Origin of the sequence: Paenibacillus sp. FSL E2-0201 (genome assembly GCF_037963325.1) — a bacterium.
Lineage (GTDB): Bacteria > Bacillota > Bacilli > Paenibacillales > Paenibacillaceae > Paenibacillus_AQ.
Window position 1 is genome coordinate 4,267,297 of sequence record NZ_CP150154.1, and the last position, 57,671, is coordinate 4,324,967.

At 42.2% G+C, this 57,671-nt stretch carries 59 protein-coding genes and 2 pseudogenes (2 of these 61 only partly in view); 9 read left to right on the forward strand and 52 right to left on the reverse strand.

Going from position 1 to position 57,671, the window contains the following annotated elements; translation table 11 throughout:
* From NSU15_RS19400 to NSU15_RS19465, 14 genes and pseudogenes are all read right to left on the reverse strand, one after another.
* On the reverse strand, positions 1 to 358 hold the 5' portion of the coding sequence (locus NSU15_RS19400; protein WP_339287320.1) for a methyltransferase domain-containing protein. It extends 347 nt beyond the left edge of the window; the window shows 358 of its 705 coding nt (coding positions 1-358); it begins with the start codon at positions 356 to 358; the stop codon falls past the left edge of the window.
* A 135-nt stretch (positions 359 to 493) separates the two neighbouring features.
* The gene (locus tag NSU15_RS19405) at positions 494 to 970 is read right to left on the reverse strand and encodes a GNAT family N-acetyltransferase (protein WP_339287321.1); all 477 of its coding nucleotides are present in this window, start codon (positions 968 to 970) and stop codon (positions 494 to 496) included.
* Positions 971 to 1,151: 181 nt separating this feature from the next.
* Positions 1,152 to 1,340: pseudogene (locus NSU15_RS19410) on the reverse strand (SDR family oxidoreductase); the annotation flags it as partial.
* Positions 1,341 to 1,403: 63 nt separating this feature from the next.
* Entirely contained in the window at positions 1,404 to 2,981 is a 1,578-nt protein-coding gene (locus NSU15_RS19415) for an IS66 family transposase (protein WP_076147732.1), read from the reverse strand.
* Positions 2,982 to 3,045: 64 nt separating this feature from the next.
* On the reverse strand, positions 3,046 to 3,393 hold the full coding sequence (gene tnpB, locus NSU15_RS19420) for an IS66 family insertion sequence element accessory protein TnpB (RefSeq protein WP_076147734.1): 348 nt from the start codon (positions 3,391 to 3,393) through the stop codon (positions 3,046 to 3,048).
* Positions 3,387 to 3,698, reverse strand: a complete 312-nt coding sequence (locus tag NSU15_RS19425; protein WP_076147737.1) for a hypothetical protein — start codon at positions 3,696 to 3,698, stop codon at positions 3,387 to 3,389. The genes tnpB and NSU15_RS19425 overlap by 7 nt, the downstream gene beginning before the upstream one ends.
* Before the next feature lie 66 nt (positions 3,699 to 3,764).
* Positions 3,765 to 4,376, reverse strand: coding sequence for an SDR family NAD(P)-dependent oxidoreductase (locus NSU15_RS19430; RefSeq protein ID WP_339291399.1), 612 nt, complete (start codon positions 4,374 to 4,376; stop codon positions 3,765 to 3,767).
* 20 nt (positions 4,377 to 4,396) lie between these two features.
* Positions 4,397 to 5,458 carry an NAD(P)/FAD-dependent oxidoreductase gene (locus NSU15_RS19435; RefSeq protein WP_339287322.1) on the reverse strand — a complete coding sequence of 354 codons (1,062 nt, stop codon included), beginning with the start codon at positions 5,456 to 5,458 and terminating at the stop codon, positions 4,397 to 4,399.
* Positions 5,459 to 5,498: 40 nt separating this feature from the next.
* Positions 5,499 to 6,500, reverse strand: coding sequence for an iron ABC transporter permease (locus NSU15_RS19440; RefSeq protein ID WP_076120701.1), 1,002 nt, complete (start codon positions 6,498 to 6,500; stop codon positions 5,499 to 5,501).
* Positions 6,493 to 7,497, reverse strand: a complete 1,005-nt coding sequence (locus NSU15_RS19445) for an iron ABC transporter permease (RefSeq protein ID WP_339287323.1) — start codon at positions 7,495 to 7,497, stop codon at positions 6,493 to 6,495. Before NSU15_RS19445 ends, NSU15_RS19440 begins: the two co-directional genes overlap by 8 nt.
* 108 nt (positions 7,498 to 7,605) lie before the next feature.
* Positions 7,606 to 9,585, reverse strand: a complete 1,980-nt coding sequence (locus NSU15_RS19450; protein ID WP_339287324.1) for an AraC family transcriptional regulator — start codon at positions 9,583 to 9,585, stop codon at positions 7,606 to 7,608.
* A gap of 191 nt (positions 9,586 to 9,776) precedes the next feature.
* Positions 9,777 to 10,286, reverse strand: a complete 510-nt coding sequence (cysC, locus tag NSU15_RS19455) for an adenylyl-sulfate kinase (RefSeq protein WP_081389985.1) — start codon at positions 10,284 to 10,286, stop codon at positions 9,777 to 9,779.
* 51 nt (positions 10,287 to 10,337) lie between these two features.
* Entirely contained in the window at positions 10,338 to 10,934 is a 597-nt protein-coding gene (locus tag NSU15_RS19460) for a chorismate mutase (RefSeq protein WP_042129231.1), read from the reverse strand.
* Between the two features lie 65 nt (positions 10,935 to 10,999).
* The gene (locus NSU15_RS19465) at positions 11,000 to 11,731 is read right to left on the reverse strand and encodes a class I SAM-dependent methyltransferase (RefSeq protein WP_076120705.1); all 732 of its coding nucleotides are present in this window, start codon (positions 11,729 to 11,731) and stop codon (positions 11,000 to 11,002) included.
* A gap of 192 nt (positions 11,732 to 11,923) precedes the next feature.
* Here NSU15_RS19465 and NSU15_RS19470 point away from each other — a divergent pair.
* Positions 11,924 to 13,068 (forward strand): IS3 family transposase gene (locus NSU15_RS19470; protein ID WP_339287325.1). Its coding sequence is split into 2 segments (ribosomal slippage): positions 11,924 to 12,212 and positions 12,212 to 13,068, totalling 1,146 coding nucleotides; the frame shifts between segments, so codons are not numbered across the junction.
* Positions 13,069 to 13,133: 65 nt separating this feature from the next.
* Here NSU15_RS19470 and NSU15_RS19475 read toward each other — a convergent pair.
* From NSU15_RS19475 to NSU15_RS19490, 4 genes are all read right to left on the reverse strand, one after another.
* On the reverse strand, positions 13,134 to 15,104 hold the full coding sequence (locus NSU15_RS19475) for a serine hydrolase (protein ID WP_076120706.1): 1,971 nt from the start codon (positions 15,102 to 15,104) through the stop codon (positions 13,134 to 13,136).
* A gap of 193 nt (positions 15,105 to 15,297) precedes the next feature.
* Positions 15,298 to 15,783 carry a hypothetical protein gene (locus NSU15_RS19480; RefSeq protein WP_076120707.1) on the reverse strand — a complete coding sequence of 162 codons (486 nt, stop codon included), beginning with the start codon at positions 15,781 to 15,783 and terminating at the stop codon, positions 15,298 to 15,300.
* A 68-nt stretch (positions 15,784 to 15,851) separates the two neighbouring features.
* Positions 15,852 to 17,192: a DUF4179 domain-containing protein gene (locus NSU15_RS19485; protein WP_339287326.1), complete on the reverse strand. Its 1,341-nt coding sequence runs from the start codon at positions 17,190 to 17,192 to the stop codon at positions 15,852 to 15,854.
* Complete coding sequence (locus tag NSU15_RS19490) at positions 17,140 to 17,688, reverse strand: sigma-70 family RNA polymerase sigma factor (RefSeq protein WP_339291401.1); 549 nt, start codon at positions 17,686 to 17,688, stop codon at positions 17,140 to 17,142. Before NSU15_RS19490 ends, NSU15_RS19485 begins: the two co-directional genes overlap by 53 nt.
* A gap of 267 nt (positions 17,689 to 17,955) precedes the next feature.
* Between NSU15_RS19490 and NSU15_RS19495 the strand changes: the two genes are divergently transcribed.
* Positions 17,956 to 19,764, forward strand: coding sequence for an LTA synthase family protein (locus NSU15_RS19495; RefSeq protein WP_339287327.1), 1,809 nt, complete (start codon positions 17,956 to 17,958; stop codon positions 19,762 to 19,764).
* A gap of 68 nt (positions 19,765 to 19,832) precedes the next feature.
* On the opposite strand, the gene rbsB is transcribed toward NSU15_RS19495, so the two are convergent.
* The 9 genes from rbsB to NSU15_RS19540 all read right to left on the reverse strand — a co-directional run bounded on the left by rbsB (position 19,833) and on the right by NSU15_RS19540 (position 27,527).
* On the reverse strand, positions 19,833 to 20,750 hold the full coding sequence (rbsB, locus tag NSU15_RS19500; RefSeq protein ID WP_339287328.1) for a ribose ABC transporter substrate-binding protein RbsB: 918 nt from the start codon (positions 20,748 to 20,750) through the stop codon (positions 19,833 to 19,835).
* A 12-nt stretch (positions 20,751 to 20,762) separates the two neighbouring features.
* The gene (rbsC, locus tag NSU15_RS19505; protein ID WP_060622866.1) at positions 20,763 to 21,731 is read right to left on the reverse strand and encodes a ribose ABC transporter permease; all 969 of its coding nucleotides are present in this window, start codon (positions 21,729 to 21,731) and stop codon (positions 20,763 to 20,765) included.
* Between the two features lie 2 nt (positions 21,732 to 21,733).
* Complete coding sequence (locus NSU15_RS19510) at positions 21,734 to 23,215, reverse strand: sugar ABC transporter ATP-binding protein (protein ID WP_339287329.1); 1,482 nt, start codon at positions 23,213 to 23,215, stop codon at positions 21,734 to 21,736.
* Positions 23,216 to 23,233: 18 nt separating this feature from the next.
* The gene (rbsD, locus tag NSU15_RS19515; RefSeq protein ID WP_042129253.1) at positions 23,234 to 23,632 is read right to left on the reverse strand and encodes a D-ribose pyranase; all 399 of its coding nucleotides are present in this window, start codon (positions 23,630 to 23,632) and stop codon (positions 23,234 to 23,236) included.
* A gap of 2 nt (positions 23,633 to 23,634) precedes the next feature.
* Positions 23,635 to 24,513 (reverse strand): ribokinase, encoded by an 879-nt coding sequence (gene rbsK / locus NSU15_RS19520; protein ID WP_076120712.1) that lies wholly within the window; start codon positions 24,511 to 24,513, stop codon positions 23,635 to 23,637.
* Positions 24,514 to 24,540: 27 nt separating this feature from the next.
* Entirely contained in the window at positions 24,541 to 25,521 is a 981-nt protein-coding gene (locus NSU15_RS19525; RefSeq protein ID WP_042129257.1) for a LacI family DNA-binding transcriptional regulator, read from the reverse strand.
* 137 nt (positions 25,522 to 25,658) lie between these two features.
* The gene (locus NSU15_RS19530) at positions 25,659 to 26,054 is read right to left on the reverse strand and encodes a VOC family protein (protein ID WP_076120714.1); all 396 of its coding nucleotides are present in this window, start codon (positions 26,052 to 26,054) and stop codon (positions 25,659 to 25,661) included.
* Between the two features lie 37 nt (positions 26,055 to 26,091).
* A complete protein-coding gene (locus NSU15_RS19535; protein ID WP_339287330.1) occupies positions 26,092 to 26,583 on the reverse strand; it encodes a DinB family protein in 492 nt (163 codons plus the stop codon).
* 38 nt (positions 26,584 to 26,621) lie between these two features.
* Positions 26,622 to 27,527 (reverse strand): LysR family transcriptional regulator, encoded by a 906-nt coding sequence (locus NSU15_RS19540; protein WP_076120715.1) that lies wholly within the window; start codon positions 27,525 to 27,527, stop codon positions 26,622 to 26,624.
* A 153-nt stretch (positions 27,528 to 27,680) separates the two neighbouring features.
* On the opposite strand from NSU15_RS19540, the gene NSU15_RS19545 reads away from it, so the two are divergent.
* Positions 27,681 to 28,298, forward strand: coding sequence for a histidine phosphatase family protein (locus NSU15_RS19545; RefSeq protein ID WP_076120716.1), 618 nt, complete (start codon positions 27,681 to 27,683; stop codon positions 28,296 to 28,298).
* Positions 28,299 to 28,388: 90 nt separating this feature from the next.
* On the opposite strand, the gene NSU15_RS19550 is transcribed toward NSU15_RS19545, so the two are convergent.
* The 9 genes from NSU15_RS19550 to NSU15_RS19590 form a co-directional block, all read right to left on the reverse strand.
* A complete protein-coding gene (locus tag NSU15_RS19550; RefSeq protein ID WP_042129265.1) occupies positions 28,389 to 28,634 on the reverse strand; it encodes a hypothetical protein in 246 nt (81 codons plus the stop codon).
* Between the two features lie 176 nt (positions 28,635 to 28,810).
* Positions 28,811 to 29,362, reverse strand: coding sequence for a polymer-forming cytoskeletal protein (locus NSU15_RS19555; RefSeq protein ID WP_076120717.1), 552 nt, complete (start codon positions 29,360 to 29,362; stop codon positions 28,811 to 28,813).
* A gap of 338 nt (positions 29,363 to 29,700) precedes the next feature.
* On the reverse strand, positions 29,701 to 31,065 hold the full coding sequence (gene aroA / locus NSU15_RS19560) for a 3-phosphoshikimate 1-carboxyvinyltransferase (protein ID WP_339287331.1): 1,365 nt from the start codon (positions 31,063 to 31,065) through the stop codon (positions 29,701 to 29,703).
* Positions 31,022 to 32,260 (reverse strand): Coenzyme F420 hydrogenase/dehydrogenase, beta subunit C-terminal domain, encoded by a 1,239-nt coding sequence (locus NSU15_RS19565; RefSeq protein WP_339287332.1) that lies wholly within the window; start codon positions 32,258 to 32,260, stop codon positions 31,022 to 31,024. Before NSU15_RS19565 ends, aroA begins: the two co-directional genes overlap by 44 nt.
* 82 nt (positions 32,261 to 32,342) lie before the next feature.
* On the reverse strand, positions 32,343 to 33,521 hold the full coding sequence (locus NSU15_RS19570) for a glycosyltransferase family 4 protein (RefSeq protein ID WP_339287333.1): 1,179 nt from the start codon (positions 33,519 to 33,521) through the stop codon (positions 32,343 to 32,345).
* A 20-nt stretch (positions 33,522 to 33,541) separates the two neighbouring features.
* Entirely contained in the window at positions 33,542 to 33,976 is a 435-nt protein-coding gene (locus NSU15_RS19575; protein ID WP_339287334.1) for a hypothetical protein, read from the reverse strand.
* A gap of 49 nt (positions 33,977 to 34,025) precedes the next feature.
* A complete protein-coding gene (locus NSU15_RS19580; RefSeq protein ID WP_339287335.1) occupies positions 34,026 to 36,071 on the reverse strand; it encodes an alpha-amylase family glycosyl hydrolase in 2,046 nt (681 codons plus the stop codon).
* On the reverse strand, positions 36,040 to 37,182 hold the full coding sequence (locus tag NSU15_RS19585) for a DUF1611 domain-containing protein (protein WP_339287336.1): 1,143 nt from the start codon (positions 37,180 to 37,182) through the stop codon (positions 36,040 to 36,042). Before NSU15_RS19585 ends, NSU15_RS19580 begins: the two co-directional genes overlap by 32 nt.
* Before the next feature lie 19 nt (positions 37,183 to 37,201).
* Positions 37,202 to 38,344, reverse strand: coding sequence for a DUF1611 domain-containing protein (locus NSU15_RS19590; RefSeq protein WP_339287337.1), 1,143 nt, complete (start codon positions 38,342 to 38,344; stop codon positions 37,202 to 37,204).
* A gap of 200 nt (positions 38,345 to 38,544) precedes the next feature.
* On the opposite strand from NSU15_RS19590, the gene NSU15_RS19595 reads away from it, so the two are divergent.
* Positions 38,545 to 39,456, forward strand: coding sequence for a LacI family DNA-binding transcriptional regulator (locus tag NSU15_RS19595; RefSeq protein ID WP_042129282.1), 912 nt, complete (start codon positions 38,545 to 38,547; stop codon positions 39,454 to 39,456).
* Between the two features lie 49 nt (positions 39,457 to 39,505).
* On the forward strand, positions 39,506 to 40,771 hold the full coding sequence (locus NSU15_RS19600) for an MFS transporter (RefSeq protein WP_339287338.1): 1,266 nt from the start codon (positions 39,506 to 39,508) through the stop codon (positions 40,769 to 40,771).
* A gap of 21 nt (positions 40,772 to 40,792) precedes the next feature.
* On the opposite strand, the gene NSU15_RS19605 is transcribed toward NSU15_RS19600, so the two are convergent.
* The 9 genes from NSU15_RS19605 to NSU15_RS19645 all read right to left on the reverse strand — a co-directional run bounded on the left by NSU15_RS19605 (position 40,793) and on the right by NSU15_RS19645 (position 48,625).
* Positions 40,793 to 41,545 (reverse strand): hypothetical protein, encoded by a 753-nt coding sequence (locus tag NSU15_RS19605; RefSeq protein WP_042129286.1) that lies wholly within the window; start codon positions 41,543 to 41,545, stop codon positions 40,793 to 40,795.
* Complete coding sequence (locus tag NSU15_RS19610) at positions 41,542 to 42,030, reverse strand: GNAT family N-acetyltransferase (RefSeq protein WP_042129288.1); 489 nt, start codon at positions 42,028 to 42,030, stop codon at positions 41,542 to 41,544. Before NSU15_RS19610 ends, NSU15_RS19605 begins: the two co-directional genes overlap by 4 nt.
* A gap of 14 nt (positions 42,031 to 42,044) precedes the next feature.
* Positions 42,045 to 43,076, reverse strand: a complete 1,032-nt coding sequence (locus tag NSU15_RS19615) for an aminoglycoside phosphotransferase family protein (protein ID WP_042129290.1) — start codon at positions 43,074 to 43,076, stop codon at positions 42,045 to 42,047.
* Between the two features lie 132 nt (positions 43,077 to 43,208).
* Positions 43,209 to 43,781 (reverse strand): DUF305 domain-containing protein, encoded by a 573-nt coding sequence (locus tag NSU15_RS19620; protein ID WP_076120724.1) that lies wholly within the window; start codon positions 43,779 to 43,781, stop codon positions 43,209 to 43,211.
* Between the two features lie 62 nt (positions 43,782 to 43,843).
* The gene (locus NSU15_RS19625) at positions 43,844 to 44,608 is read right to left on the reverse strand and encodes an ABC transporter ATP-binding protein (RefSeq protein ID WP_042129292.1); all 765 of its coding nucleotides are present in this window, start codon (positions 44,606 to 44,608) and stop codon (positions 43,844 to 43,846) included.
* Positions 44,609 to 44,623: 15 nt separating this feature from the next.
* Positions 44,624 to 46,963, reverse strand: a complete 2,340-nt coding sequence (locus tag NSU15_RS19630; RefSeq protein ID WP_339287339.1) for an ABC transporter permease — start codon at positions 46,961 to 46,963, stop codon at positions 44,624 to 44,626.
* A 45-nt stretch (positions 46,964 to 47,008) separates the two neighbouring features.
* A complete protein-coding gene (locus NSU15_RS19635) occupies positions 47,009 to 47,632 on the reverse strand; it encodes a TetR/AcrR family transcriptional regulator (protein ID WP_076120727.1) in 624 nt (207 codons plus the stop codon).
* Positions 47,633 to 47,771: 139 nt separating this feature from the next.
* Positions 47,772 to 48,341 (reverse strand): hypothetical protein, encoded by a 570-nt coding sequence (locus NSU15_RS19640; RefSeq protein WP_339287340.1) that lies wholly within the window; start codon positions 48,339 to 48,341, stop codon positions 47,772 to 47,774.
* A 74-nt stretch (positions 48,342 to 48,415) separates the two neighbouring features.
* The gene (locus NSU15_RS19645; protein WP_339287341.1) at positions 48,416 to 48,625 is read right to left on the reverse strand and encodes a cysteine-rich CWC family protein; all 210 of its coding nucleotides are present in this window, start codon (positions 48,623 to 48,625) and stop codon (positions 48,416 to 48,418) included.
* A gap of 210 nt (positions 48,626 to 48,835) precedes the next feature.
* Here NSU15_RS19645 and NSU15_RS19650 point away from each other — a divergent pair, with 210 nt between their 5' ends.
* Positions 48,836 to 49,384, forward strand: coding sequence for a MepB family protein (locus NSU15_RS19650; protein ID WP_339287342.1), 549 nt, complete (start codon positions 48,836 to 48,838; stop codon positions 49,382 to 49,384).
* On the opposite strand, the gene NSU15_RS19655 is transcribed toward NSU15_RS19650, so the two are convergent.
* Positions 49,354 to 49,887, reverse strand: coding sequence for a peptidase M56 (locus NSU15_RS19655; RefSeq protein ID WP_339287343.1), 534 nt, complete (start codon positions 49,885 to 49,887; stop codon positions 49,354 to 49,356). The genes NSU15_RS19650 and NSU15_RS19655 overlap by 31 nt on opposite strands.
* A 106-nt stretch (positions 49,888 to 49,993) precedes the next feature.
* On the opposite strand from NSU15_RS19655, the gene NSU15_RS19660 reads away from it, so the two are divergent.
* Complete coding sequence (locus NSU15_RS19660) at positions 49,994 to 50,602, forward strand: isoprenylcysteine carboxylmethyltransferase family protein (protein WP_339287344.1); 609 nt, start codon at positions 49,994 to 49,996, stop codon at positions 50,600 to 50,602.
* A gap of 124 nt (positions 50,603 to 50,726) precedes the next feature.
* Positions 50,727 to 51,992: an alkaline phosphatase gene (locus NSU15_RS19665; protein WP_076120730.1), complete on the forward strand. Its 1,266-nt coding sequence runs from the start codon at positions 50,727 to 50,729 to the stop codon at positions 51,990 to 51,992.
* A 103-nt stretch (positions 51,993 to 52,095) separates the two neighbouring features.
* Here the strand turns inward: NSU15_RS19665 and NSU15_RS19670 are convergent, their stop codons facing one another.
* Positions 52,096 to 52,626 carry a hypothetical protein gene (locus tag NSU15_RS19670; RefSeq protein ID WP_339287345.1) on the reverse strand — a complete coding sequence of 177 codons (531 nt, stop codon included), beginning with the start codon at positions 52,624 to 52,626 and terminating at the stop codon, positions 52,096 to 52,098.
* Positions 52,627 to 52,712: 86 nt separating this feature from the next.
* Positions 52,713 to 53,246, reverse strand: a complete 534-nt coding sequence (locus NSU15_RS19675) for a PadR family transcriptional regulator (RefSeq protein ID WP_076120734.1) — start codon at positions 53,244 to 53,246, stop codon at positions 52,713 to 52,715.
* Positions 53,247 to 53,496: 250 nt separating this feature from the next.
* On the opposite strand from NSU15_RS19675, the gene NSU15_RS19680 reads away from it, so the two are divergent.
* Positions 53,497 to 55,347 (forward strand): FAD-dependent oxidoreductase, encoded by a 1,851-nt coding sequence (locus NSU15_RS19680; RefSeq protein ID WP_339287346.1) that lies wholly within the window; start codon positions 53,497 to 53,499, stop codon positions 55,345 to 55,347.
* Between the two features lie 64 nt (positions 55,348 to 55,411).
* Here NSU15_RS19680 and NSU15_RS19685 read toward each other — a convergent pair whose 3' ends face one another.
* The 4 genes and pseudogenes from NSU15_RS19685 to NSU15_RS19700 form a co-directional block, all read right to left on the reverse strand.
* Positions 55,412 to 55,546, reverse strand: coding sequence for a hypothetical protein (locus NSU15_RS19685; RefSeq protein ID WP_339287347.1), 135 nt, complete (start codon positions 55,544 to 55,546; stop codon positions 55,412 to 55,414).
* A gap of 24 nt (positions 55,547 to 55,570) precedes the next feature.
* Positions 55,571 to 56,665, reverse strand: a complete 1,095-nt coding sequence (locus tag NSU15_RS19690) for a winged helix DNA-binding domain-containing protein (protein ID WP_339287348.1) — start codon at positions 56,663 to 56,665, stop codon at positions 55,571 to 55,573.
* Between the two features lie 363 nt (positions 56,666 to 57,028).
* Positions 57,029 to 57,262 carry an NAD(P)H-dependent oxidoreductase gene (locus NSU15_RS19695; protein ID WP_339287349.1) on the reverse strand — a complete coding sequence of 78 codons (234 nt, stop codon included), beginning with the start codon at positions 57,260 to 57,262 and terminating at the stop codon, positions 57,029 to 57,031.
* Positions 57,263 to 57,274: 12 nt separating this feature from the next.
* A pseudogene (locus NSU15_RS19700) lies at positions 57,275 to 57,671 on the reverse strand (LLM class flavin-dependent oxidoreductase); it runs 491 nt beyond the window's last position.

Sequence of the window (57,671 nt, forward strand, 5' to 3'; positions counted from 1 at the left end):
CCTCTTGATCGATAATGAAATACTCAATGTCTGACAATCGTGTCACAATAAAGGGCTCGACCCCAAACTTTTTACTATAACTCTGCAATTTATCAATGGCCGACTCCAATAAATCAACACAAACTACCTTACCGTTTCTATTTTTCATGGATTCCGCTATGGGGATACTATTCCTACCAATCCCAGCTCCTAAATCTAATACACTTAAATATTCTTGATCTCTGTATTCTTCTAATAGATCGATTACCGTCTTTACGGGTTTATGTAGCCATGAACCTGGCTCGAACAAATTATAACGATCGTAACACAAGTCATGATATTTCTTCTCTTCCACCCTAATATTCGCTACTCTGTCCATATCTCACCTCGGGCTTTCTACATCAAGCATATTTATTTTCTCTAGCCGTTCAATGAATTCATTTGCCTGACTTCTTGTTTTTTATATTCAAATCAGGTCTAGTTTTCTTATAATACATAATTCGCCGGTCCAAAATCAAAGTCGCAATAGGGTCGTTAGCTCGCCTTCAATAATTTCGCCGCTGTCACAGAAGCCGAAGCTTTCATAAAGTCTTTTAGCGGGCAAGTTATCAGCCTTATAAGAAATCCAGCAATATTGTGCGGGACCTGCTGGTAAGGTGCGGATAAATTCCAAAATTCTTGTCATGGCTTCTCGACCGTATCCCTGATTCTGGTATCGTTTATCAATCATTAGGCGCAGGATACAATAGCTATCGTTCACGAATGATGGAACTTCATATCCAGTGATCCCATAAGTCAACATCACAAAACCAACCGGCTCTTCATCCGCATAAATCGCAAACGGAATTGGATGACGACCATTGGTAACAAGGACATAACACGAAGCCATACTTGATAAATTTGACGCAACGAAGCGACGTTGATCATCTGAAACTTCCAGGTTAAAAATGGCACGTCGGTTTTCTAGTGTAATCTTTCTGAGAGTAATCATGCTGGTCTTCCCCCTTCATTAAATGAATAATTAGGCTTGGATATTATATCATCATTTTCCATGTATTGTAGCGATATTCTGCCTACTAGCCGAAAAAGGCTACCCATTAATCGGCAGCCAAGTTAAAGTATTTATTTGATCTCAGACCTTATGGAAATTTGCCATTGTAAAGCATGTCTTTTTATTTCCCTAGAAATCCACCTTCAGATTTTATCACTTGCCCCGTAATCCATTGCGAATCATCACTCGCTAAGAAACTAATCCCTCTAGCTGCATCTTCTGGCAACCCAATTCTCCCCATAGGAAACATAGGCAAAAAATGAGCTTTCATCTCATCTGTTATCCAGCCGGAATCCGTAGGACCCGGATCAAAAGTAAGCGTCAAACAGCCCACACCTTGACACCAAGATGAGGGCTCGATTTTAGAATGAGGTTAGGATTTCAATACCCGACAGATCGGTGGCAAAGCGGCTGACCAAGGCAAGAACGGGTCCAGCGCTTCTGGATCTTTCAGATCAGGGAGTTGTGGAAGCTGTTCAAATAGAAACTTCAAGTACTGGAACGGATTCAGTCCGTTTTCTTTTGCCGTTTCCATCACGCTATAGATGACTGCACTAGCCTTGGCTCCGCGTGGGGTGTTGGCAAAAAGCCAGTTTTTGCGTCCAATCACAAACGGTTTAATCGCCCGTTCGCTGCGGTTATTGTCGATCTCCAGGCGTCCGTCCTTCAGGAAAGCGGACAACTTCTCCCATTGATTCAGGCAATAAGTGATCGCTTGGCCCAGGGCACTCTTGGGCAGGACGCGAGACTTTTGCTGACGCAGCCATACTGAAAAAGCATCCAGAATCGGGCGGCTGCGCTCCATTCGGACGTTCTCTCGTTCTTCCGGCGTCGCATCCTTCAGTTCTCGCTCCACCGCGAACAACTGATTGCAGAAGGTGAGTCCCTGCTGCGCAGCCGTTCCAATCCTGGCTTCGGAGGCGGGCAAGGCCTTCAGCGCTTCGTCAAACTTGCGGCGCGCATGGGCCCAGCACCCGACCAGAGTCACCCCGGCTACCTTATGGTAGCCAGGGTATCCATCCACGTGCAGGTATCCCCTGAATCCGGCCAGGAAATTTCGGGGATGCTCCCCGCCACGCGCCTTGCAGTATTCGTACAACACGATGGGCGGTCCACTGCGTCCGGTCCGATACAACCACAGGTACGACTGCGACTCGGCGGACTTTCCAGGCTCCCGCAGCACCTGCAGCGTCGTTTCGTCCGCATGCAAAATCTCCTGCCCTAGCAAATGTTCTTTCATTCGCTCAAACAGCGGCGTCAGCCATTGATCTGCCCCATACATCATCCAATTTGCCAGGGTCTGCCGCGAGAGCGTCAGCCCGAGCCGGGCAAACTGTTGCTCCTGGCGGTAGAGAGGCTGACTCTCCACATATTTCTGGTTCATGACATGCGCCAGAATGGACGGTGAAGCCAGACTGCCGGGATAGACCGATTTCGGCATAGGAGCTGTGACAATTGGAGTCTGAATCGCTTCGCGTTCACACCGGCGGCAGGCATACACCTGCCGAATGTGACGCAAGACTCTGACTTCTGCTGGAATCACGGTGATTTCGTTGCGGGTCTCCGTGCTCATAGGATGAAGGTCTCCGCCACAGCACGCACAAACCTGCTCCTCTTCAGGCAGTTCATAGTGAAGGGTATCGATAGGTAATTTCTCCAGTTTGGCCTCGCGAGTGTCCGTCCATTTCTTGCGGCTGTAGGTAAGGGTCTCGGTTTGCGGCTCTTCGGAAGCCGGGGTCGCTAACACCTCGGCTTCATTGAACAGGTTCATCTCGAGCTGATCCGGATGGGTCTTCTCGCTGGAGGTGCCGAAGCGCTTATGCTGGGCCAGACGGAACTGTTCCTCGTACCACTGAAGTTTAGCGGTCAATTCGGCATTTTGCTGTTCCAGCTTGGCCTTTTGTTGTTGGAGTTCTTCTATTGTAGATGAGGGGTTCGCTTGATTTTCCATACCCTAAAATTTCGACAACACGGATGATTTCCCTGCTACCAGGCCTGCAAAAATGAAAAATCCGTTAAACGACGGTCTGAGCCTTGACCTGTTTATGGGCCTGCCGCTGGTGAAGGGAAAGCCCATCCAAGAGCCAGCGAAGTTCGCGAAAGGAAAGGGCAACCGGCGAGTCGCCAGGGCCCGGCCACTGGAAGGTTCCTCGTTCCAGGCGGCGGTACAGCAGCCAGAAGCCATTATGTTCCCAGTAGAGCATTTTGAGTTTGTCGCGCTGACGGTTACAAAAGACAAACAGACAAGGCGCGAACGGATCGAGCTGAAATCGCTCCTGAACCAGGGCGGCCAAGCCGTCGATGGACTTGCGTAAATCTGTGCTGCCGCCGGCTAAATAGACCTTTTCCGGCAGCGTCAGCATAAGGCCTCCAGCGCTTGAACCACTTGACGAAGCAGTTCAGGAGAAAAACCTGTCTGTACGTCAAGAGAGGCCGGACCGATACGAAGCGTCAAGGAGGAAGACGAGGAACGCGGAGAAACGGTCACCGGAATAAAGGAAGGGGAGGAAGAGCAAGGCTGGCTGGAATCGATTTTGCGGAGCCAATATTTCAATTGATGTAAGGTCAAGCCCTGTGCTTCGCACCAGGCAGACATGGAAAGGCCACTGGTCCGATAGTCCCTGATGCGTTCTGTCCACTCATACTGGCGTTGTTCGGCATTGGTCATCTGGCAGATCTCCTTGATTTAAGATATGCCTATGATCTCATGGCTGGCGTTGGGTTTACAGGTGGGCTAGGTTTGACGCTTACGATCAAAACCATTGACTGTGATATGTAGTGGGGCTAAACCAACCGAAAGAGGTTCGATCAACCCTATTAATGCACCCTTTGTCAGTATATACGCCAGGTTATTAGGATCAGGGCCTTTTGAAACCATAAAGATAATTCTACCTGGAGTCCCCTTTGGATGATTCTTTTCGAATCTCTTGGCAAACTCAGTGCTGAGTAAAACCGTGCCTCGATTGTTCACTACATAATGTTGATCTAATGAAGTGATATTCAGGTTCTGATAATTCGTCGGCACACAGTAAGCCGCATTATTAATCAAAATCGAAGCCTTTCCTAATGACTCTTCCACCTGATCCATAATCTTTATCGAGATTTCAGGATTGGCAAAATCTGCTTCCATATGGCTTGCCCTGACTCCCAAACTTTTCAGTTCTGCACATAGTTGATCCGGCCATTCTTTTTCTCCACCATTCCCTTCTGTTTCATCAAAGGGATGCCAATGCGTAAAGAAAATATCCACCCCCTGGCTTGCAAGTGAACGGCATATGGCTGTACCGATCCCTGTGGATCTGCTTGCTCCAGTAACGATTGCTATTTTATATTTTAATGAGTTCAGCTATAACACCTCCGATCATTTCAGCTTCGTTCCTCTACAAGTTCAAACGCTCTGTTCTTTTCATCAAACTTGCCGTTATGCGAGGAAACCTGCACTCTTGTTGGCGCATCAGGCTCGATATACATCTTAGCACTATTCACGGCTAAAGCCGCGTCCGTGAAAGCTCCAGCAATAAGATACAGCTTACTGCTGTAATTTGCAATATCACCAGCCACAAATACACCCGGAAGATTGGTTGCCAGCTTCTCATCCGCATTAAAATTCCAATCCGTTCTCGCTAACCCCCAATGTAACATCGGACCGAGATTACCGCTGAGCCCATGATTAATTAAGACGGCGTCCACCTCGATACGCTCCTGTTCTGTTTCATCCGTCCACTCCCCGTCTTCAGTTAATGGCGCAATCGAAACAGCATCAAGGAGCGTGCCATCCCCGTATAAACACGTAATGGAATAAGGCGTGAGGACTTGAACACCAGATGCCATCATCCGCCTCACATTCCGCTCCAGACCGCTGAAGCGGTCCCGGCGGTGCACGAGCGTAACCGATGAAGCGATACCCACTAGTTCATTAGCCCAATCAACAGCTGAATCACCGCCTCCGGAGATTAACACTTTTTTACCGCGAAAGCTTGCCAATTCCGTAACGGTATAATGGAGATTTTCCTTCTCGTAATTCTCCGCTCCAGGCAGGCTAAGCTTAGCAAGCTTTAACGCACCATGACCTACGGCCAAGATCAGCGTCCGGCTCCAATGCTGTTCTCCGGTTGCAGACGTTATGCGTATCGTGCCATCAACCAATCTCTCCAACCCTGTAATTTGTTGCCCTAGCACAATGGTCGGATCAAAGGTTTGAGCTTGCTGAATCATGAGCTTTGTAAGTTGAGCGCCACGAGTAGGCCCCATGCCACCGACATCCCAGACGATCTTTTCCGGATATATTAACGTCCTTCCTCCGAGCTCCTCTCTCGCCTCAATCAGCTTCGTCTTCATGTCGCGCATGCCGCTGTAAAAGGTAGCATACAAGCCCGCCGGCCCTCCACCGATAATGGTTACGTCAAAAAGCTCCAATCCCCGAGTCATTCTTTGCCTCCCTCTGTTCTCAATCCCCACGAAAGGGGATCTAGATCTTCTTGCGCTTAAACAGCAGATACATGAAAAAAGGAGCACCAATGCCTGCTGTGAATACGCCGGCCGGAACATCTAGCGGCTGAAAAAGCATTCTTCCTGCCAAATCCGCCAACAGTAGAATGATCGCACCTATCAACGCGGATACCGGGATGATCAGCTTGTAAGAATTTCCGACAAGCATTCTGGCTATATGCGGTGCCATCAATCCGATAAACGATATCGTCCCGGCTACGCCAACTGCAGCTCCGGCAAGTGCAACACTATAAAACAAGAGAATCATCCGGCTTAGCTGAACCCTGCTTCCAAGCCCAATAGCGACATCCTCACCTAAGGATTGCACATTTAATTCCTTTGCAAGCAGAAACGATAAAGGAATGAATACTGCTACCCACGGCCACAGCACTTCAATGTAACTCCAATTGGTACCGTAGATGCTTCCCGTCATCCAATTCAGCACTTGAGCGGCCAAATAAGCCGGCCCGCTAATTAGCAGGAATGTAGTGAGCGCACCCATTGCTGTAGAAATGCCAATGCCGATCAGCACCAGCCGAAACGGTGACACACCTTTTTTCCAGGCAAATACATAATTAATGGTGGTCGCAACCAACGCGCCGCCGATGGCAATGAACGGTACCCAGTGGATACTGTAGCCGGTCACGAAAGTCATAAAGGCAACCACAGCTACCGACGCTCCCCCGGTTACACCCAGAAGATCAGGTGAAGCGAGCGGATTGCGAATGACACCCTGTAACAGCGCACCTGCTACAGCCAATGCTGCGCCAATGAGTATTGCGGCTGCTATTCGAGGCAGTCGGAACTGCATAATGATCAGGTTACTGGCTTCTGCGTTTCGCCCCGTAAGAGAAGCAAGTACCTCTTTTAATGGTACGCTAACTCCCCCAACGGATAAACTAAGGAGCGACAAGGCGGCAACGAGACAAGTTAAACCTAAAAACAACAAGAATGAATGCTTTGCTATACGCGATTTAAGCATGCTGTTTCCTCCTAGCCACATGGATCAGAAAAGGAACGCCGATAATCGCCGTTGCGACACCAACCGGAACTTCTCTTGATTCCAGAATAAAGCGCGATGCTAAATCCGCAGTCACCAAAAGAATCGCCCCAACTAATGCGGTATAAGGAAGCAGCCATCTGAAATCATGCCCAACGATGTATCTGCATAAGTGAGGGACAATCAGTCCTATGAAAGCAATCGGACCAGCTGCTGCTACCGAGCTTCCCGCCAATAGTACAATGGCCGTAGCCGACAGCACGCGGACCAGCGTTAGACGCTGTCCCAAGCTCTTCGCGCTATCGTCTCCAATCGCCATAATATTTAATGAGCCCGATAGTAATAATGAGATCGTCATTCCTATGGCCATATAAGGTAGAACCATCAGTAAATGCTCCAGATTTCTTCCTTCTACAGAGCCGATCATCCAGAATAGAGCGGATTCCAACGACTGCTTATTAATTAAAATAATGCCGGATGTAATAGAGGAAGCGAAAGCTGCCATACAAGCGCCGGCCAAGGTCAGCTTTATCGGCTCGAAACCGCCTCCTTGCAATCCAAGCGTATAGACGACCACCGAGGTTGCGACCGCACCTGCAAAAGCAAGCCAGACCATGCCGCTCATCGTTAACGAGGAACCGAATACGAGTAGCCCGATGACAATAAATAGCACAGCGCCCGCATTTACACCGAAAACAGAGGGCGAAGCCAGCGGATTTTTGGTCAGAACCTGCATAATCGCCCCGGCTACTGCTAAACTTGCCCCCACCAGTGCCGCAATCAGTGTTCGGGGAACACGAACCCTCGTCAGAATAAGATGTTCATTGGAACCGTTGAATTGACTGTAAGCCAGCCATAGATCTTTCAAGCTGAATTGATGAAGACCGTACAATACACTGCATAACATACTAATTAGAAGCAAAAGCGTGCCGACAACCAGGCCGGCGAGCTTTCGCTTGCTTAGGAAAGAACCATTCACGTCTACACCGAGCCTCCTATTCATTGGCAGTCTTAACAACTTAACTGCCGGAATCATCAACAAGCTGACGCGAATACAGCGTCAGCTTATTGATTCGATACGCCTTTATTATTTCACATCAAAGTATTTAACGAGTTCGTCCAGCAACAGATTGGCTGCCTCATATCCGCCTGCTGAGTTCCAGATCGCTTCATCGACTTGAATCACCTTGTTGTTCTTAGAAACGCTCAAATTTTGGAACAACGGATCTTTTTTCCATTCCTCCACGACCTTCGATGCATCGTCCTTGCCCGGAGTCTCCGACACGAAATAGAAGAGCACATCACCATCCATGCTAGGGATCGTCTCTTTGGTCATAACTTCGATAAAGGAATCTTTATCCTGCGACTCAGGCCGTGCAATTCCTAATTGGCTCAAGAGCACGCCGGAGAACGTTTGCTTCTGATAGATACGCACTTGTTTCGCGGAGAAGCGGACTACAGATACTTTCGTGTCTGCTTTGCTACCAAGCTTCGCCTTGACTTCTGCAACTCTTTTATCGAAGTCCGCCATCGCCTGCTCTCCTTCTTCCTGCTTGTTTAAAGCTTCGGAGTAGAGTTTGAAATTGATTTTCCAATCTCCCGCCAGGTCATCGGAAAATACTGTCGGAGCTATCTGCTTTAATTGGTCGTAGATTTTCTCTTGTCTGACCTTATTACCGATAATCAGATCCGGCTTGAGGCTCGCGATCAATTCAATATTCGGCTGAAGCTCGTCTCCCACAACCGTAACACCTTCCATGTCTTTCTTGATATGGTCGTACCAAGGGTCACCAATCCAAGACTGAACGGCTCCGACCGGTTTGATGCCAAGTGCCAAAAGTGCCTCTGTTCCTTCATTGGTCAATATGACAACACGTTCAGGGGCGCCGGTAAGCGTTTCTTCCCCCATCGCATGCTTAATCACTCTTGTGTCATTGCTTACATCTGTCGAAGGACTTGCAGCTGGACTTGCGGAAGTTGCAACATTATTAGTAGACGTGCTGTTACTTGTTGGTGTGACATTCGTTCCCCCTGTCGAGCATGCACTCAAAAAGAGAACGAAACAAAATAATAAGGTTGCTGCCATTGTTGTTCTTGACTTACGATACATCAGTATTTCCCCTTCTCTTTTATATTGATAATGATTCTCAAACTCATTACCAATATAACGTTGCTGCCTTCTAGCAACAATGGGAGATCTGAACACGAAGGATGGATTATTTCGACGTTGCTCCTGTTGTAACGCAGCTTCTTTAAAGCTAGTGGGAGAAACACCCTCGTATTTTTTGAAGATACGGCTGAAATAATAGCTGTCGGTATAGCCTACACTCTCGGCAATTTCCTTCAGCGTGAAATCTGTGGAAAGAAGCAGATTCTTCGCTTTGCTCATCCGCAATTGAATCAAATAATCGATCGGGCTCGTTCTCACTTGCTTCTTAAAGGCGTGCAGTAGCTGTCTGGAGCTGCAACTAAGATGTTCAAGCAGCGTCTCAAGCGTTATCGGTTCCCGATAGCGTTCATGAATATAACGAACTGCTTGGGCAACCAAGTCAGGCTTAACGGCTATGATATTCTGGCGTTCCATCTGCCCTAGAATTTCATAAACCATTTGATAAAATATCGCTTTAACTTGAAGCTTATTGAGTAGATCTGAACGATGCCACTCCTTGCTCATGGAGGTGACATGATGGAAAACGGAAATCGGATAATGGGGCTTAAAAACATATTGCATTTGAAACGGATTGTGCTTCTCCATCAGCTTGATCGTTTCTTGACGGGATGGTAGTGCTAGTACCGCTTTATACAAAATAATATAGTATTCCAGCAGCTCATCTGCCGTAATATCAAGATAGAGACCCTTTCCCCCATGGAGCAAGGAAAACCGGCTGACGCGGTGTGCTATGCCATCCAGTTGGAGATGTGCGCTACCTCTAGTCACATATAAGAAGACGCTTGAGGGCATTCTGTACGCATGCAGCTCCTCGCCTTGTTCCATTCTTGTATGTCGTATATCTAGGATCTTAATGAATGCCTGATTCCATAGCAAAGCTTGATCATTCAATGTCACCGTCTTGCGCTCCCCCTTCTCTATCACTCCATGTTGAGAGATTTATACCCCCATCATATATGATAATGATTATCATTTACAATGATATTAGCAGAACTATTTTCCAGCGTTGTTACTGACAATGGAACGTAAAAAAGACGAGCAACCCTTGATTGGTTCGCTCGTCTTTTCTATCAAACTTATTAAATGTTTTATTTCCTTCGCATAGCTGATGTGTAGTGAAGGATCTTCGACACGCATTCCTCTAAAGAAATCTTGTCTGTCTCTACGATCACATCCGGGCAAATAGGCTCTTCATATGGAGAGTCAATACCTGTAAAATACTTGATTTGTCCGGCTCTTGCTTGTTTATATAGACCTTTCGGATCTCTCTCCTCACATACTTCCAGAGGGCATTGCACATAGACTTCCTTGTAGGAATCCCCAATGAGAGAACGGACCTTTTCACGTGTGGAGCGGTAAGGAGAGATCGAGGCAACGATCACATTCAGGTTCGCATCAAGCAGGATTTTTCCAATCTCACCAATTCTTCTGCCGACTTCCAATCGATCCTCTTCGCTGAATTGTAAATCCTGATTAATTCCTTTCCTCAATGTATCACCGTCCAGAATGTAGCAGTTCTCAATGTGCTTTTTCAGTTCCTCAGCAAGTGTTGATTTACCTGAACCCGATAACCCGGTCAGCCATATCATTTGATTCATTAATACGTACCTCTTCCTGCTTAATTCTATTGTTAAAAATCCCTTGTATAGTTACTCTAGCTTAAAAACAATCTCAGTGCCTGTCCCATCCTTCTTTATGGGTACACTAAATTCCTTAAACACTAATGTAATACCGGAGATATCATCTGGGAGAGGTGGAGATACTACGTAGTTATAGGCTGCATGTCCTGATGAACTTCCACCATTCGTCATTCGACAATCATACGATTTATCTATATATAACTCAAAGTGGTTAGGTTTATTAGCATATAATTCAGAGGTAATATCCCAATCCATACTAAGCGTGATAACACTTGCATTACTGTATTGTCGTATAGAGGTCAGTGTATAGAAGAACTCATCTGCCTCAATAGATTGTAGAACAGCAACATGTTTTCTAAAATCAGTTGGCTCAACCATCGGCTTAAAATGTTCTTCATTAAATAATGTCCCAAATACCGATTTCAAAAAATCCTCGTAAAGTTCAAACTTGCCCGCCCAATCAGAAATATACTCAAATGGTGGGAATCCTGGATTATTATCTGAGCATTCTTTACGTTGTTTTATCAATGCACAAATCTGCTCATCGATCTCAATAATTTGTTGATCATAATGCTCAGTGGGGCGTATATATGGCATTCGTTTCATCGTAGACCTCCTCATTGCAATTCTTTTCATTCATATGCTCATTAGACTAGCGTTACTTTAACAAACTATTTTATACATTTAAACACGAGAAAAAGTGGGATTCTCATCCTTCTCATATACTCGCCTTCACTATCAAAAAACTGAGGATTTGGTGTACATTCTCTAATATCCTCTATTTTAAATCCTACATTTTTCAGTGACTGAAAATACTCTTCAAAAGTTCTATGGTACTTAACTACACTTTCTCCAATCCAAGGCTCCATTCTCTTACCCATTTCAAAATAATTATCGACGATCCAGTCCGACTTTCTTTCTGAAGTTGTTGCACTTTTCATGGATGATGTTAGAACCGGATGCTGTACACTAAAAATAAACTGACCATTAGGGATAAGCGCACTACGGATACTATCAAAGATTGGTTCTAGGTCTTGTAAATAATGAATAGCTAACCGAGAGATTACCAAATCATATTTCTCTTTTGGGTAATTCCAACTCTCCATAGTAGCATGATGAATCTCACTTTTAGATGTATTTAACAATTCTGTTGCCGCTTTGACCATATTACTTGAACCTTCCACACCTTCGTAAAAGTTACATCCCTGCTCAAGCAACTCATATCCGAACTTAGCATCCCCGCATCCTAAATCGAGCACCTTTTTCCCAAATACATCGCCCATTAGATCATATATAACCGGCTTTTCAATAATGTTATTTGGGCTATCCGCTCTGTTTCTTCTCAATAAATAGTTATAGAAAAAATCCGCATTGTCATACACCGATGACCCTTTGTAATCCAAAAAAATACCTCCTTGCTGCATAAAGTATACTTTTGGGTAATTTTAGCATTTAAAACAACCTTATACTACCAAAAAAAAACACCCCAAGGAGTCTCTCGGGACTGACCCCATAACGTGAGACAAATCAAAACACCTTCAAAAGAATGGAACCTTGTCGTAAGATAAGGAGATCATCTTGGAGGTGTTTTTGCATTGGCAACCAGAGTAAGTTATCCCGTGGAAATAAAGATGAAAGCTATAGAAATGAGATTAGCAGGCGTACCTGTGAAAGAGGTTATGGAGCAGCTCGGAATACGGAATAAGACACAGCTAAAGACATGGATGAGATGGAATCGAAATGGTGAACGGCATCGTTTGCAGCAGCCGGTGGGTAAACAGTACAGCTATGGAAAAGGTCCGGAGGACTCTTCGGAGCTCGAAAGAGTAAAGGCAGAGAACCGATTCTTAAAACAACAATTAGAACTGCTAAAAAAGTACGAGGAGTTGGAGAGGAGGTGGAACCAGAGGCCGTTATTGCCTGGATCGAATCCATTCGAAACGAAGTGACGGTGTCTGAGGCTTGTAGATGGCTCGGAATCGCAAGAACGACTTACTACCGCTGGAAAGCAGCTGTGGGGACAAAGCATACAGACAAAGTGGTGGAGAAAATCCGGGAGCTTTGCATCCGTCATAAATTCCGCTACGGGTACCGGAAAATCACGGCGCTCCTTCGGATAGAGCAGAGTATAAATCACAAGCGAGTCCAGCGGATCATGCAGTGTGAGGGGCTTCAGTGCCGCGTGAGGATGAAAAAACGAAAGGTGACTGGGCAATCTGTACACTCCTTTGAAAATCTGCTCAAGCGACAGTTTCATGCAGAAGCACCTCTGCAAAAACTCGTCACGGACATTACCTATTTGCCATTTGGCGGGAAGATGTTGTACTTCTCCAGCATTCTAGACTTGTACAATGGTGAGATTGTGGCTTACAGTATAGCAGATAAACAAGATACCTCTTTGGTGTTGGATACGTTAAATCAACTTCCAAAGCAGGAAAAGATGTTGCTGCATAGCGACCAGGGCAGCGTGTATACGTCCTTTGCGTACCAGGAAGCTGTAAAAGGAAAAGGCATTACCATGAGCATGTCCCGTAAAGGAACGCCCGCTGATAATGCCCCCATTGAATCGTTTCATTCCACCCTAAAGTCTGAAACGTTCTACCTCGAAGATCTCACATCTACAACGACTGCAATCGTTGTAGAGACCATTCGAGACTACATCATTTACTATAACTCATTTCGAATTCAAGCGAAACTAAATAACCAGTCACCGATGGATTTCCGGCGACTGGCTACTTAAACTTGTAAGGTGTTTTGATCCCTGTCTCACAAACGGGGGTCAGTCCCCTCTGAGGTGTCCAATTCTTAGTGTTTGATTGGCAACGTATAGTATCCAAAAGCAAGATCAAGTAATGCACTCGCTTCTTGGCGAAGCAAGGGCTTTTTAGAACGAAAATCGACAGACCCGTCATCATTCACTTTCGTATCTGGATCTACAATGCCTTGTGACACTAATGCTATGATCGAATCAGTGGCCCATGAGTCTGTGTCACCTTTAAGCGTAATTTCTGAAGCTTGCTTAGCTTGTTTTAGATTTTGAATCATAACGGCTGCTACTTGTCTTGTGATGACAGCATTACGATCAATACTAGGAATACCTTTTTTCGTTAATTCTTTATTCCCCTCAATTAAATGAGGAAACCCGTACCATCCATGAGCAAGAATTAGAGCATCCATAAACTCACCTTGTGTCATGGTTCCCTGTGGTTCGAAATAGTTGCCAGATTTAGCACTTATCACATCAAGCGAATACAGGTTGTAGATGTAAGATTTATAAGCGTTGTCCTCAGATACATCAGCAAATGCTGGCTTCGTGTGAACCTTACGAGCATCTGAAACAAAGTCTGGGCTATTAGGATTCGTATAATAAAAGTATTCGATCTGATCTTTATGATCTTTTTTAAAGGCCAATTTGTTACCTAATTCATCTTCGAACAATAACGGATTAATCATTCGTAACGTATGTGTACCGCTAGTTCCAGTTTCCATAATCAGATTGCCATCAGCATAGGTGAAGTTCGATTTCAAGAAATAGAATCTCGTATTTAAATAAGTTCCAGTATATTTAGCGGCAACAGATGCATCCAATGGGAGATACGTTGGTGCCTCTGGAGCTTTCTTTTCAGGAAAATAGTGATCCATCAAGGCTTCATAGATATCTAAACTCATCATCGTGTCATTGTTATAGGACATGTAGAAAGCGGTATTCTCCTCTGGCAATAATACGATTAGGGATTGATGACCAGGCATATTTCCACCTTTGAGAACTACATGATAGCCATTCATCAGATCATTACGATACCCTTCAAATCCACCAATCGTCGTCATCGGAAGCAATTCATTCGCAAAAACGGAGTACGTTTGCATCATCTTTGTGGTTTCTTTACTAATAATTTGCTTTCCATTCACGCTACCTTGTTGTTGAAAAAGGGTTAAATACTTAGCCATATCTTCACCAGTTGAAAGGATGCTGCCCTGTGGCCCATCGGTAGGAGCATGCCCAAAGGTTGGATGAGGTTTGCCATCTGGACCATAATGTGTGGCCATTCTTTCTAATAGTTCTGGGGTAAAACGTGCACTAGTAGAATTCATTCCTAACGGTTTGAACACATGGTTCTCCATATACTTATAAAACGGGGTACCACTTAAGTTCTCAATCGCATAGCCCGCAAGTAAAAAGGCAAAATTATCATAGGTATACGCTTCACCAGGTGTCCGAACGACCGTCGGCATATGCTCCGTCATAAACTTTTTCATGGGAATGTCTTGATCTACATATTCCGGTGCAACAAAGTTAGCTTTATCCGGGTAATCAAAGCCCGTTGTGTAAGATAACATATTTCTTAAGGTTAACGGAGTTTCCGTTTCATTAGGTACTTTCATTCCTCCAAGATACGCATTGATATCGTGATCAAGATCCATCTTTCCTTGTTCCACTAGCTGCAGAGCTGCTAGTGCGGTAAATGTCTTCGACACGGATGCGATCTGAAAGACAGTATCTTTATCGACAAGTGTTTTCTTTTCTTTGTCCGCATATCCGTACCCTTTATTCACGAGCACCTTTCCGTCTTTCACCACTACAAAATTAGATCCGTTCACGTTGTATTCTTTCATTTTTTGAGCAAATATAGGGTCCACGAAAGCCTCGATGTCTTTTCCATTAAAAGATCCTTTCGAACTGGTTGCGTTAGTGGAGACTGGTGCTGAACAAGCTGTAAATACAGTTGTTGATAATAGTAGTGCGATGACGCTGAGCCTGCGTGTCTTTTTCTTCATAATCCATTCTCCTCTATAGGGTGATTTGTGAATAGTGAACCTGTTCTGAGTATCACAAACGGAATGTCATTCAAGCTAGAAACGTTCTGTCACCACTTAGCTTTGTTACATTCATATGACGTGTAGGTTGATCAAAAAAAAGACACCAACAAGGAGTCAGTGTCTTTCATTTCGTATATTAGTCTAGAAGATCTTATAGCCATCTCGAAAAATTTTTATGAGTTACTTTGATCTGATTTCGTTCGGCCCAAGCTTTTAACTGTTTCATTATTTCATCTTCATCTTTTTGTGACAGAAAATTAAAGCATAATTTATAAGGAACAAATTTATTCACTTTAGGTCTAATCCCAACTACAGGACTAAAATATCCTTTTATATAAATGTCATTAATCCGCTCTGCTTCTATTCCTAGATCTTCTATTAATATAGATTCCGGTTGAATCTGAATTTCAACAACTCTTCTGATCGTAAATATCCTGTAGACTAAAACAATTGCAACAATGAAACACAAAATAGCCTGACCATAAAGTAAACAAGAAAGCACTAAGTTGTCACTACTTGTATAGCGATAGTTTAGATTATAAATTTGAAATAATTGAATCCCCATTAGCAGACTGATATACACCAGAAGTGGTATTAACGACGGACGCCTCACTCTATAAACCTCTGTATTATCCATGTGCCCCTCCTTTTCTCACGTCCATATAGATTACCATATGTTATAAAAAATGGATATCGCACTTTTCTTCACTTTACTGGAATTTCAATCACCTTATTATATGCTTTCAAATAATGCAATCCTTCTATTAGTAATGACTCAGGCTCACTTTGTGTATCAAATAATAAAGTTCGTTCCTTCATTAGTTTACCGTCCACTTGCTTTGTTTCTTTCTGATTGATCGTTGTTTCTAAAGGCGTATTCTCGTTGTTCGTTTCTATAGACACACCATCCAGCATTACATCATCATCTGAAGCGATTGTTATTTCGATGCCTTGAGAGGTTTTGGAGACATTCTTTACCCATAATTCTTTGTCGCCCAGCATAAGAGGCTTATCACTTATGGAAGTCAGGGAATACTTTCCGTCCAGCTTCTGATATCCAGTAAACTCTTTAACGACTAGCTGCATGGAATGTAGCTCAGTTGGCAATGTGTCGAAGCGAATATCAAAGGTTCTGCCACCTAATGAGGTTTGATTGCCACTACCCAAGATCTCTACAGGGGTTCCATTAACAATTAATTGTACCCCATGTAGTCCTAAATTCACTCGATCAAAATTATCGACATCCAGCTTCCCTTTTATTACAGTCATCGTTGGTGTAGCTGTGATCGACTTGAAGGTAATCGTACCTTTGTCGACTTTAACCTTCTTGTTAATCGATTGTTTAATCTGAGTTTCCATGGCCTCATTAGGGTTATAAGGAAATGTAACTGTTCCTTCGCTCATCTGACCGTTCTCTTCCAGCTGCTGCCAAAAGTGTAACGTTAGTTTTTTCGAAAATAGATTTACGCTGTCAAACGACATCTGTCCTTTAATCTCCGTATGCTCTTCATTGATTAATGATGTACCACTTACTACGTTAGAATCAGTTAAAAAACCACTTATTTTAGAGGGTCTAAAAGCGTCCACAGACATATCCTCTAATCCATTTGGGTTAGTTAACGTGTAATACATAATGAATTGATTGGCGTCCGCCATAATTCCGTTAATGGTAAGTTCCGTCCCATCTACTAACGTAGTCTTCTTGTTGACGTTTTGTCCCATACCTTTTTCATTTAGCTGTTGTAAAGTTGTGCCATTAAGCAACTCATCAAAGCCAAAAAACTGCTTGCCATAATAAGCAAAAGCATTGTAGTTTTGTCCAGATATTACTGTCACCAATAGCACAACTGCCGCGATCTTCCAAATCGGTGCTATTCTTTTCGTTCTTTTTGCGGGAGCCGAATTCAAAGCGTTTCTTAATCTCATTTCTAATTCTTCAGGTGCGGTAATGGACGCTATGTGTGACTTCTCATCAGCTAATCGTTGCTCGACGTTATTGTTCATCAACATCACCTCTGTAATGATTTTTGAGCGTTTGTAATCCATGGTAAATTCTTGATTTAACCGTTCCTATGGAAACCTTAGTAATGTCAGCTATCGTTTGATAATCGAGATCATGAAAATATTTTAATTGAATCGCTTCTCTTTGATGCTCATTTACTTGTAACAACAAGGCCTCTATATCCATTTGTTGTTCACTTCTACGATAAGGATCACTACTCACAGCTTGGTCTAATTCACTATCGTCAACGTTACTCCAATCCTCTAACAGCACCAGCTTCCCGCGCTTATGAAGTAATTGTTTACAGACATTCACCAGAATCGTCTTACTCCAGCTATAAAAAGCTTCCTCTTTCTTTAGTTGACCGATCTTTTCATAAAGCGTGACGATCATTTCCTCCATGGCATCCATTGCATCATGTGTATTCCTCATATAGCTGAACGCTAGCCTATAATAAACGTCTTTTTCAGACATGATTAAGTGGAGCAATGCTTCTTTATTCCCCTTCTTAGCTTTTTTTACCCATCGTGCGACATCCATGCCTTCACCTCTCTCCCCTATAAGAGTTAGGAGTACCTTAAAAAGTTCATTTCCCATAAAAATAATTTTATAGATAAAATCTATGGTTTCATTCACCTAAATGTAATATTAAGGAAAACAAGTCTCTTCTATACCCCAATCTAGTTGATTTTAAACACTTCAAGTAATAGAATGAACTAATCTAAAAGAAAAGGATGGGCATAAGAGATGCCGTTTAAAGAACCTCGTACACTCAGTAAAAGATCCCTATTATTTTTCTCTCTCATTATGCTAGTTAAAAGTTATTTTGCTTGGTATTTTCTCTTTGAAGACGGGCCTACGTGGACCACATGGCTTAAAGAAATCCCTTTTGTGCTTCTAGTCTTTTGCATGATTGAATGGTTCGCAACGAAACGAAAAATTGCCATCTACATGCTGGTCAATGTGTTGATCACTACACTATTTTTCTCACTCATTGTATATCATAATCATTTTGGCATTATTGCTACTTCACAAGTATTAGATCAGGTCAAGCAAGTTGGAGCCGTTAAGAAAAGTATTTTCTCGGTCATGCGTCCGCAATATATGCTTATTTTTGTGGATATCATTGTCATTGGTTTGGTCATGTTGAGAAAACAGAAGGCACTTAATTGGAAACAAGCCATGTCGCGTAAAAGTAACCGGAAAGCGGTTGCGATCTTATTCTGTGTTTCCATCGTCATTTGCGCAATGAATATTTTTCCTAACCGAGCCAGTATGAACGAAACCGTTAAAGCCGAGCAAATGGGCATTCTCAATTATGAAGCTTACTCTCTATTAGCCAATCAAGAAGAAGAACAAATCGACGTCACTAAGATTACACAAGCAGCGATTAACGAGACCAAAGGAATTCAAGCAACCTCAAATCCAGTTCAATTTGGAGCCGCCAAAGGAAAGAACCTGGTCATTCTTCAGATGGAGTCTTTCCAGAACTTCTTAATCAACCTTAAGATTGATGGAATAGAAATCACACCGAATATGAATAAGCTTGCGGCTAGCAGTTATTACTTTCCGCGTTTCTACCAGCAGGTTGGACAAGGAAATACTTCTGACGCCGAATTCATTGTAAATACTTCTTTCTATGTTCCACCTGATGGTCCAGCCACTCAAATGTATGCGCCAAAAGAGCTTCCAAGCTTACCTAAGCTGCTTCAAGCGCAAGGTTATGATACGGCAACATTCCATACGAATGAAGTCGACTTTTGGAACCGTGGCGAGCTTTATACTGCCTTAGGATTTAATCGATATTACGATAAGGAGTACTATGGTGAAGAGGACACGGTATTTTACGGAGCTTCTGATGAGGTGTTGTATGAGAAAACAGCTGCAGAGCTAGCAAGGATGGATCAGAAGGATCAGCCATTCTATTCCCATGTTATTTCGATGTCAGCGCATAATCCGTTCTCGATCCCTGAGGATAAATACAAAATGGCCCTTCCAGAACGATTCGAAGGAACATTAGTCGGAGATTATATTCGTGCTCAAAATTATGCTGACTATGCACTGGGGCTTTTTATTGATGAGCTCAAACAAAATGGGGTATGGGATAACAGCTTGATTGCATTGTACGGAGATCACCGCGGACTTCCTATCTTCTCTCTAAAAGAGGACGATCACGTCTTATTACAGGAAATCCTTGGTCATGAATATACGGAGCGCGAATTAATTAATATTCCATTGATCCTATCAGCGACGGGGATTACAACGCCAAGTGTAAAAGAACAGCTAGGCGGACAAGTGGATATTTTGCCTACTGTATCTAATTTATTGGGTGTTTCTCTTGCGGATCATATTCATTTCGGACAAGATTTATTGAATCAATCGACTTATAACCTACTTCCTCAGCGCTATTATTTGCCAACAGGATCGTTCGTAAATAATGAAGAGCTCTTCCTATCTGGCAGTGGCTTCGAGGACGGTCAGCATTATACCTTATCTGGCGATGGTAACCACGCACAACAAACGACAGAAGATGAGTTCGATCGTGCGTTAGAGCTTCTTCATTTGTCCGATAGTTATGTGACACAATTACCGGATAGAGTGATTGAGGAAAAATAAGCTTATATATATCAAAAACACTGCACTCACCAAATCGGCGAATGCAGTGTTTTTCTATAGTCATTTACTTATTCTCTTACGACCAGTTTTAGAGGTGCGGCGATCAGTTTCTCAACCGTCTTGCCATCTAACACGTCTTTCGCTGCTTGAATTGCTAACTGTCCAATTAATGCAGGCTGCTGAGCAACGGTTCCTGTGAGTTTACCCGCCTCAATGGATTTAAGTGCATCTTCATTTCCATCAAAACCGATGACAGGAATATTCTTACCTGAACTCTGAATCGCCTCTATAGCACCAAGAGCCATTTCATCATTATGAGCGAAAACCGCTTGTACATCTGGATTTCCTTGGAGCAGGTTCTCCATAACGGTCAACCCTTTCGTACGGTCAAAATCGGCAGTTTGCTTCGCAATCACCTCAAGCTGCGTGTCGGCAATTTCATGGAATCCTTTCCCGCGTTCACGGGTAGCTGATGCTCCTGGTGATCCTTCTAGTTCAATGACCTTTGCACCTTTTCCAAGCTGCTCTACAATATATTCTGCCGCCATCGATCCACCTTTTACATTATCTGAGGCAACAAGTGCTTTAATATCTCCCTTATCTGCAGAACGGTCCAAAGTAACGACTGGGATATTTAAGCTGTTAGCCGTCTGAACAACCGTCGAGATTGCTGAAGAGTCTACTGGATTGATTAACAGCGCATTTACACCTTTTTGCATTAAATCTTCAACGTCATTACTTTGCTTGGCTGAATCATTCTGCGCATCGATCACGAGAACTTCCATCCCTAGTTTCTTAGCTTCTGCCAAAACTCCATCTTTAACCGATACAAAGAACGGATTGTTCAAGGTAGATATGGATAATCCAATCTTCATATTCCCCGGGCCCCCGCCACTGTTAGGCTTAGCCCACTCCGGAGGCTCTAAGGAACAACCAGTCATAAGAATCAAGAGTAAGGAAGTAAAAATTAATGTGAGCTTTTTCATGTGGAATCCCCCTTATACGGCTTTCTTACGGTCTATGAGTACAGCAATCGCAATAACGATCCCTTTAACTACCATTTGGTAAAAAGAAGATACGCCGAGCAAGTTTAATCCATTGTTCAGAATCCCGATAATTAGAGCACCAATCAAAGTGCCTACGATACGGCCACGGCCACCTGTTAAGCTCGTACCCCCTAATACTACAGCTGCGATCGCATCCAGTTCATAAGATGTACCTGCTGTTGGTTGTGCCGAGTTCAATCTGGAGGTCAAGATAGCTCCAGCCAATGCGGATAACATACCCGTTAAGGAATAGATCATTATTTTGATGCGATCTACTTTAATCCCTGAAATAATGGATGCTTTCTCATTCCCACCAATGGCATACGTTTTACGGCCAAATGGCGTTTTGTGCAGTACAATCCACAAGACAGCGAATACGATAATCATCGTGATAGCAGGTACAGGTATTCCCAGTAAATATCCACGGCCAAACAATTGGAACGTCATACTGTCTCCGAGACCCGTGATTGGATTACCATCCGTGTATACAAGCGTTAAGCCGCGGAAAATAGTCATAGTTGCCAGCGTAGCGATAAAAGGCGCCATTCTGCCTTTCGTAATCATTAGCCCGTTGACCATCCCCATCAGTCCACCCGCTAAACAACCCACAACAATAGCTAAGATTGGATCCCATCCTGACAACATCAGATTGGCTGTAAAGGCGCTGGATAAGGCTAGAATAGAGCCCACTGATAAATCGATGCCACCCGTCAGAATAACAAAGGTCATTCCAAAAGCGATAAGCGCATTAATTGCGACTTGTCTAAGTAAATTCAGTATATTTAGAGGTTCCATAAAGCTTGGATTCAGCACAGTTACGATAATAATAAGAATGATTAGCCCTAGTAATGGCCCTAATTTCTGCGTGATTTGCCCCATTTGGAACCCTTTTTTTACACTCTCATCTTTGATAGTAGTCATTACTATTGCCCCCCTGTAGCTAACGTCATGATTTTTTCTTGCGTAGCTTCTTGTTGTGAAAGTTCTCCACTGATTTCCCCTTCATGAACAACTACGATGCGGTCACTCATCCCTAGGACTTCAGGAAGTTCTGAGGATACCATAATAATGGCGACGCCACGCTCGGTTAATTCGTTCATGAGTTGATAGATTTCCCGTTTAGCCCCAACGTCGACGCCGCGTGTAGGCTCATCGAGGATAAGAACACTTAGGCCAATACCAATCCATTTGGCGATAACTACTTTTTGTTGATTACCCCCAGATAAATTCCGGACCAAAGTCGATGATGATTGAGTCTTGATTTGCAGCCGTTTAATAAGCATATCCACGAATTCTTGTTCCTTCTTAGCATTGATTACACCCTTAGGGGCGAAGTCGTATAAATTCGTCAGCACCATATTATCTCGAATAGAGAAATCTAGGATTAACCCTTCATCTTTGCGGTCTTCTGTAACAAAGCCGATTCCAGCTTGCATAGCGTCATTGGGATTCCGAATGGTCACCTTCTGTCCCTTCACCCAAATCTCACCTTGGTCTAAAGATTCCAGTCCGAATAAGGTTCTCATCATTTCTGTACGTCCAGATCCCATTAATCCAGAGAATCCTATGATTTCACCAGCTCGCACAGAGAAATTAGCATTTTTAAATTGCCCTTTCTTGGATGCATTCTTAACTTCAAGAACTACTTCTCCAGGTTTAGAAGTTCGCTCAGGGAATCGGTCTGTTAATTCACGACCTACCATCTTCCGGACTACATCGTCAAAGTTAGTTTCAGGAATAGGCTTCGTATCTACGGTTTTCCCGTCCCGCATAACGGTGATTCGATCACATATTGTAAAAATCTCTTCCATCCGATGCGAAATATAGACGATAGAGACGCCTTCTTTTTTCAGTGAGGCAATGACTTCGAATAGTTTCTGTATTTCTCTCTCGGTTAATGCAGCGGTAGGCTCGTCCATGACAATAACTTTTGCATGTGTCATAAGCGCTTTAGCTATCTCAATCATTTGTTTTTCACCTACCGAACATTCCCCCGCCTCTTGGTTCAAAGGAATGGTCACAGAGAGCTTAGCAAACTGTTCATTTGCTAACGCTTTCATCTCTTTCCTATTTAACAGGCCGAATTTGGATGTTCGTTCCTTGCCAATAAACAGATTATCCAGAACCGTCATATCCGGCCACACATTTAGCTCCTGATGGATAAATGCAATTCCATATTGTTCTGCCTCTTTGGGATTCGTAAAGTATTTCTCCTGATCATCTATATGAATCGTTCCTTGGTCACGTTGGTGCAGACCAATCAGAATATTCATGAGTGTAGACTTACCTGCGCCATTCTCACCCATCAGGGCATGGACTTCACCGTCCTTGAGTTCAAAATCCACACCGGTCAATACTCGGTTAGCGCCAAAAGACTTATGAATATCTTTCATCGTAATGTGCATACACTTCGAACCCCCTTCTTATCCAAAATAGACCCCGGCTTGCAGAATGCAGTTTGCATACGGCTTAGCTTCACCCGTGCGAATAATAACCTTAGCTTGCTGGGTTAGTTGTTTAAATTGCTCATGTGAATACGCTTCTATGGGTATTTCCTTAAACTTATTATTTAAGTATTGAGAAGTAGCTTTATTGTCCGTAGCTAATTCTTCTGCCACAATTACCTTTTCGATGACCATATCCTCTGAAATGATATCAACGATATCTTGGAAACTAGGAACCCCTAGTTTAATCGCGAGATCAATCTTCGGAACACCAGGTGGAACTGGAAGCCCAACGTCTGCGATGACAATTGTATCGGTGTGACCTAAATCCGTAAGCACTTTGGAAATATGGCTGTTTAATATCCCGTGTTTCTTCATAGCTACATATTCGCCTCCACCTCTGCTCTTGTTGGCATACCACCTTGAGCACCAAATTTAGTAACGGATAAAGATGCCGCTCGATTGGCAAACTTTACACTATCCAGAATGGAGCTGCCTTCAGCTAACGCAACTGCAAATGCCGCATTAAAAGTATCTCCAGCTCCAGTCGTATCTATAGCATTCACTTTGTAAGTAGGAACCAGAACTTCTTGTTCACCATCATAAAATCGCACGCCATTGCTTCCCTCTGTGATAAACAGCTTGTTGGGATATTTCCGTAAGGCATCAGCAGTACTCATCTTAGGGAATAAAATTGTACATTCATGTTCGTTAGGTGTTAGATAAGCAGCATTTTCTATAATCGTGTCACTGATAGGACGAGCAGGTGCCGGATTAAGCAGCATAGGTACATTAAATTTATGGCAAAGCTCACTTACATAAGATACTGTTTCTTCAGGTATTTCTTGTTGGATTAGCACCATATCAGAGCCTTTAATAACATCAAGCGCTCGCTCAACTAAAGCAGGAGTAACTAAATCATTTGCTCCCTTTACAACGATAATGCTATTATCACCTTCTGCTAAAATGATGTGGGCTGTCCCGCTTTCGGTATGTGTAACCGGTTCCACATTTGTGATAAGAACCCGATTTCTCTTTAGATTATCCATGATCTCCTTACCATAGAAATCTTCACCTACACAACCAACCATCGTAACTTCGGCCCCTAGACGCGAAGCTGCCACAGCCTGATTCGCCCCCTTACCTCCTGGAACGGTAGCGAAGCTCTCACCTAGAACGGTCTCCCCTGCATGAGGCCGCTTGGATGAAGTCACCACCAAATCCATTGAACAGCTTCCAATGACACAAATCTTAGCCATGTTCATCAACCTTTCTTATGTCGTCATCTATGCTTTACTTCTTGTTGTTTCCCGCTCCACAAAGCTGACGGGTAATTGAATGATTTTATCTTCTACCTTATCTTGCTCAATTAACTTAATAAGTAAACCCGCCGCTTCTCGGCCCATGTCATGTGCTGGCTGACGAATAGTGGATAACGAAGGTGACAAAAGACTGCTAAGCGGGATATCATCAAATCCAATAATTTGGAGATCCTGTGGCACTCTTTTACCTAAGCGATGTGCTTCATGAATCACTGCCGTCGCTACGATGTCATTACTGGCAATTACACCGTCTGTATCTATATATTTATCAAATAACTCTACAGCCCATTGTTCTGCTTCTGTGTGGGAGAACGATGATGTCTGGATCACATGATAAGTGATTCCCATCTCATCAAGCACCTCTATCGCACCTTGAAATCGATCCTGCGCCGGTTTAATATGTGCCGGTCCTTGCATCACTGTAATCTTAGTGCTTCCCCGTGCAATGATTTCTTGAGCAGCAAGGCGTCCGCCCTTTCTGCCATCTGCGTATACGGAGGGACTGTCATTAGAAGTACGGTCAAGAAATACAACCGGGATTTTCAAGTTAGAGTAGATATCTTTTTCAGGAAAATTAGTGGATGAGATCATGCCAATGACATTATTTTGGATAAAGGTTTGAATATAATCCAATTCCTTTTCTTCGTTCTCATCGCTATTCCCAAAGATAATGCGATAACCATGCTCCTGCATCCGATCTTCTATCCCACGTGCTAATTGCGGGAAGAATGGGTTCGTAATGTCAGGTAATAGAAGTCCGATTAATTTGGATTTCCGTTTATACAAAGATCTTGCAACCTCATTAGGGGTATAATTCATTTCTTTGATCGCTGCTTCAACCTTTTTTCGAGTATCGATATTAACATAACCAGATTCATTTATAACCCTTGAAACGGTTGCTACCGACACCCCAGCTATTTTTGCAACATCTTTAATCGTCATCATTCATTTCATCCCCCAATGTGTAACCGGTTACATGTATTACATAAATTAGATTATCATAAAACCGTTTTCATTACAAATCTTTTTCTGTTCCAATATATAACAAAAGATATCGACAAGACATCGATATCCTTAAAAAGCTAATAAACCAGCTCACAATCATGGTGTTCCCATACATCAAATAAATTACCATCCAAATCTTCAAAGACAAAAAACTTCCCATATTCTCCTTCATCGCTAATGTTTCCGACTTTCACATCTTCTGAAACTAAATACTGATGAAGGGTTAAGACATCATTTGTAAAGAAAGTGATCACCCATCTTTTTTTATCCCTTACCTCGAAGACAGCTCTCGAATCATGATCACTTTGAGTTAAATATAGGATCGGTCTATTATCCCTAAATAAGCTTAAGTTGCCTTCTCTCCGATCCCTTATATTAAAGCCAAAATGTTTCACAAACCAAGCTGCAGACTTCTCTAAATCTTCTACAGGAATCACATTATAAGCAATCCCTAGGATTCTTCCTACTTCCATTGAATCCCCCCCAAGTTGCTGATCCGATTTAATGACTTCAATCTGCAAATCGATTTAATAGTTTTATAGTATTGAAATGCATCCCTTCATGGTAAAGCGTGAAATTTATGAATTCTCCGATAGTATTTAATGTTAATCCACTACCGGTTGTAAGAGGGGTCACTTGCTCACTTAAGCGATTGTTCATAGCTTCCCTGATACGTTTGGGTTGCTCCGAAAGCATCTCGATTAACACTTCAAGTGTTGGTGGCTTCTCGCTCCACTCTGCAGGTTTTGTCCCTTTCGCAAATAATCGTTCAAAGCTTTCCGGCAATTGCATAAGCTCCCTAGCGGAATGAAAAGCAAACTTCTCTTGCACCAAATAAATATGTCCCAAGTTCCATCTGATGTTGTTATTGAAACCTTCTGGAATGATATCTAGCGTTTCCTCGGAAAGCTCTTCAACTGCACGAACAGTAACACTACGCACAAATTCAATTTGTTTGAACACGATTGTATCCATCATAACCCCTCCCCATTTTTCATCCATAGTTTACCATAAGATTATCTTCAATTTCCTAAAAATGATTATATATTTATTGATATTTGCTTCATGACGAGCTTAATAAATGACTGAATATAACTCACCTTAAGCTCCTTCTTTCTGTAGCCCATCCATATCGAATGATTAGAGACTACATTTTCCACATCAACCTTGGCTAACGTCCCCTGTTCAAGATAAGGCTTAGCTAACAAAGCGGATACAAAACTAACCCCATACCCGGCAATCACAGCTTGAATAACCTCATTCACTCCATTAAATTGAAGCTCAACTCTTGGCTGTTTTACCTTTTTTTCTTCACATATTCGAACAAGTCTCTCTCTAGCTGCACTGCCTTCCTCTCTCATAATAAATGCTTCAGACATCACTTCTTCAAAGCTAACCTGCTGCTTAGCAAAAGGGTGCTTAGAAGCGACCACGAACACATACTCGTCCTTGTATAACTCCCGATATTCAAATATGTCTGTATGATGCGAAGGGAACTCCATATCACTGTAAATCGCCACGTCCGCTTCAAAGCTTTTTAATTGTTCCATCACTTCCTGAGAATTAGTAGTAGTGATTTGAATTTTTACTTCCGGAAAAGATTGTTTGAATAATGACGCCCACCTCGGAATGAGGATACTTGTAGCCAGATAATTACCTACGATCCGAATTTGACCCTCAGGAAATTTGTGATGATTCTCAATGATCTGCTGTACTTGTTCACCCATGGCAAATAACTTCTCAAGGGGATCGATCAGTCTTTTTCCAATCGGTGTAAGTACCATCCTCTTTCCTTTGACCTCTAATAATAAAATTTGATTCTCCCGTTCAAACTTACGGATCTGCGCAGATATAGCGGGTTGACTGATATGTAAACGTTCAGAAGCTTTGGTCACACTGCCTGTTATCGCCACGTAGTAAAACAATTTTAATACATGAAAGTTCATCGTGATATCTTCCTAACCATATAAAATAAAATCATTATTCAAGAAGCTTCGTTTCTTACTATAACCATACATTATGGATCCTAACTATTATATATTGTTTATTTATATTTTTTTATCCTATACTTACAACTATTCATAAGGGAGGTTTCGTTAATGAAAGAGACAGTATTATTCTTAACCCGGCATGGACAAACCGAATGGAATTTGCAACAACGGATGCAGGGGCATCAAAATTCGGCACTTACAGCGTTAGGTGAGCAGCAGGCTGAATGGTTGAGAGATCGTTTGGAAGGCGAAAATTTAAGTGCAATTTATTCTAGTACTAGCCCAAGAGCATTGCATACTGCGCAGATTTTACGGGGGAAGCGGAGTTTATCCATTCAACAGGATGCTTCTTTAATGGAAATTAACATGGGCATCTGGGAAGGAATGAACACGGATCAGATTGAACAAGATTATCCTTTACAATACTCTCATTTTTTCAACAGACCTGATCTATATCTCCCTCTAGCTTCAGGGGAAACCTACAGTCAGCTTGAGCAAAGAGTAACGCCGACTATGGAGCATATAATTAACAATAACGAAGGACTTGAGGTGCTTATTGTCACTCATCGGATAACGTTAAAAGTTATAATGGCTCATTTTCTCAATAAATCATTGCAAGAGTTAGGGGAAATGCCGGATATTCTCTCCACAGCCTTATGTAAAGTAACGCTAACTGACCATCATACTACCATTGATCTCTACGGCGATACTTCACATTATCTTTGAAAAAAAGCCCCACGAAACGTCCACATTATTAGGTAACTGCAAAAAAAGGTAACTCCGATATAAACGGAATTACCTTTTTAGACTTCAACATTACATCTCTACACTTTTGATTACAAAGCTACGGACCTTCATCCATTTTCCTGAAATGAATTCGTCAATCGTTTTCGTCTTCGGTCTAACACAAAAACGATGCTTGCTCCCTTTATCAAATCCCACCGCTTCAAAAATTAAAGCGTCACCTATTTGCTCCTTAAAGAACACTTGCTTCAATCCCAATCTATTTAACATTTCAAGCTTTACACTCTCAATATACGTACGTGAATATTCCTTAGACATATGTGTTCCTCCTAGTAGTGGTAGTAATATTATAAGATCAATATTAAGAAAATCAACCAAAGATCACATAATCATTATCCACAACCGTCTAAACCGGGATACATCTCATCACCTCAATAAGAAAAAACCAACCCATAGTCGATGGGTTGGCTTCTACGTATGAGATGATTACAAAATTATTTAACTTCTGTTGTTCCAGTCACTTTTCCGTCAATCTTTGCAGATGCTTTCAGATCCTCGCTTGTGAAGTATAGGTTACCGTCAATTGTTGCGGTTTCAGGCAGAGTAAATCCTTTCGCTTCTACATAAACATCGCCTTTAATCGTTCCGCCTTCAACTTTCAAATTTTCACTTTGTACAGTAAACTTTGGTACGGTTAATGTATAACTGGCAGTGATCTTATGATCAGCGTCTTGTGAGTAAAGGGCAATCTTACGATAGATGTCGCCATCAGCGGCTCCTTTATCATGGAATTCTCCAGCTACAACAACCTCTTCAGGAATCGTTACATCATTTAGAATAGCTACAATCCAGTTTCCATCTTTGCTTACAGCTTTAGTAAATGCATCTGCTTGATTCACAATCGAAGCAGTAGTGACTGCATCTGTCTGCTCAGCAGCTGGAGCTGAAGTTGCCGCCGAGTTAGTTGCTTTATCCTCGTTTGCTCCACAACCAGCCAATACCGCTACCGAAACCCCGGCTACCAAAATCATTTTAAATAGTTTCATTTCGATTCCCCCTAATTTTTATTATAAATTAATTATATATTAAAATTCTTAATAATTAAGTGAATGATTTCACAAATTTGTGTCAGTATATAAAGCGATTTCATTGTTCTGTCTCGTCTGGATTAAAATTTGTTTCCATGAGAACACCTCTTCTCGCTGACTTATTTAGGTTCTTAAATCTATTTACCCAAAATATAAAAATCATCACAAGGAAGAGTATGTTCATAGAAAAGTTAACAGTTTATCAACTAGTTAAATGAAATAAAAAAAGCTAGAGCACACACAGCGCTCCGCTCTAGCTTGGTAGCTCCACCTTAGATACGTTGTCTTTAATCTCGTCACTGCAAAATTTCAATCTCAGCAAATTGAGACAGATCATCCAGAAACTCAGGATAAGAAACAGCGATACAACCACAATTCCGAATAATAGAAGGCTCTTCCATACTACTAGCTAGAACGGCGGCAGTCATAGCAATTCGGTGATCACCATAACTATCCACGACTGCAGGCGAAGGACTACGACCACCAAAGATAATAAGTTCATCTTCATCATAAGAAGTCTCGAGTCCAAAGGCTGCTAAAAGCTTGGCAGTTGTCTCCAATCGGTTTGTATCCTTATCCTTCAGCTCCCTACAGTTCCTAATGACGGTAGTCCCCTCAGCGAATGCTGATACTACAGCTAACAATGGAACCTCATCGATCAGACTCTGTACTTTTTCGTTGCCTTCCACATGTACGGAGGTTAGCGTTTTTCCTGTAGTGCAGTAGAGATCCGCTATTGGCTCACCAGATATTAGCTGCCTTTCCCGATGTAGCTTCAGATCCAACCCCATCTCTCGTAGCACGCTGACGAATCCAAACCGAGTTGGATTCACACCTACATCTCTGATCCAAAGTTCCTTTTTACGATCCATACTACGAATCGTAAAAGCTGCTAGCAAAAATGCAGCGGAAGACAAATCGCCTGGAACAATCACATCTTTCGCTGCAAAGTTATAACCACCTCGGATAGAGGTAACGTTATTCTGGATTTCAATATCAATTCCAAAATATTTCATCAATCGTTCCGTGTGATCGCGACTCTGGCACATTTGTCGATAGCTACTTGTTCCATCTGCATAGAGACCCGCAAATAGAAAGGCTGATTTCTCCTGTGCGCTAGCTACTGTTGCCTCGATATTGATAGGGCTCAATGGGAACCTACCGTTAATCACAAGCGGAAGGTAGCCTTCGCTTTCGAGATAGGTGATCGACGCTCCCATTTCTATCAGCGGTTGTGCCACCCAATCCATAGGCCTAGTAGTTAGAAGTCGATTGCCGGCTAGCTCGACTGCAAATGGATGACCTGCCAGAACAGACATGATAAGTCTCGCAGATGTAGCAGTATTCCCGATTTCAAGTCTGGCATCAGGAATTCTTAATGATTGTAGCCCCAATCCATAGACAGTTAATGCATTACCATTCCATGCAAACGTTACACCTAATTGGCGCAAAATAGCGATACAACTCTCAATGTCACGAGATCGCAGTACATTATGAATAACTCCCTTCCCTTCCGCAATGGCGTTCATCATAATTGCCCTCTGAGAAATAGATTTATCCCCAGGAACCGATGCATATTTGAATGAATGCTCGTCCAACTTCGCGCTTACCCTCAAGTCAAATTTTGTTGGCAGTTCGGTTTTGTTCCGTACCAATTCCATTCCTAATCACCTCGTCATCCGAGAGTATTTGCGAATATTTCATATCTCTTCCAGGAGCAAGCGGGATTTTTCGGTCACCTTGCGCAGCGTAGCTACGGTAACGCTGGCGCTTGCGCTCTAAGCCAAGGTTGTTATCGAATGTGTAATCAACCAACTCGATCGCATTCCTGCGCCTCGCTAGTTCAATCAGCTTTGCCCCCATCGCAGTTCTTACCATCACCGTAGAGGAGGCTTTTACTGACACTCCAGTTTTGCTGGAATCAAAAATATTCGGGTCCCCATCTGAAATGGAAATATCAGCTATTCCAGACCACCAATCGGGGCAGGATAAGCAGCGGAATGTCTTGAATTTCTTGAACTCTTCTACCAACCTGTAAAACGGCAGCGAATGTTCTTTGCCATCCCGTGTTCTGACCACAAACTGTCCCGGATATTCTCCTTCTCGGTAGCGCATAAAGAGAACATCCTCTAGCTGAACTCCCAGAATTCCAGCAATCAGATGTTCGGTTCCAGCCAAAGATGTATTCGAAGCGCAACCCAGTTCAATCGTAAAGGCTACCTTACTAGCCAGGAAAGAGGTAGGTGTGTCCTCTGGTAAGTTGAGTAATTTATTAATGCCTTGAATTTGACAGGGAACACCGATAATTCCAATTCGCTCATACCGGGAATCATTCAACAAGTGAAGATTGGGGGTGATGCAATAACTCGTTTGCGCACATTCGATAATTTTATCCACTGAATCTGCAATAAACGCCTTCGGAACCCAAGGCTTTTCTTCATCTCTACCTACAACGATAACCGCATCCGCGACTTTCTCTTCCAGGGCCGTGATAGCCAAAATAGTGCCCGCTCCCCCTGCTGCTGCTCTTCCGAGAATATCCGGATCTGCTGCCGATAACTGATGAGTAGAAATATATACACCTGTCCAGCGTTCCGACTCGGAGCGGTTACGACCAAAGATTCGGAGCTCAGATTCCATAACGCCGGTATCATAACCCGGACAGACCTCGGTACAAAGCGTACAGCTTCCGCAGCTATCCATGGCTAGCTCCACGATACCTTGAAATATAGGCAGAGGAACCGAGTCACTACTCATCGATAGAAGACCCTTAGGACATACGGCGGCACATAAACCACAGGATGTGCAGAGATTATGATCAAGAATCTCTTCCTTCAAGGTGATAAAAGACGTCATAACGGTGCCCTCTTTTCTATAGAGTTTGGAAAATTCGACCTTAAAGTTCCTCACTGAATCCATTGTCTTGGAAATATCCCCGTCACAGTTTAACGCCGCTGAGCTTGGAATAGACTTCCTTTGTCCGCAAAGCTATGCTTCTCCAGTCATAGTGCAACTCAGTTTCCGTTCTGCCGGCTTCAGCAATACGGCTGGCCAGGGAATAATCTTGAAGAATCCGCAGGATATTTTCGGCAAGTATATATGAGTCCCCTGGCACGCTAGTCAGCCCAGTTCGTCCATCCTCTACAATCTCCGCTAAACCTCCAACGTCAGAAACAACTATAGGTGTTCCACTCCCCATCGCTTCAATTGCCACAATACCAAAAGGCTCATATAAACTCGGAAACACACACAAGTCCGCAATTTCAAGCAAGAAATTCTTCTCCTGATTCTTGATGAATCCAGTAAAGAGCACCTGGGAGTTAATATCGGAAGCTATACTTTTCAGCTCGGATAACATTGGACCACGCCCAGCAATGATAAATTTACAATCTGGAATCACTAAGAGGACCTCTCGGGCACTTTCTAAGAGCACCTGAACCCCCTTTTCTTTCACTAATCTTCCAATAAACAGCACAATCCTTTCTTCTGCCTGTGCATAAAGTTCTCTTTGAAAAGTGTGAGGCTCCTTAAGTTGCAGCGAGCTAAGGTCAATGCCATTAGGAATCACTTCCATTTTCTGTTCATCAATCGCATGCACATTGCAAACCTCGTGCTTCATATAGGAACTGCAAACAATAACCTTGTCTGAAAGAGATACGAGTTCATTCTCAATAGAATGGATACCCTGCTGCTGTGGCGTGAATAACCCTTGATTCCTACCATATTCCGTGGCATGAATCGTCGTAACTAATGGTAGGTTAAGCTGATGTCGTAAAAGAATAGCTGCATACCCTACCAGCCAATCATGCGCATGAATGAAGTCAAATCTGACATTACCAAGAAGCTGGGTCTTCACATAATCCACAATCGCTAGATTAAATTGGAGGACCCAATCTTCAAAATCAGTCAAATTCTCGTACGAATTCACCCGATGTACGAACACACCTTTTTCCGTCTCGAAAATAGGACTTTGGGGCGCGGAATTGGTCACTACATGAATCTCTGTCCACTCATCCTTCAAGTGCCTGGACAATTCATAAACATGTGGTGCGATCCCTCCAATAATCAGAGGGGGATATTCCCATGACAAAATTAAGACGGACACGGGTTTTGGCATACATGCTTCCTCCCAATCTCTCAGTTTTTAGATAGAGAATAACCCGTAAAATATTCCCACCATGTGTTCTGTTCCAACAACGGAGGAGAGGCATGATCTCTTTGAAAGGAGAGCCAATCCGAATAATGCGTTTCACCATCCTCCAGAACATGCAAAACTTTAGATCTCGAAATGGATACAAACGTTTGCGCTTTTTTAATAATCCCTAAATCGGCATAAAAATAACGGTTTTCCACACGGGGGAGTCGCATTTCTATTGTTTCTCCAAGAGGCTGTTTCACCGGAAAGAGAAAACGTGAGAATTTATTATCTACTGAAAGTGTGGTTAAACGAACCGCCTGCTGTAATTCATACCATGATGCATTAAAATGCCTAGAAATAAGATTTCTCATGCCTTCGTCTAGAGCTGTCTGAAATGTCAATCGTTCCCCATCATACTGCAATCTTTCTTCCATACTTGGCATCTCCTAATACAGATTAGATACCTCCAGTCGAACATTTACATTAACTCTGCCATTCTACCGTAATTTCAGATACACCTTCTCGCGGGGTCGTAAACTTATGTGGCAATCCCTTTTCCCTGTCCACCGATCCGGATTTATTTTTCTTAAAAAGTATAAATTCCACAGTACAGTCTGCCGGCAAGCTGATATCACAGTACCAGGAAGGATAGCGGTATACGATATGGTTATAAAACGGACCCCTCGCGCGATCTATCTCCCACTCTCCAAGCTCATACACATTTCCTGACACATATATCTGCGAAGCATAATCTGTGAACGCATTCGTTACTACGAAGCGCACTGTTACTAATGGAGCTGTCCAGACTGTTAAACGGCCGGGCAACAGAAATTCACTTTCTTGACCCGTTGTCCCCATAATCTTGTGGCTACCTGCCGACAAATACGGAATACGTGCAACAATCTCATCAGCTTTCCAAGAAATAACGTTTGCACACTGACCGCCAACAAATAAACCTCCTCTATCGCCCAGATGTCTTCCATGAATAATAATCTCATTGCCTGGTACGCCTGCTTTAGGATAATAATGTACGGCTACTGGCTCTTCTTGCTCAGATTCATATGCGTACACATAAGCAGATTGTGGCGCCAGTACCTTATAAGACAATCTTCCTCCACTATTAATACAGATATCATTGCCTGCAAATACTTGTTCCAACAAGCTGGAGTACTCCCCTTTTGGTAGTGAAGTCACCATCTCAGGGATCTCATGTGTAGATTCTTCTACATTCAGCATGATTAAAGCCACATCTCGCTTATAGCTCCGTTCAAACACCAGCACTCTATTAGTCATGTAAAGTACCTTTATTCCCCCGTAAGCAATGGCGAAGTTCCGTTCTCTTAAACGATTAAGCTGAGACAGTATTCGATACGCTGAAGTTTCTCTGTTGAATGCACTCATCATAGCGCGATTATTTGGATCATCCCCACCGCACATATACTGTTCGGTTCCATAGTATACCAAGGGAATTCCAATTGAAGTGAGAAGCAAAGACAACGCTAGATCCGTAAGTGAGGGATTCTCATGAACAGTAAAACGAGTCATATCATGATTATCCAAAAATATAAGTTGATCATATAAATGTTCGTAGCTATTGGCAGATCCGCTTAACATATCGATGAACTGTTCAAATCCACCTCCCCCATGAAAAATACTCCGTAAAGTATGGCTGAACATAAAATGAAGCAGGCTTATTCCGCTATCATTGGCTAAGGCGGCATTATCACTCGGGCTTTCATGGGCATGCAGAAACCACTCGCCGAATACAAATGCTGGCTTGTAGGCATGAATACATCCTGAAAATGATTTCAGCCAGCCTGGCGGAATATGTTTAGCCGTATCAATTCGTACTCCGTCAACCCCATACTCCAGCCAGAATCCAATACCTTCACGTAAAATAGCATCCACTTGCGGATTCATTTGATCCAATCCAGCTAGATCATACAAATTACGGTAGAGAGAGTCTTCTGCATCCAAAAAATCCGTTCCGCCATTATGGAGAAAGACCCTCTCCATATCTCCCGAGTAAGATGCGATAAACTGACCTCTGCGGTACAAAGCACCGTTCTCCATATAACCGGGATTAAGCTCCAGCGCCGGAGAAGTATGATTAGGTGTGAAATCAATAATCACCTTTAGCCCCTTCTCATGAGCGACGTCTAGCAGCTCCTTGAATTTATCCAGTAATCCAAAGTAAGCATTCGCCTTTAGGAAGTCTCGAGGCCAATAACCGTGATACGATGTCGTACCTCCTTCATCCCCCATACAAGTATGGACATTCTCTACTGGCTGAGAAATCAGGATCGCCTTGAACCCCATTTCCGTAATATAACCGTCCTTAATTTTGCGAATTATCCCTTCCCAGTCCCCACCTAAGTACTTTCGGAGATTGGATTGATCTGAGCTAAACAGTTCTGCTGAGGGGCGAATTCCGGGATCACCTTCAAAGAAACGATCCGTAATAATCTGATAAACAGAGTGTCCGGGATTTAACATATCACTTTCCTCTACCGGCAATAGAGGAGGCATTCTCTGCTTCCAATAACAAGTTCATCACATCTGCTGCTTCTTCGATTAGGTCTACATGAATTAGAAACTTTTGTTGTAACTCTACTTTACGGGCTATCCGCCGCTCATAGGGATAAGCTTCGTACTGTCCATAGGAGGACTCTATTTTATCAGGTAACAGCAGCGAGATTGGACGCTTGGAATAGATTCGCAATATTTCTATAGCATCACGAATTTGCTCATCATCATTAAATCCAACGATTAATAACACATGATCCGGATTAAAAGACTTTAACATAGCAAAGCGGAGTGAATTGAATGCAATATTAGAGGTAGGAAGTATGGAGCTTTGCCCGGCCATGATAATCCATTCATTGCCGTTACGTTCAGAATGGTCAACAACTGTATCAATATAATAAGGATATTGTTCCAACGGCCGTTGTGCCAGAAATTTGAAGATATCGCCTTCCGGTTGACCAAACAGAAAGCCTGTAGGTTCAGTGATGAACGCCGTTACTGGAATGTCATTCTTTTTGAATTCTTTGAATAGCTTCATTTGTAAGGTAAACTTGCCGATGCAGCCTCGAGTGGCGAAGATTCCGATTCTTTTAATTTTTTTGGGGATAGAGAACATGAGGGCTTCATTCTCAAATTGCATTAGGTAGTGTTCCGTGTTAGAACTTTCCGTACCATAACGTGCGTCCATGTCTTTAAAAAGGTTGTCACGAGATCCGTGGATTACCTCGATCTTAATCTGATTCTCTTTCATCCAGCTCAATGTATCCTGATCATAGATATCATGAACGCTGATAACACGTATACCTCTCAAAACTGCATAGGTTACTAATTTCCGCCACAATCCAGTCAAATCATTTTCGTCAAAAATGCCCTTATTCCCACCGAAGGAGGTACCTGGATCATTTAAGATTAACGTATCTACACCCGCTAGACCCTCTTCTTGGGAAGCATAAATAAAGATATCAGATAGAGTCCCATCAACAAGTTCACCGGCATCACAGCCTGCCTGAAAAACGAAGTCAATGACTGAAACAATTTCTACATCCAGCAGATCGCGAAAACGGATAAGACCCTGTGTAATTTTATTGAATGGATAAAGAGCTACCTTCTTCATATTCACAGCCCCCCGCAGTTTATTGACTGATGGATTTCCTATGCTTAATCAGTTCACTGGTTAATTTGCCGATATCCAGTACGCATTCCACATGGTCTACGTCAAAACGACTTCGGATTTCTTGTTTTCGCCGCTCCATTTCTTCAGGTGTTTTGAATTCGTATTGTCCAAAATCAACCTCATATTTATCTGGAATAAGGATTGCAAAAGAGCGGCTTCCATTTCCATAAATTCTTAGAATATCAAGACTATCTCTGATTTGCTCATCATCGTCGAACCCAGCTATGAGCACTGTCAAATCAGGACTGAAAGCCCGCAAATAAGAAATTTTTGTAGCAGCAATAATGAAATTCTCATTCGGAAGCAAAGAACCTTGCCCTGACAAAATAATAAAATCACAGCCGTCATTCTCCGCATCCCGAACAGCAGCATTAATATAGTACGGGTATTGATTTAGAGGTCTACGAGCGATGAACTTCATAATATCTCCGCCTGGCTGATTAAACAGAGATGCGGTAGGCTCGGTGATAATCGTCCTTACCTTCTCTCCTGCTTTCTTGAGCTCTCTAAACAAAGACATTTGTGCCGTAAATTTACCTAGACATCCACGTGTCGCAAATATGCCCACCTTGCAAATCCTTTGATTATAAGTTTTGATTTTGGTATCCAATTCAAAATAATTTAAATAGGTAGTTATTTCATCAGTAGGAGATGGAAATGCATACTCATCAACCATTCTACTCACCAATCGATCTGGGATTTGCTCATCAATATCGATTGTAATTTGGTTCTCTTCCAACCATTGAAGTGTGTTTTGATCTAAAATCTCGTGGACACTAATTATTCGTATGTTATGCTCATGCGCCGCGAGTACTAGCACTCTCCAAAGCTCTTTAAGATTAAATTCTCCGTATACGCCTTCGTTGTTACCAAACGAGGTTCCCGGGTCATTGAGGATCAGCGTATTCGCTGACCGAAACGCTTCTTCGATATTGTCCGTGATTGGGATACCCGCAGCTGCGCCTTCGATTAACTCTCCTACATCGCAACCCTTATGAAGGACAAAATCAACCACTGCCGTCACATTAAAATCCGTCAAATCTCTGAATCTGAATATCCCTTGAGTGATCTTGTTAAAGGGATATAACACTACATTCTCCATTCGCAACCGCCTCCCCTATTAGATTCTGATGGACAAAAAACCGATAAGCTTAATCGGTTAAGCCAATCCTACAATAATTTCCCAATTATTTCAATATAGAGAAATTTGATACTTTAGTCTCGTCTCCTTCCAGGGATTGACGCTTTGGAATCGGAATGTTAATCTTTAGAAATATCATACAAAAAGGGAGTCGTTTACTGGTGAAAAAGACTACAATGAAGGACATCGCGCTACGAGCTAATGTCTCCGTTGCAACCGTGAGCTATGTTCTGAACCGCGTCGATAACCAAACCATTCCTGAGAAAACCCGTAATCAAATTCTACTCCTCGCGGAAGAACTTCATTACATTCCTAATCTAGCAGCCCGTTCACTTGCCAATAAAAAAACGGGATTGATAGGCGTGCTTGTCAATAATTCTACCCAGTTACCTCCTTGGAAGCTCTACGCGCAATTCACATTTATTCGTGCTTTGGAACAGCGATTAACAGATGCCGGATATCATACGCTTTTATACTCTCTTGGTACTGATCACCCTTCACTCGATATCATCGTCGAAAGAAAACTCGAAGCCGTCTTTCTGATCGATGTCCAAGATGAATCCTTCTACTCGATTTCCAAGCATTTTGTAGAAGGTGTTCCCTTGATTTTGATCGACAGTATGGTTGAAGATAAGCTGTTTAAGCAAGTTCTTTTCAATTATCGTTTAGCGCTACAAAAGGTAATGCCGGAGGATCCTTCAGAGGTGTGTTTAATTATGGAGAGCTTCAATAACTCCCTCCTCACTCGCTTTATTCAAGACAGTCTTCCTTTATCTGAAAAAGCTATATTCAAAGTTCAAAATCTGGAGGAATTGAATACAATTTTATCCAAGGGGATCTTCAAAGAAGCCATCGTTATTAATGAGTTTATTGGGAGTTATGTTGAAAAATCCGGGGTATTCTCACGTCTTTCTGTTCTTTGTACCTGTAATTGCCCAGAAATGCTTGGTGAAAATGTGCAGAAATTTGTATTCACAGGGGATAAGGCAGCCACCGCTTTTGAACTGATGCAAGAGTTATTAGATCGCTCTGACTACCCCGCACAAGAGAATAATCGTTATTTTGTGGATTAATTTTTTTTGGATATTGACTTAAGCGCTTAAGTTGAGAGGAGAGTAACCAATGACAGAGCCCGCTTTAGCAAAACATGCATCCACCGCCGTTCAATCCCATCCTACCCTTTGGGGAAACCGGAGATTTATGCTACTACTCAGTTCTTATTCCATTTCCCTGTTTGGAAATACCTTTCACAGCATTGCTTTAAGTTTATGGGTGCTTCAGACAACCGGTAGCGCTAAAATGATAGCTATTATTACGATCATCAATTTATTGCTCAGTTCATTCCTCGGATCGATAGGAGGTACACTGGCAGACAGGATCAACCGCAGAACCATTATGTTGGTCACAGATCTGATAAGCTGTGGTTTAGTAGTTACGCTTGCTTTAGCTATATCTATGTCTTCAACATCATTCGTTATCGTGGCCATATTGACGGGACTTACAACTGTCTCTGCATTATTCCAATCCCCTGCTTATCAAGCTTCTATCACCACTGTTGTTGGCAAGGAGCATGTTCAAAAAGCAGTCGGGATTCTGAACTTGTCGGAGAACATCTGTCGAACGATTGGGTTTTCAGCTGGAGGTATTTTTGTAGCAAGTTTTGGTGCGGCCGATGCCATCCTATTTGATGGAGCTACATTTTTTGTTTCCTTTCTACTGGTTCTTGCTGTCCGCTCCCTTCCACTGCCAAACCGAGTGAATAACGGACCTAAGGAAGAAAGAAAATTCACGCAGGATCTTGCGGATGGCGTTCGTTATATTTGGAAATACCCCTTCGCACGAGCAATTATCATCATGCTCCCCACGCTCACTTTGTTCTTTATGCCTTCCCTGATGCTAACGCAAGTCATGGCCGTCAAAGTATGGAATTCTAGCCCCTTTCAGTTTGGTCTGATGGAAGCCTGTATTCCACTAGGTTATATGATTGGCTCGAGCATGATCTTGTTTCTCGGCTCCAAATTAAAGAATCGAGGCTTCCTCATTATGACTGGACTGTTATGTCTGGGTCCCATGTACCTCCTGTTATCGTTCGTCACTACCGCTGCGTTAGCCATTCCCATCATTCTACTGATTGGCTTCATGTTCTCATTCTGTACATTGCTGATCAATACCATTCTCAGACTGGAAGTTTCGGAGGACATACAAGGCAGAGTTTTCGGTGTACTTGGCTCCATTATGAGTGTAGCGCCCTCTATTGGCCTTACAGCCGTCTCAGCCTTGTCTGATCATTTCAGTCCAGCCCCTGTCATGGGTTCCATCGGTGTATTGCTACTACTGTTTGCTTTATCGACGTTGACTAAGTTAAAGGTGATTCGTGATTACAGGTAAATTCACAACCTCTTATGAACATTAGCGCCCATTTTTCCTTATTACGCGCCTATGTTGAAGCTCAATCAGTAATTGAACAACTGTAATGATCAATAAGAAAATTCCCAACACACCTGTTAAAAATGGATAAATCAGAGGAAAAATTACACTTGGATAACTTTTAGCAATATCTGAATAGTAACCCATACCCATTAGTGCAGTACCCGAAAATTCGATAAGCTTGACACCTAGAGGATTATCACTTCTTTGAGCATAACTCAGTGATTTTTCTTCTATGCTGCCATCATGCGAAATCGTGATTATTTTCCATTTTTGCTTTTCCATCGGCTGACTATCATCTGTAAGCCTTTGGACTATATTGATTTCTTTTTCGCCAGTCTTTCGATCCTTTACAGTAAGGATATCTATCCATGAGAAATATCTGCTTCCTCTTTCCCGATTAGACAGCCATATTTCATCAGGGGTTGAGATTTTTTGATCATTTAATAGAAACTGCACTTTGACAATATCACCAGGCGGGACATTCTCCTCTTTATCCCAGAGCGTCAATTCTGCAATCCTGCCTGTATTTTCTTCTTCAATTTTAATATGCTTATCGTCAACCACTAGTTCTTGAACGTTTAAAGTGTTATACCCTTTTTCAGCATGGTCTATCTTATAACGCTGTTGGATCTGATCTGAAATTATATACTCACGGATATAGTTGAACAACGGGCTAAAAGAAATCGCTAACAAGAAAAATGAAATCGTCGATAAATACATTATTTTCTTCATAATGAATCCTCGTGAGCGATCGTCAGCTTGAAATTTTGTCTTGAACCGCCTTCGGGGCCATTTGGAACTCTATTCTGCATAGGAACGAAACCAAACTTCTGATAAAATCTTCTAGCAGGTTGACCTTCTGGATGATCCTCGCCAAAAGTAGTAACCAATATCTCTGAGGGAGCTTCAACACTTTGTAGAATATGGTTAAGTAGGGCTGTCGCTACTCCTCTATTTCTTGCTTGCTTTGAAACTGACAACCAACCAATCTTATAATTCGGGGCGTTGGACAAAGAAAATAACACTCCACCCAGTAATCGAGAACCTGATGAACCACTATTCTCTCGTATGCAAAAAGCACTTTGTCGACTGATATTTTTCTCTAAGGCTAGCGTGAAATTCGGATCATCTACCATGGGTCCAAAAAGAGACTCCACCTCTGCCGCCAGCTCCAGCCACCCTTTTATATCTTCCATGGTAGCGTTTACTACATTCATATATAAGTTCTCCTTTAGTAGACTTGATTACACCATTCAATACACTCTGGAATAAAATCAGCGTAGTCCTTTAACCCTAATATACTTCTGGTTACTTCAAGGGTTCCAAGTTCTCGCTCCGTATCATCCGTACTCTCTATTCCAAGTGATCGTCTGATATTATAAGCTAACCATTCTAGCTTCCCATGAAAACCATAGTTGAGAACATCGGACCAGTTAGCATAAATCCCGCCACCATGACCCAGGTAGGTACTAATAAGTGTGCAGAAGGCATCTTTGCTTACACTTCCCGATTCAAAACCTGACCAATAAAGAGCTACATCAATTAACTCTTGTGTTGGATGGATAGGCCCTGCTGCTTCCCAGTCAATAATAATGGGTACGCGATGCTCATCCCATAGTACATTTTTTTGATCTAAATCTCTATGGCTGATTATCATATGATTCGATAATTGTTCCGCTGAAGAATCTACTAGTTGTTCCCAATGATTTATTTGGCTCAAGTGATCTAATAGCAAGGCAGACCATTCCACACCCTCCTGTTTTGCTTGTAGAGCATACTTATTCCAAAGAACGGTGGATGTATTTACTGGCTCAAGATTCACATTAGGATGATGATCAAGAAGTGTAGAGAAATCGATCTTATGAAGTTTTGCAATGAGTTCGCCAATCACTTTGCAGCACTCCATATCAATTTCTCCTGATGACAAAGCTTTACCTTCGACCCATGGAAACAATAAATAGAATTGACCCTCAATTTCATGCATAAAACAATCATTGGTTACAATCGCCGGTACCGCATTTATTCCATTTTGATAAGCCATATTCGCAACTTTTTCAGAAAGAGTATAGTTGTACATAGCAGTATCTCGCTGCATAATTTGAGGGTTTAGAGCTTTCACTGCATAAAGCGCTTTGTCCGTTTGTAGACGATACATTCTGTGAAGAAGGCCGCCTGTTACCTGTTCAGGTTCATTTTTCAGATTACCTAACTTGTATTTTGCACATAGCATTTCAAAATTTAAGTTATAATTCAGATCTCCCATGTTATGTATTCCTTTCCTGATAGAGTAAAACATATAAAGTATATCTCTATAACTCTGAGCCGTAAACTAAAGAAGCAATTGCTTTGATCCGGAGATCCGGGGTAAGCAATCGCTTTAATGGATAAGGCTATATTAGCAATGATCGAGTTGATTTAATAGATTTTTTAATTGCTTAATACCTTCGCATTGGGTTGTTATAATGGCATACAGAATTGGTTTGAGCTCTGGGCAAATATTGAACTGAAGAACGTTATTTGACATTCGCACAGCACCTTCATGATGAGGAATCATCTCTCGTACAAAATTAGCATTCACTCCGTTGGTTACAGCTGCAGATCCCATTTCCGCGAACATAGTTTGCGCTATTTTCTCGAACCTCTTCATATACTGAGATCGTTCGAAATCTGTATTTGTCAGCATTCTGCATTTACACTGAATAGCTTGCATATTGGAGATACTTTTAGTTTGTGCTGAAATGATATTTGTAGCGATGCTCTGCAGCTCCAGATTTGTCGTGTACCTAAGAATATTCCGAGACATCTCAATGGCTGCTAGATGATGTGGAATCATCTGCCGAATAAAGGTATTGGAAATGCTACATAAGAGGGGGACACTTGTCATCCTTCTAATCATGGTTTGGAGTATCTTGCAGAATTCATTCAGATAAGCTTGGGTCACGTTGCTTAGTTTAGGGTTTCTATCCATAAAGAGCATAACTCCTTTTTGGATAGTGTATGAAAAGCATTATAGGTATGATCCTAGAACAATCAGAATCCTAATTTAAACAACCAGGCAGCCAGCTTCTCTTCCCGTTCTTTTAAGTCACCATTTAATCGATTAAATTTTCCAAGCCTGTGCTCAGAAGCTATACTGCCATCCAGCATATATAGGACACGCTCTGCCTGAGCAGCGACTTTCGCATCATGCGTAGCCAGTAGAATCGTTGTACCTGTCTGATTAATATCTATTAATATCTCCATAATTTCACTAGCAGCTTTAGAGTTCAGTGCACCTGTCGGCTCATCACCAAATAGAATATCAGGCTCATTGATGATTGACCTGCAGATCGCCGCTCTTTGCAGTTGTCCACCCGACACTTGTGTAATATCACGCTCAGCGAGTGCGGAGATCCCGGTTTTTCTCATTAACTCAGCGGCTCTGTTATTGATGGTTCTACGACTAACAATTTTAGCTCGATAAGCGGATAAGATGATATTGTCGCGAATAGTCAGGTTTTTTAAAAGATGCATCTGCTGAAAAATAAATCCCATTTGATTTAAACGCAGTTCAGCTAATTCACGCTCAGAAAGACCACTGATGTCCTGCCCTTTAAAAACAACACTTCCTGAAGTCATCCGATCCATACCGCTGATCGTATAGAGCAATGTTGATTTTCCTGAGCCAGAAGGCCCCATTATAGCTACGAATTCTCCCTTCGATACCTGTAGATGAACATCTTTTAATACCGTTTGCGGGGTTCCTTGCCCGGTTACAAAAGTTTTATTTAAACCCTTCGTCTCTAATATGAACATACTACCACCTCACCCTCATTCGACAATCAGTTTAGATAAATTGGATTTCTTCATCGATATCGTGCTTACTACGGTTGTGAGTGCTACAATGAGCATGAAAAAAAGAGGGAGTACAAGATAAGCTACAACCGGATTAACTACAAACTGTATTTTGGATGCTCCCATAAAAGATCCGAGTAATTGAACGAATTTTTGACCGATGGTATTAGCTGCAAAGGTTCCAAGAATGATCCCAAGACCTGAAACCAATAGTAGCCTTACCTGATATTGCTTTCGAATATCTTCCAACGTAAAGCCAACGCTTCTCAAAATCGCAATTTGTGAGGCGTCCTTCGCTAGCAGCATTTTTAGAAATAAAGCTGTAATCAATACTGAAATTGATATCGAGATGGCTATGGATAAGCCAGTGACCAGCTTTAATTGGCGAATCGTATTCCCAAGCGTCTGAGATAAATAGCTTTCTAGATGAGTAACTTTGGCTGGATAAAATAACTTTGCATATTGATCCATTTTCTCCTGAACGGAAACATTCGGATTCACATCTAAAGCTACGATATACCATAGCACGGACTTCGGGTTATAAGGTAATCGGGCTTTTGCAGTTCGACCACCGTTCGTTATATCTTGGTAGATCCCGCTAACCGTCAATTTTTTCGAAGCGCCATCCACCTCCAGAATAACGCTATCCCCTACCGTTTTGTTCCATTCCTTGGCATTCAGATCAGAAAGAGCAATCTCATCTCCACTTTCAGGGGTTCCTCCGTTAACATAGGTGAGCGGAAAAATAGAGAAATCTCCTGTTTCAACATTGATGTTCTCCCATACCCCATCACTGCCTAGCACTTTAAATCGAGAAGTAATTAATGGTGAGAACTTAAGTATGTCTGGATCCTTATGTAGCGTCGTTATCAGTTCATTAAATCGCTTCTCTATTTGATCAGATGGCTGCAAATCTATTCTCATGTCACTCTGACCTACACCCATATAAGAAATAAACCGTGGGGACTGAAGAGTATTCAATATATTCACTGGCACAAGAATGATAAATAAACAGATCACAAATACGAAGAATAACAATCCGAACATGGTGAAGCGTCCATAAACATCCTTTAGGCCAAGAAAAAGATTCACATTTAGATGCTTGCGCTTACTCAGATCCAATCTACGTGTATTGCCTTTCATCTCTCCCACAGTCCCTGACCTTAAAGCTTCTACTACTGTTATACGATTAAACCTTCTAAGAATAACTCTGCAAAAGAACACAATCATCCCGAAGATCAAACCGACCGCTAAGACGGGAACAATAGGCTGAAGGATCGTTTTCGGAGCAGTCCCCAAGTACAAGGTGATATTCGCTGTAAACAATCGCACCACACCCAAAGATAATAAATATCCTAGCAGTGAGGCGCATGCTGCCATCACCATATATTTTGCCAAATAGATCCTTCTAATATCTCGCTGTGAGATTCCTATTGCTTTCATGACGCCAATCTCTCTGTAATCCTCCTCTAAGGTCGCGATCATCGTAAACCTTAAACATAGGGTGGCAATCATCATAAGAAGGATGCTTACTAAAATAATGACAACTGCAATAATCCCATCTGTCAGCGCATTCAGCGTCTTAAACAAAGGATAGTCTATCATTGGTCCTTTACCGGGCATATCTGAGGATTGATAGGTATTTCGGAACTCGCTAAGTCTACTTAAATCGGTGATTTGAAATTCAATTAGATATTCAACTTCTCCATGATTCTTCTTAAGTGCATTATAATCCGTGTCATTTACAACAAAGCGCTTAGAGCTAACAATTGCTGGATTCATTTGAATGTCACGGACAAAATCCGTAACAATAAATTTTTGATCTAACTGTCCATTGGAAAGGGTTACCTGATCACCAATGTTCAGATCATTCTGCTTTTTATAATAAATAGGAACTGCGATTTCTCCTTTAGATACCCTAATCACTTGATTCTCTAAATTCAGCAGCAAATCAAATGATGGGTTCTGCTTAACAAAACCTATATCCATTACGCTGTTCTCTTCCGACTTATTGCTGTTACCCAAGACAATCTTCGAGCCATCTATCCTTAGCATTTCTACTGTCTGTTGATTCTTAACAAGTGGATTTGTAGAGGCGAATTGTTGAATAACTGCGTTATCTATTGGACCAGCATGCATTTGAACAAAATGGGGAGCTTTTGATTTATCCAGCAAATGACTTAAAGAACCGGACAATTCCATAATGACTTGAGAAGCACAGGCAGCAAGCAAAGCCGATAACATCATAAAAATAAATAAGACGATCGTTATGATTTTATTCCTTTGAAAATCTTTTTTCACAATTTGTAGCAGCATTGACGATCTCTCCCCTGCGTCACATTCATCCTCCTTGTTCGAACCTTACTCAAACATTTGCGTTACGTAAGAAAAGCTTCCTTTTTCAGCGCCTAATGTAGTCTCCATAATATAAATAAAGCTCTGAATTTTGAGAATGATCTCTTCCGGTTCCCATTTGAATATCCCTTCGTCAAACAGAAATTGTGAGGCGACCAACAGAAATTCCATCGTTTCTTTAGGATAGGGACAGTGGAACAAGTTTTCCTCGATTCCCTGCTCAATCACCTCTGTTAATACAGGCGTTAGCTTCAAAATAGTTTCAGCCAAGCTTTTCTGATGGATTAGTGCATTCTCAGCTTGATGAAACTGTTCAATCATCTGACCTTTTCTCTCCGAATCAGGCTTCTGCGCCATTATGATTTGAAGCAGCTTTTCATGTACGGAGAGCTTTGAATCAGCAGCAATGATCTTGGCAGCGTCCACTCCAGCATCGATGAATCGCATGACCACCGCATCCATAACCTCCTCCTTCGACTTGAAATAATAATAGAACGTACCTTTGGCAATCCCGATCTCCTGCAAGATGTCGTTCACTGTAGTTCTCGCATAGCCTTTAGTAAAAAAAAGCATTTCTGCTATATCTAATATTTCATTTCTGCGTTCTTCCGGTTCTTTTGAAATCCTCATATATTTCGAGTCCTCCTCTTCGTAGACCGACCGTCGGTCTATTCCAATTATATACAATTAATTCATCGTGTCAATACTGCTTTTCTTGAATAACAACATAAAAAAAGAGAATTGTTCTAAGTGAACAACTCTCCACAGCTCAACGATTCTCTTGAGTTCCCAATATTTCATCAATCTTCTCTTTTGCACCTTCCCATGAGGTCAATAACGGCAATCCGTATTGTTCACGAGCTCTCAAATTCCATGGATGAGGAATACAAAGTACTTTCCTTCCGTCCTGCAATGCAGGAACCAAATTGTGAACCCCATCATCAATCAGAAGATCATAATTAATAAGATTCTTTCGCTTACAAGGGAAGAAATTTTCTAGGGGAATAAACGGCATATGCTTCTGCAGCCAGTTCCATTTTTCAACAACTGCCTGGGGCTGGGCCGCCGTAACGATAATAACATCATAAGCGTTGTGAAGCTTCTGCATTTCACCTACAACATGTTCGTCGAACAATTCAAGCTCCTCATATAAACCAGGCCGCCCATAGAATACCTCTTGTGTACAATCTGGATGACGTAAATGGTCCGTATTCCAATCAAGCATCTCCTCGTACTTCAGTACATGAGTGGGGAAATCATTGTTGTTATGGTATATAGCTCGTTTGACTAGATGGCATATCGTGTCATCCATATCAACTGCAATTATAGGCTTTCTCATCTGTGTCCCCCATATGTTTTTTATATTACTATTTAAGTATACACAATATAATTACTGTTTTCGTCTTGAGTTAGTTAAATTTCCGGTTGATGTTTTTTAAACGCCTCTACGCATCTTTGACAAATACAGGCTTTGCCTCTCAGTTCTAAAGGTACCCGTTCTAGTAGTTCTGCAGGAATTTCCGTATGAAAACACCAACAACCACCACTGTCAGCACCACAATAATTCAATTCTTTACATAATGGACAATACCGTTGTTCAACTTGTTTATTCTTTATATCCAAAGCCTATAACTCCCCCATAGATCATTTAAATAGCGCTCTTTATATTAAAAAAACTCACTCTCTGCAATACCTCTACAATTATCTGAGTATACTTCAAAAATAAACGACTCCGGAACATCTGCCCTGTTCACGCTTGTGAACTCGCTATTCTTGCATTAAGATAGTGAGCATTAGGAGTTTCAATGGGACTCAACCGGGAGATTTGAACAGATGAGACTTAAGAAACAAAGCTCTTCAGATATTATTCATAGTGATCTACTTGCTACCCAGGAACTTGTATATAACCCTTGCAATCTTGATTGCTCTGATCTCATTCATGAAACACACAATGCTGAATATGGTGCGTATATGTTTAATTTAAACGCGCTATCCATTAGATTCCGTGTTGCAAAAATCACACCTACAAAGATCGGGCAGTTTGTGACGTTATGGGAGAGAACTGGAGATGGGCCGATTCAACCTTATGACATATCTGATCCTGCCGATCTCTTCGTTATAAGTACACGCAAGGAAAATCACTTTGGTCAATTTGTATTTCCAAAAGCAGCCCTAGCTAACCAAGATATATTATCTAATAAAGGCGAAGGTGGAAAAAGAGCAATACGTGTGTACCCGCCATGGGATACTCCCACAAGTCGTCAGGCTCAAAAGACACAAAAATGGCAGTTGGAATATTTCTTAGAGATCCCAGCAGATAAGCCACTGGACTTTCTTCGTACGCAAATGCTTTACGGTTTCCCAGAAAATCGTACAGTCTGACCTATATCCTCCACATGCTTTATATCCGCCCATAAAATAAAATAATTATACAAGACATCTCCTATATTCACAGCTTCTGGATATTTCATGATAATAGCGGCCTGATGGTTCCATTCCTCTACCTGATCAGCAGAAGGCACAATCAAACGCGCCTCTATTTTCTTTTCTTTCTGCCCTTGCATTTTCATCTCAATGATTTGTGGATCGGAGCCATAAGGCTTCAGTTGATGAAATGCATCCATGTTTGCTACATCATCAATGGATAACCTCTCACCAGAAAAAGCGGATAATTGAAAGAATCCGTTTTCCCCCTGATATTTTTCATCATATTCTGGATTCTTTACCCAATCGGAAGGATACTTCAAAGAGACCTTATACTCTTTTGAAGTATATGTTGAAACCCCCGCTCGCTTGACAAGCATTCCGATTCCAGTACTTCCTAATGCAATAACCGCTATAACCAACACCCATAACCACCATTTCTTATACACTGTTCTTAACACGTTATCCTCCTGAAGTAATATTGGGTTGACACGCACAGCATGAAGAAATAAGATATAGATAAACATATGAGCAATCATTCATATGTATTAGTGAGGAGGAAATACAATGAATAATCTAAAAAATATCCTATCTCTCATTCTTTTTTGCATTTTCCTTATTTCTTACCTTATGAAGCTCGTTATCCTATACAAGAAGAACCATATTAAAGGAAATGTATTAGCAAAAGGTAAAAAACTAGCCAAGATTCATTATACCGAGCTATTCGTTAAGATTACCACTTTTGTATGGGGTGCAACGTGGTTTGCGTTCTCCTTAGCTGAGTCATACATAGTTACACTAGTCGGTGAGCAGTTTGATAATCCCGTCATTCACTTTTTCGGGGTTGGGGTAGCGGCCCTCGGATGTTTCATTTTTATTCAAGCAATGATTGCTATGCGCACTTCATGGAGAGTTGGGATTGATAAGACTACTGTAACAAAACTCATCACGCATGGTATATATAAATTTAGCAGAAACGCCGCATTTGTCGGTTTTGATCTCATGTTTCTGGGATTATATCTTATGTACCCAAATCTATTAACACTAATTATATTCCTACTTAACATTGTCGCCATACATTTACTTATACTTCAGGAAGAACAGCACTTAAAGTCCGTATTCGGAGCTGAATATATTAAATATTGTAATCGTACACCTAGATATATTTTATTTTGAAACCCTTCCAACTGCAAAATCAAATATTCAACAGCGCTTTTTACATTTTTTACAAGTAACGAAAACATTCTCTTAATGTAATTACTATAGTATGAGGTTGTAAACATACATTAGGAGGGAAATTATGAAATCACCGAAAAAGCACGGCGTTAAGACGGCCATTGTAGCAACTGCAGCAACTGCTCTCTTCGTTTCCAACGTAGTCATTACGCATGCCCCTAATCAAGCCAATGCAGCTTCATCAAACACACGAAATGTGATTCTGTTTGTCGGAGACGGGATGGGAACTGCCCAGCGCAATGCCATCCGCCTAGCTACAGTAGGTGAAAAAGGAAATCTAGCGATGGATTCTATGCCATATGCCGGACTCATTCATACAAGCTCCACTGTCCCTGTTACAGATTCAGCTGCTTCAGCCACAGCTTATGCCAGCGGAGTCAAGACTTATAACGGAGCCATCGGGATGGATGCAGATAAAAAGTCCGTCCAAACCATTATGGAATATGCAAAATCAGCAGGAAAATCTACAGGTGTTGTAACTACAAGTCAAATTACAGACGCTACAGGCGCTGCCTTCGGCGCTCATGTCGAAGATCGCTCCAAACAAAGTGATATCGCTCTGCAGCTCCTAACCAAGAGCAAAGTTGACGTTCTTCTCGGTGGAGGCGAAGATTTCTGGTATCCGGCAGGAAATCCAGGAACGTTCGCGGATGAGCCTACTGAAGATCCTTCAGAGAAGAGTAAGGGTACTCAAGGTAATCTTGTAGAAAAAGCTAAGCAGCTTGGATATTCCTATGTAACGAACAAAACAGATATGCAAAAGGCGAAAAGCGGCAAGCTTCTCGGGTTATTTGCTAACGAGGAAATGTTCCAGCAAAAGCCAGAGGGTGAAGGAGATATTTATAATCCGGTTGTATCCTTGCCTGAAATGACGAAAAAAGCGATAGACACGCTTGCAGAAAATAAAAATGGATTTTTCCTGATGGTTGAAGAAGAAGGTACTGACGAATTTGCACACCAAAACAACGCCAAGATGACAATTAAAGCGGGGCAAGAGTTGGATAAATCCGTACAGGTCGCCAAAAATTTTGCTAAAAAAAATCCCGATACCCTTGTCTTAGTTCTCGCTGACCATGAAACAGGCGGGTTCTCTATTGAAGCTGTGGATGCTGAAGATGAGTCAGGCGACGGTATTTCCAAAGAGGATGGTCCGTTTGCCATCGCTAATTCCAAACAGAATTTTGTAGTGGACTGGACGACCTCGGGCCATACAGCAGTAGATATTCCTATTACAGCCATGGGTAAAAATGCTCAGTTGTTTACTGGAATCTACGAAAACACTGAAGTATTTACTAAGGTCGCCCAAGCCATGGGCCTTAAAGTGAAATAATAAGATCGGACAGAAAAAAAGACTAGCCAGACTTTCTGGTTAGTCTTTTTTCATTGATGAACCACAATCCTAGGTTTTCCCTTACACTCTATGATCTCCACAACTACTTAGCATCTGTCCGAACAACAAACGTGATTTCCTTGGTCTGGTCTACCCACTCACCTGTCAGTCGAAATCCCCTTATAGTTGCCCCTGCTTCATAATCCTTACTATCTGAACTAAGAAAAGACGCCATATTCGAATCGAGCTTAAAAGTAGCTGTCTTATCCTCAAATTCAACAGTTACCGGCGTTGCTGTTTCTTTTTTATACTTAAAAGTGCCATCATCTCTCAAAATATATTCTGTCAAATTGTAGCTGTCTGGAGCTGTATCGCTAAATTCGATTTGTATGATTTCTCCAAGCTTCACATAGGGAATTGAAACATCCCGGTCAGCCGTAAGGCTTTGGAAAGATGCACTAGCTTCTTCTAAATCAGTGTTCTTGTCAAGTGGCATCACGATAGATTGAATTACTCTCCCTTTAGATGTAACCGTTACTTCCTTAATTACAGTATCGCTGGCCTGTTCTCGATCGCAAGCTGGGAAAATAAACAGAAACACAAGACTAAGGGTTAATAAGTATTCTTTTCTCATGGAAAGCCCCCTTCTATCCCAATATCAAATGTACCATTCATTCACAATGTTATCGAGGTGTGTATGTAAGATATCTGTCATACGGATCAATGCTTATCCAAGGAGTCCAGTTTATGGGAAAGCATATGAATTAACTCTAGCTCATGTAATACCATACTACGGGTATAAAAATATAGCTCTTCAGAGTAAACCAAATCTTCACCGTTCCCAAGCACTAGGGATAGCTGTTGTAAATGTTCCAGCTTCTCTTTCATGTAAGTCTCTCTGTAATCAAGTAATCTTCGGCGGGCCTCCTGATCCAGTAGCTCATAATAAGCAAGACGAATAGACCATTCATTATCAATACGAATAGTCTCCAGCGTAAATTCGTTCAAGCAGATATGAAACCGCTCCTCACCCTCGGCTGTGATCGAATACACATACCGTTTAGGCCGGTTTTCCTGCATTTCCGTTTTCTTAATTACCCAACCTCGCTTTTCAAACAATTTCAGCTTCGGATACAGCGAATTATTATTAACGATTTTATCGTTACCCATTACGAAAATAATGTTTTTTTTAATCTCATAACCATGCTTTGACCCTTTCATTAATTGAGCCAGAATCAAGACTTCAATATCCATGTTCATCCTCCGAACTACCGGACTTCATTTCCGGTCATTTTCTTATCTTACCTCAAGGACTGCATTTGTGCCAAATACTTCGTGATTTTATGCACATACTTTTATCACCCCATTCGATAATATAGGTTAAAATAACCTAGTTATTTTTAACCTAAGTGTAGAGAGGAAGTTATTTCATGGAATTCGCACATTTGTTCAGCAAAGGTACGATCGGAAATATGGAGCTCAAGAACCGGGTCATTTTACCTGCATGGGAACAAAAATGAACGCTCCGGGTGGTTATGTCAGCGAGCGCTTGATTGATTACCATGTTGCACGCGCAAAAGGCGGTAACGGCTTAAATACAGTTGAAGTAACAACTATTCACCCAACGGCTGCTTCTGATGATGCTCCAGCCATTTATGATGATAAATTCATTCCTGGCATGACCCTACTAGCTCAAGCTATTCGTGATGCAGGCGGCAAAAGCTGTCTTCAGTTATGGCATGGAGGGAAAGTAACTCCTAACCTGATTCAAGTCTCCTCGTCTCCTGTTCCTTTCGAGGGTGTCACTCATATTCCCCGAGAGCTGGAGCTTCACGAAGTTAGCGAGATGGTTCAAGCTTACGCAGAGGCTGCTTCACGTGCGAAAAAAGCTGGTTTTGACAGTGTGGAATTCCATGCCGGTCATGGTTATTTGCCGCAACAATTTCTAAGCCCAGCTATGAACTTCCGTCAGGATGAGTACGGGGGTTCTTGGGAGAATCGCTGTCGCTTTCCGCTCGCGTGTATCCGTGCCATTCGAGAAGCGGTTGGACCCGGGTTCCCTATCTTGATGAGAATCTCAGCGATCGAGGATCTACCGGGTGGACTAACACTGGAAGATATGAAGCTCTTCTCGAAGCTGGCTGAGGAAGCTGGTATTGATGCTATTAATGTATCGCGCGGCGTTCCAGCAGGCACAGCTATTAAATATGAAGTACCTCCAATTGATCTACCCGTAGGCTTCAATGTAGATAATGCCGCACAAATTAAATCCGTAGTTAGCATCCCAGTTATCGCCGTAGGACGTATTAATGATCCGGCGATTGCGGATCGGATTATTGCCGAAGGACTAGCTGATTTCGTAGCCATAGGCCGCGCTCAATTGGCAGATCCTGAATTCTGTAATAAAGCATTAGCTGGACGTACGGACACGATTGTTAAATGTGTGGGCTGTGATCAAGGCTGCTTCGATGGATTCGTGAATCCGAAAGTGCCTTTCATCAGCTGTGTATTTAATCCTGCAACCGGACGGGAAAGTGAATATGAATTGCAACCAACGAGCACGCCTAAGAAAGTGCTTATTGCCGGTGGTGGACCAGCCGGATTAGAAGCAGCAGTCACCCTGAAACGGCGTGGGCATTCTCCGATATTATGCGAAAAGAATGACATTCTTGGCGGACAGCTTTATATCGCCGGTGCCGCACCGCGTAAAGAAGAAATGGCCGCCGCCGCTCTAAATATGGGAGAAGCCGCTAAACGTGAAGGTGTGGAAATTCGAATGAATACAGAGGTTACTCCAGCACTTATCCAAGAAATTAGTCCGGATGAAGTCATTCTTGCAATCGGATCCGCCCCTGTTATTCCTCCAGTAGAAGGCGTTCTGAGTGGTCATGTTGTGAATTCACATGATGTATTATGGGGAACAGCCCATCCTGAAGGCCGAGTCGTTATTATTGGAGGGGGATTAGTCGGTCTTGAGGTCGCTGAGCTGCTGGTTGAACGTGGAAATCAAATCACCGTTGTTGAAATGCAAGCCGATGTAGCAAATGATCTGGGAATCCTTCGTAAAATCTGTGTAATGGAAAGTCTCTATGGCCATGGCGTTACATTAATGACTAACAGTAAGTGTATGGCGATCCACAAGGATAGTGTACTGGTTGAAAAAGATGGGGAGCTTCACAGCTTGCCAGCCGATTATGTAGTAATTGCAGTAGGTTCACGTGCCCTCAACAAGCAAACCCTTCAGGACTTCTTGGAGGAAAATGCCATTCCTTATCATGTAATTGGTGACGCTGTGCAAGCTCGCAGAGCACTTAATGCGATTTGGGAGGGTGCAGAATTAGCTAGACGAATCTAGTTCATATGATCAAATAAATGTATGTAAAATAAACCCGGCAGGCCGTGCCCGCCGGGTTACATTATTAATTGTTCATTTCTGTGATGCGACGGTCCCTTATGTCATATGTATTCGTCTTCACTTGATCAATAAAGCTTATTAACTCGTCCTCATTCATGAACATGATATTCATCCCTGAACGATATTTGAATTTGCTCAAGTATACTCCATAGAACAATTGTCCTCATGTCAATGGAGAGTACACACTTATATTGAGTATCGGTAGGTCAATAAATATAGCATATTTTTCAGCAGCTTTAAATACCGCTTCTTTAGCATTCCCAAGCTCTCCAAAAGGATGGATGACAATCTCAACCCCTTTTTTCTTAATTGTTCGTTTCCATGTACCTACAACTTGGCCACCTACAACAATCATCGGGAGGAAGACACCGTTATTTCCAGGGACAATCAAAGGAGCCGTCTCTGGCTCAAGTACAGCGCTCCGGACTTTATATCCAAGGATGTACTCATCAAAACCCGGTAATAAATAGACTCCAGAATCTTCATCCGCAGGAGCTGGTCGATGGGAAGTCATCCAATACTCGCTGCCGTTTATATCCTCCGATTGAAGTTCATTATTCACAGACTCTAACCCACGTCTAGCATCTGTAAGAGTTATACCTGCCCACCAAGCGAAGTCTTGAACTGTCGCCAATCCACGGGCAGTAAAATACCGTAAGGCGAGTTCTTGCAATGCTCCTTCGTAGGATAGCTCTCGGCAATCCGGCACCCACTCCTCTAATAACACAATCGTTTGCTGTTTACCATTCATCGGTCCAAAACAAATTAACCCTTGATAGGCGCAATTCCAGAGCATATGATAACCGCGTTGATTCCCAGTGTGGATACCTTCCTCTTCTATTAGCTGAAGTAGGACCGAACGATCCATTTGCTTCCCGCCCTTTAAAGCATCCACCATAATTTTTCTACAGCTCTCAAGTGTTTGATCATCAAGTCCGAGCTCCACCATTCGCCGCTTTGTCTGTGATGCTAAACGCGGTGCGGATAGCTGAAGCATCCACTTCACATCTTCTGCTGGGACGAAATGAAGCGTACCGCGCAGCGTCCAAGTAAGAATAATCTTCCGCTCAGCAATTGCACGCTCAACATCTGCTAATTTCGAAGCTGGAGAACGTAATCCGATAGCCCAAACCGCCTGCATATAATCTTGCGCTTGCATAGCTCCCATTTTTTTCACAACCTGCTCTGGTGTGTGATGTAAAGACCCTGAAATTATTTGATTATACAACCTGCTATTGGCAATACGGTTATTAGTCACATCGTTCCTCCTGTTCATAAATGAAACCTTAATTATATACTTCCAGTTATTTAACAAAATGGTTAAGTTCATGCCTCATGCCTATGTTCGATATTACTATTGATTCCATTGAATGACGAGATTAAAAAGAGTTTCAAGCCACATTCATTTGTAAAAAATGCAACAGAATTTAGATCCGCTTTTTTTCGGATCCATTCTGTTGCACGAAGTTCAACGTAATGGTTGAATTGCTCTTTTATATTACACATTTTTAAAAGAAAAACGCTGCTTCTTCTTCTTTCTTCACAACCTGCATCGCTTTAGTAGTATTCACCATTTCGTTAGCTAGTCGATTCAGTCTAAAAAGAATATCATCATCCACAATTATTTTCCGATTTTCCTTGAACCCATTAACCGGAAGTAAATCAAATAAGTTCTTAAGTGTTCCCGGGATCGAAGCTTGAAAAACAGGGGTTCCGATGATATATAATCGCCTAGATCAATGAGTTCTACTTCGAAATCCGGATGCTTTTCTATAATATTATTAAGTGCTTGCTGTACAGCGATTCTTGTCTTCGATCCAACAATAGACCCTGATATCCCAATGATCTTCATCATAACCCCTCTTTCTTATTTCTTAGCTGTAGCGCGTCTTACGGCTGGTGCTACTTCAGATGCGAACAAGTCAATAATTTGTTCCACTTGAGGATAAGGTAACCCACCAACATCAATTTGAGCTAGAAAACGGTTATGCCCGTACATCTCATGCTGATAGAGGATCTTCTCTACAATTTGTTGTGGACTACCCACAAGCAGTGCATTTCTCACACTTATCGCTTCCGCAAATTGATCCTTCGGATAGCTCGATCCGCGAAGCTCTTTCATCAAGTGATTGAGATAAGGATAGTAATTGCGGAATGCTTTTTGTGAGTCCGGATCAATATACATTAATGAAGTAGTGCTGACTGGAAGCTCTGCTGGATTAAATCCTGATTGCGCTGCAACCATACGATACGCGTCTACCGAA

Bases quoted from the DNA above. Each gene is read 5' to 3' on its own strand.
- NSU15_RS19405 (WP_339287321.1), bottom strand. From the start codon at position 970: ATGATTACTCTCAGAAAGATTACACTAGAAAACCGACGTGCCATTTTT.
- NSU15_RS19415 (WP_076147732.1), bottom strand. From the start codon at position 2,981: ATGGAAAATCAAGCGAACCCCTCATCTACAATAGAAGAACTCCAACAA.
- tnpB (WP_076147734.1), bottom strand. From the start codon at position 3,393: ATGCTGACGCTGCCGGAAAAGGTCTATTTAGCCGGCGGCAGCACAGAT.
- NSU15_RS19425 (WP_076147737.1), bottom strand. From the start codon at position 3,698: ATGACCAATGCCGAACAACGCCAGTATGAGTGGACAGAACGCATCAGG.
- NSU15_RS19435 (WP_339287322.1), bottom strand. From the start codon at position 5,458: ATGACTCGGGGATTGGAGCTTTTTGACGTAACCATTATCGGTGGAGGG.
- NSU15_RS19440 (WP_076120701.1), bottom strand. From the start codon at position 6,500: ATGCTTAAATCGCGTATAGCAAAGCATTCATTCTTGTTGTTTTTAGGT.
- cysC (WP_081389985.1), bottom strand. From the start codon at position 10,286: ATGAATCAAATGATATGGCTGACCGGGTTATCGGGTTCAGGTAAATCA.
- NSU15_RS19460 (WP_042129231.1), bottom strand. From the start codon at position 10,934: ATGAAACGAATGCCATATATACGCCCCACTGAGCATTATGATCAACAA.
- NSU15_RS19475 (WP_076120706.1), bottom strand. From the start codon at position 15,104: ATGAAGAAAAAGACACGCAGGCTCAGCGTCATCGCACTACTATTATCA.
- NSU15_RS19480 (WP_076120707.1), bottom strand. From the start codon at position 15,783: ATGGATAATACAGAGGTTTATAGAGTGAGGCGTCCGTCGTTAATACCA.
- NSU15_RS19485 (WP_339287326.1), bottom strand. From the start codon at position 17,192: ATGGATTACAAACGCTCAAAAATCATTACAGAGGTGATGTTGATGAAC.
- NSU15_RS19490 (WP_339291401.1), bottom strand. From the start codon at position 17,688: ATGGATGTCGCACGATGGGTAAAAAAAGCTAAGAAGGGGAATAAAGAA.
- NSU15_RS19495 (WP_339287327.1), top strand. From the start codon at position 17,956: ATGCTAGTTAAAAGTTATTTTGCTTGGTATTTTCTCTTTGAAGACGGG.
- rbsB (WP_339287328.1), bottom strand. From the start codon at position 20,750: ATGAAAAAGCTCACATTAATTTTTACTTCCTTACTCTTGATTCTTATG.
- rbsC (WP_060622866.1), bottom strand. From the start codon at position 21,731: ATGACTACTATCAAAGATGAGAGTGTAAAAAAAGGGTTCCAAATGGGG.
- NSU15_RS19510 (WP_339287329.1), bottom strand. From the start codon at position 23,215: ATGCACATTACGATGAAAGATATTCATAAGTCTTTTGGCGCTAACCGA.
- rbsD (WP_042129253.1), bottom strand. From the start codon at position 23,632: ATGAAGAAACACGGGATATTAAACAGCCATATTTCCAAAGTGCTTACG.
- rbsK (WP_076120712.1), bottom strand. From the start codon at position 24,513: ATGGCTAAGATTTGTGTCATTGGAAGCTGTTCAATGGATTTGGTGGTG.
- NSU15_RS19525 (WP_042129257.1), bottom strand. From the start codon at position 25,521: ATGATGACGATTAAAGATGTTGCAAAAATAGCTGGGGTGTCGGTAGCA.
- NSU15_RS19530 (WP_076120714.1), bottom strand. From the start codon at position 26,054: ATGGAAGTAGGAAGAATCCTAGGGATTGCTTATAATGTGATTCCTGTA.
- NSU15_RS19535 (WP_339287330.1), bottom strand. From the start codon at position 26,583: ATGGATGAAAAATGGGGAGGGGTTATGATGGATACAATCGTGTTCAAA.
- NSU15_RS19540 (WP_076120715.1), bottom strand. From the start codon at position 27,527: ATGAACTTTCATGTATTAAAATTGTTTTACTACGTGGCGATAACAGGC.
- NSU15_RS19545 (WP_076120716.1), top strand. From the start codon at position 27,681: ATGAAAGAGACAGTATTATTCTTAACCCGGCATGGACAAACCGAATGG.
- NSU15_RS19550 (WP_042129265.1), bottom strand. From the start codon at position 28,634: ATGTCTAAGGAATATTCACGTACGTATATTGAGAGTGTAAAGCTTGAA.
- NSU15_RS19555 (WP_076120717.1), bottom strand. From the start codon at position 29,362: ATGAAACTATTTAAAATGATTTTGGTAGCCGGGGTTTCGGTAGCGGTA.
- aroA (WP_339287331.1), bottom strand. From the start codon at position 31,065: ATGGAATTGGTACGGAACAAAACCGAACTGCCAACAAAATTTGACTTG.
- NSU15_RS19565 (WP_339287332.1), bottom strand. From the start codon at position 32,260: ATGACGTCTTTTATCACCTTGAAGGAAGAGATTCTTGATCATAATCTC.
- NSU15_RS19570 (WP_339287333.1), bottom strand. From the start codon at position 33,521: ATGCCAAAACCCGTGTCCGTCTTAATTTTGTCATGGGAATATCCCCCT.
- NSU15_RS19575 (WP_339287334.1), bottom strand. From the start codon at position 33,976: ATGGAAGAAAGATTGCAGTATGATGGGGAACGATTGACATTTCAGACA.
- NSU15_RS19580 (WP_339287335.1), bottom strand. From the start codon at position 36,071: ATGCCTCCTCTATTGCCGGTAGAGGAAAGTGATATGTTAAATCCCGGA.
- NSU15_RS19585 (WP_339287336.1), bottom strand. From the start codon at position 37,182: ATGAAGAAGGTAGCTCTTTATCCATTCAATAAAATTACACAGGGTCTT.
- NSU15_RS19590 (WP_339287337.1), bottom strand. From the start codon at position 38,344: ATGGAGAATGTAGTGTTATATCCCTTTAACAAGATCACTCAAGGGATA.
- NSU15_RS19600 (WP_339287338.1), top strand. From the start codon at position 39,506: ATGACAGAGCCCGCTTTAGCAAAACATGCATCCACCGCCGTTCAATCC.
- NSU15_RS19605 (WP_042129286.1), bottom strand. From the start codon at position 41,545: ATGAAGAAAATAATGTATTTATCGACGATTTCATTTTTCTTGTTAGCG.
- NSU15_RS19610 (WP_042129288.1), bottom strand. From the start codon at position 42,030: ATGAATGTAGTAAACGCTACCATGGAAGATATAAAAGGGTGGCTGGAG.
- NSU15_RS19615 (WP_042129290.1), bottom strand. From the start codon at position 43,076: ATGGGAGATCTGAATTATAACTTAAATTTTGAAATGCTATGTGCAAAA.
- NSU15_RS19620 (WP_076120724.1), bottom strand. From the start codon at position 43,781: ATGGATAGAAACCCTAAACTAAGCAACGTGACCCAAGCTTATCTGAAT.
- NSU15_RS19625 (WP_042129292.1), bottom strand. From the start codon at position 44,608: ATGTTCATATTAGAGACGAAGGGTTTAAATAAAACTTTTGTAACCGGG.
- NSU15_RS19630 (WP_339287339.1), bottom strand. From the start codon at position 46,963: ATGCTGCTACAAATTGTGAAAAAAGATTTTCAAAGGAATAAAATCATA.
- NSU15_RS19635 (WP_076120727.1), bottom strand. From the start codon at position 47,632: ATGAGGATTTCAAAAGAACCGGAAGAACGCAGAAATGAAATATTAGAT.
- NSU15_RS19640 (WP_339287340.1), bottom strand. From the start codon at position 48,341: ATGAGAAAGCCTATAATTGCAGTTGATATGGATGACACGATATGCCAT.
- NSU15_RS19650 (WP_339287342.1), top strand. From the start codon at position 48,836: ATGAGACTTAAGAAACAAAGCTCTTCAGATATTATTCATAGTGATCTA.
- NSU15_RS19660 (WP_339287344.1), top strand. From the start codon at position 49,994: ATGAATAATCTAAAAAATATCCTATCTCTCATTCTTTTTTGCATTTTC.
- NSU15_RS19665 (WP_076120730.1), top strand. From the start codon at position 50,727: ATGAAATCACCGAAAAAGCACGGCGTTAAGACGGCCATTGTAGCAACT.
- NSU15_RS19670 (WP_339287345.1), bottom strand. From the start codon at position 52,626: ATGAGAAAAGAATACTTATTAACCCTTAGTCTTGTGTTTCTGTTTATT.
- NSU15_RS19675 (WP_076120734.1), bottom strand. From the start codon at position 53,246: ATGGATATTGAAGTCTTGATTCTGGCTCAATTAATGAAAGGGTCAAAG.
- NSU15_RS19680 (WP_339287346.1), top strand. From the start codon at position 53,497: ATGGGAACAAAAATGAACGCTCCGGGTGGTTATGTCAGCGAGCGCTTG.
- NSU15_RS19695 (WP_339287349.1), bottom strand. From the start codon at position 57,262: ATGATGAAGATCATTGGGATATCAGGGTCTATTGTTGGATCGAAGACA.